The 54,688-nt window shown below is 61.4% G+C and carries 53 protein-coding genes and 1 tRNA gene (2 of these 54 cut by a window edge); 23 read left to right on the top strand and 31 right to left on the bottom strand.

The features are described 5' to 3' along the window. The 5 genes from M2A_RS10525 to M2A_RS10505 form a co-directional block, all read right to left on the bottom strand. On the bottom strand, positions 1 to 94 hold the start of the coding sequence (locus M2A_RS10525; RefSeq protein WP_045446914.1) for a hypothetical protein. Its footprint begins 152 nt before the window's first position; only the first 94 of its 246 coding nucleotides appear in the window; the start codon lies at positions 92 to 94; its stop codon lies off the left edge, out of view. Positions 95 to 106: 12 nt separating this feature from the next. Further along, positions 107 to 550 (bottom strand): hypothetical protein, encoded by a 444-nt coding sequence (locus M2A_RS10520; protein WP_052379397.1) that lies wholly within the window; start codon positions 548 to 550, stop codon positions 107 to 109. 70 nt (positions 551 to 620) lie between these two features. Then, entirely contained in the window at positions 621 to 1,547 is a 927-nt protein-coding gene (locus M2A_RS10515; RefSeq protein WP_197052907.1) for an alpha/beta fold hydrolase, read from the bottom strand. Between the two features lie 29 nt (positions 1,548 to 1,576). Continuing rightward, positions 1,577 to 2,755: an alpha/beta fold hydrolase gene (locus M2A_RS10510; RefSeq protein WP_045446908.1), complete on the bottom strand. Its 1,179-nt coding sequence runs from the start codon at positions 2,753 to 2,755 to the stop codon at positions 1,577 to 1,579. Between the two features lie 10 nt (positions 2,756 to 2,765). Further along, entirely contained in the window at positions 2,766 to 3,593 is an 828-nt protein-coding gene (locus tag M2A_RS10505) for an enoyl-CoA hydratase/isomerase family protein (RefSeq protein ID WP_045446905.1), read from the bottom strand. A gap of 130 nt (positions 3,594 to 3,723) precedes the next feature. On the opposite strand from M2A_RS10505, the gene M2A_RS10500 reads away from it, so the two are divergent. Continuing rightward, the gene (locus M2A_RS10500) at positions 3,724 to 4,512 is read left to right on the top strand and encodes an SDR family NAD(P)-dependent oxidoreductase (RefSeq protein ID WP_045446902.1); all 789 of its coding nucleotides are present in this window, start codon (positions 3,724 to 3,726) and stop codon (positions 4,510 to 4,512) included. A 65-nt stretch (positions 4,513 to 4,577) separates the two neighbouring features. On the opposite strand, the gene M2A_RS10495 is transcribed toward M2A_RS10500, so the two are convergent. The 11 genes from M2A_RS10495 to M2A_RS10445 all read right to left on the bottom strand — a co-directional run bounded on the left by M2A_RS10495 (position 4,578) and on the right by M2A_RS10445 (position 15,400). After that, positions 4,578 to 4,787 carry a cold-shock protein gene (locus M2A_RS10495; protein WP_045446899.1) on the bottom strand — a complete coding sequence of 70 codons (210 nt, stop codon included), beginning with the start codon at positions 4,785 to 4,787 and terminating at the stop codon, positions 4,578 to 4,580. A gap of 270 nt (positions 4,788 to 5,057) precedes the next feature. Then, positions 5,058 to 5,495 (bottom strand): hypothetical protein, encoded by a 438-nt coding sequence (locus tag M2A_RS10490; RefSeq protein ID WP_147446332.1) that lies wholly within the window; start codon positions 5,493 to 5,495, stop codon positions 5,058 to 5,060. Positions 5,496 to 5,595: 100 nt separating this feature from the next. Further along, on the bottom strand, positions 5,596 to 6,618 hold the full coding sequence (locus tag M2A_RS10485) for an NADP-dependent oxidoreductase (protein ID WP_045447043.1): 1,023 nt from the start codon (positions 6,616 to 6,618) through the stop codon (positions 5,596 to 5,598). A 133-nt stretch (positions 6,619 to 6,751) separates the two neighbouring features. After that, entirely contained in the window at positions 6,752 to 7,135 is a 384-nt protein-coding gene (locus M2A_RS10480; RefSeq protein ID WP_045446893.1) for a RidA family protein, read from the bottom strand. Between the two features lie 161 nt (positions 7,136 to 7,296). Then, positions 7,297 to 7,566 carry a hypothetical protein gene (locus M2A_RS10475; RefSeq protein WP_045446890.1) on the bottom strand — a complete coding sequence of 90 codons (270 nt, stop codon included), beginning with the start codon at positions 7,564 to 7,566 and terminating at the stop codon, positions 7,297 to 7,299. A 129-nt stretch (positions 7,567 to 7,695) separates the two neighbouring features. Then, on the bottom strand, positions 7,696 to 8,034 hold the full coding sequence (locus tag M2A_RS10470; RefSeq protein WP_045446887.1) for a hypothetical protein: 339 nt from the start codon (positions 8,032 to 8,034) through the stop codon (positions 7,696 to 7,698). A gap of 317 nt (positions 8,035 to 8,351) precedes the next feature. Then, positions 8,352 to 10,604 (bottom strand): 3-hydroxyacyl-CoA dehydrogenase NAD-binding domain-containing protein, encoded by a 2,253-nt coding sequence (locus M2A_RS10465; RefSeq protein WP_045446884.1) that lies wholly within the window; start codon positions 10,602 to 10,604, stop codon positions 8,352 to 8,354. Positions 10,605 to 10,660: 56 nt separating this feature from the next. Continuing rightward, positions 10,661 to 11,866: an acetyl-CoA C-acetyltransferase gene (locus M2A_RS10460; RefSeq protein ID WP_045446881.1), complete on the bottom strand. Its 1,206-nt coding sequence runs from the start codon at positions 11,864 to 11,866 to the stop codon at positions 10,661 to 10,663. 50 nt (positions 11,867 to 11,916) lie between these two features. Further along, positions 11,917 to 13,074: an acyl-CoA dehydrogenase family protein gene (locus M2A_RS10455; RefSeq protein WP_045446878.1), complete on the bottom strand. Its 1,158-nt coding sequence runs from the start codon at positions 13,072 to 13,074 to the stop codon at positions 11,917 to 11,919. 34 nt (positions 13,075 to 13,108) lie between these two features. Continuing rightward, positions 13,109 to 14,899 carry an acyl-CoA dehydrogenase C-terminal domain-containing protein gene (locus M2A_RS10450; protein ID WP_045446875.1) on the bottom strand — a complete coding sequence of 597 codons (1,791 nt, stop codon included), beginning with the start codon at positions 14,897 to 14,899 and terminating at the stop codon, positions 13,109 to 13,111. 24 nt (positions 14,900 to 14,923) lie between these two features. After that, positions 14,924 to 15,400 carry a MerR family transcriptional regulator gene (locus tag M2A_RS10445; protein ID WP_244444426.1) on the bottom strand — a complete coding sequence of 159 codons (477 nt, stop codon included), beginning with the start codon at positions 15,398 to 15,400 and terminating at the stop codon, positions 14,924 to 14,926. A 325-nt stretch (positions 15,401 to 15,725) separates the two neighbouring features. Between M2A_RS10445 and M2A_RS10440 the strand changes: the two genes are divergently transcribed. The 6 genes from M2A_RS10440 (at position 15,726) to M2A_RS10415 (ending at position 22,842) form a co-directional block, all read left to right on the top strand. Continuing rightward, entirely contained in the window at positions 15,726 to 16,283 is a 558-nt protein-coding gene (locus M2A_RS10440) for a CAP domain-containing protein (protein ID WP_045446869.1), read from the top strand. Between the two features lie 282 nt (positions 16,284 to 16,565). Then, positions 16,566 to 19,457: an SEL1-like repeat protein gene (locus M2A_RS17415; protein WP_156101730.1), complete on the top strand. Its 2,892-nt coding sequence runs from the start codon at positions 16,566 to 16,568 to the stop codon at positions 19,455 to 19,457. 171 nt (positions 19,458 to 19,628) lie between these two features. Then, positions 19,629 to 20,552, top strand: a complete 924-nt coding sequence (locus M2A_RS10430; RefSeq protein WP_045446866.1) for a sulfite exporter TauE/SafE family protein — start codon at positions 19,629 to 19,631, stop codon at positions 20,550 to 20,552. Continuing rightward, positions 20,552 to 21,340, top strand: coding sequence for a TIGR02186 family protein (locus M2A_RS10425; RefSeq protein ID WP_045446864.1), 789 nt, complete (start codon positions 20,552 to 20,554; stop codon positions 21,338 to 21,340). The genes M2A_RS10430 and M2A_RS10425 overlap by 1 nt, the downstream gene beginning before the upstream one ends. Before the next feature lie 126 nt (positions 21,341 to 21,466). Continuing rightward, complete coding sequence (locus M2A_RS10420; RefSeq protein ID WP_045446861.1) at positions 21,467 to 22,249, top strand: cytochrome c biogenesis CcdA family protein; 783 nt, start codon at positions 21,467 to 21,469, stop codon at positions 22,247 to 22,249. A 62-nt stretch (positions 22,250 to 22,311) separates the two neighbouring features. After that, a complete protein-coding gene (locus M2A_RS10415; protein WP_052379395.1) occupies positions 22,312 to 22,842 on the top strand; it encodes a DUF3429 domain-containing protein in 531 nt (176 codons plus the stop codon). Between the two features lie 4 nt (positions 22,843 to 22,846). Here M2A_RS10415 and pdeM read toward each other — a convergent pair whose 3' ends face one another. Beyond that, positions 22,847 to 23,569 carry a ligase-associated DNA damage response endonuclease PdeM gene (pdeM, locus tag M2A_RS10410; protein ID WP_052379394.1) on the bottom strand — a complete coding sequence of 241 codons (723 nt, stop codon included), beginning with the start codon at positions 23,567 to 23,569 and terminating at the stop codon, positions 22,847 to 22,849. Continuing rightward, complete coding sequence (locus M2A_RS10405) at positions 23,562 to 26,090, bottom strand: ligase-associated DNA damage response DEXH box helicase (RefSeq protein WP_045446858.1); 2,529 nt, start codon at positions 26,088 to 26,090, stop codon at positions 23,562 to 23,564. The genes pdeM and M2A_RS10405 overlap by 8 nt, the downstream gene beginning before the upstream one ends. A 214-nt stretch (positions 26,091 to 26,304) precedes the next feature. Here M2A_RS10405 and M2A_RS10400 point away from each other — a divergent pair, with 214 nt between their 5' ends. The 4 genes from M2A_RS10400 to M2A_RS10385 all read left to right on the top strand — a co-directional run bounded on the left by M2A_RS10400 (position 26,305) and on the right by M2A_RS10385 (position 28,903). Beyond that, a complete protein-coding gene (locus M2A_RS10400; protein ID WP_045447031.1) occupies positions 26,305 to 27,123 on the top strand; it encodes a mechanosensitive ion channel family protein in 819 nt (272 codons plus the stop codon). Between the two features lie 117 nt (positions 27,124 to 27,240). After that, complete coding sequence (locus M2A_RS10395) at positions 27,241 to 27,519, top strand: DUF6460 domain-containing protein (RefSeq protein WP_045446855.1); 279 nt, start codon at positions 27,241 to 27,243, stop codon at positions 27,517 to 27,519. A gap of 18 nt (positions 27,520 to 27,537) precedes the next feature. Further along, positions 27,538 to 27,885 (top strand): DUF427 domain-containing protein, encoded by a 348-nt coding sequence (locus tag M2A_RS10390; protein ID WP_045446853.1) that lies wholly within the window; start codon positions 27,538 to 27,540, stop codon positions 27,883 to 27,885. A 136-nt stretch (positions 27,886 to 28,021) separates the two neighbouring features. Then, positions 28,022 to 28,903: an SDR family oxidoreductase gene (locus M2A_RS10385; protein WP_045446850.1), complete on the top strand. Its 882-nt coding sequence runs from the start codon at positions 28,022 to 28,024 to the stop codon at positions 28,901 to 28,903. Positions 28,904 to 28,922: 19 nt separating this feature from the next. Here M2A_RS10385 and M2A_RS10380 read toward each other — a convergent pair whose 3' ends face one another. The 3 genes from M2A_RS10380 to M2A_RS10370 are packed head-to-tail and all read right to left on the bottom strand — an operon-like array spanning position 28,923 to position 31,647. Further along, the gene (locus M2A_RS10380; protein ID WP_045446847.1) at positions 28,923 to 29,897 is read right to left on the bottom strand and encodes an NADPH:quinone oxidoreductase family protein; all 975 of its coding nucleotides are present in this window, start codon (positions 29,895 to 29,897) and stop codon (positions 28,923 to 28,925) included. Between the two features lie 27 nt (positions 29,898 to 29,924). After that, positions 29,925 to 30,950: an alpha/beta hydrolase gene (locus tag M2A_RS10375; RefSeq protein WP_052379393.1), complete on the bottom strand. Its 1,026-nt coding sequence runs from the start codon at positions 30,948 to 30,950 to the stop codon at positions 29,925 to 29,927. Between the two features lie 22 nt (positions 30,951 to 30,972). Next, a complete protein-coding gene (locus M2A_RS10370; protein WP_052379392.1) occupies positions 30,973 to 31,647 on the bottom strand; it encodes a TetR/AcrR family transcriptional regulator in 675 nt (224 codons plus the stop codon). Between the two features lie 288 nt (positions 31,648 to 31,935). Here M2A_RS10370 and M2A_RS18020 point away from each other — a divergent pair, with 288 nt between their 5' ends. The 3 genes from M2A_RS18020 to M2A_RS10355 are packed head-to-tail and all read left to right on the top strand — an operon-like array spanning position 31,936 to position 34,287. After that, complete coding sequence (locus M2A_RS18020) at positions 31,936 to 32,451, top strand: PaaI family thioesterase (RefSeq protein ID WP_121881050.1); 516 nt, start codon at positions 31,936 to 31,938, stop codon at positions 32,449 to 32,451. Then, positions 32,451 to 32,915 carry a PaaI family thioesterase gene (locus tag M2A_RS18015; RefSeq protein WP_045446841.1) on the top strand — a complete coding sequence of 155 codons (465 nt, stop codon included), beginning with the start codon at positions 32,451 to 32,453 and terminating at the stop codon, positions 32,913 to 32,915. Before M2A_RS18020 ends, M2A_RS18015 begins: the two co-directional genes overlap by 1 nt. Positions 32,916 to 32,919: 4 nt before the next feature. Continuing rightward, positions 32,920 to 34,287 carry an MATE family efflux transporter gene (locus M2A_RS10355; protein WP_045446838.1) on the top strand — a complete coding sequence of 456 codons (1,368 nt, stop codon included), beginning with the start codon at positions 32,920 to 32,922 and terminating at the stop codon, positions 34,285 to 34,287. Here the strand turns inward: M2A_RS10355 and arsC are convergent. From arsC to M2A_RS10340, 3 genes are read right to left on the bottom strand one after another with little or no spacing between them, the layout of a single operon-like run. After that, a complete protein-coding gene (gene arsC / locus M2A_RS10350) occupies positions 34,274 to 34,621 on the bottom strand; it encodes an arsenate reductase (glutaredoxin) (RefSeq protein WP_045446835.1) in 348 nt (115 codons plus the stop codon). The two genes, M2A_RS10355 and arsC, sit on opposite strands and share 14 nt — an antisense overlap. Before the next feature lie 29 nt (positions 34,622 to 34,650). Continuing rightward, the gene (locus M2A_RS10345; RefSeq protein ID WP_045446832.1) at positions 34,651 to 35,709 is read right to left on the bottom strand and encodes a quinone-dependent dihydroorotate dehydrogenase; all 1,059 of its coding nucleotides are present in this window, start codon (positions 35,707 to 35,709) and stop codon (positions 34,651 to 34,653) included. Next, positions 35,706 to 36,053: a DUF952 domain-containing protein gene (locus M2A_RS10340; RefSeq protein ID WP_045446829.1), complete on the bottom strand. Its 348-nt coding sequence runs from the start codon at positions 36,051 to 36,053 to the stop codon at positions 35,706 to 35,708. Before M2A_RS10340 ends, M2A_RS10345 begins: the two co-directional genes overlap by 4 nt. A gap of 213 nt (positions 36,054 to 36,266) precedes the next feature. Here M2A_RS10340 and M2A_RS10335 point away from each other — a divergent pair, with 213 nt between their 5' ends. Continuing rightward, positions 36,267 to 36,917 (top strand): S24 family peptidase, encoded by a 651-nt coding sequence (locus M2A_RS10335; protein WP_045446826.1) that lies wholly within the window; start codon positions 36,267 to 36,269, stop codon positions 36,915 to 36,917. Here the strand turns inward: M2A_RS10335 and M2A_RS10330 are convergent. The 3 genes from M2A_RS10330 to M2A_RS10320 all read right to left on the bottom strand — a co-directional run bounded on the left by M2A_RS10330 (position 36,898) and on the right by M2A_RS10320 (position 41,058). Next, positions 36,898 to 37,812, bottom strand: a complete 915-nt coding sequence (locus tag M2A_RS10330; RefSeq protein ID WP_045446824.1) for a hypothetical protein — start codon at positions 37,810 to 37,812, stop codon at positions 36,898 to 36,900. The genes M2A_RS10335 and M2A_RS10330 overlap by 20 nt on opposite strands. After that, positions 37,809 to 39,335, bottom strand: a complete 1,527-nt coding sequence (locus M2A_RS10325; protein ID WP_045446821.1) for a hypothetical protein — start codon at positions 39,333 to 39,335, stop codon at positions 37,809 to 37,811. Before M2A_RS10325 ends, M2A_RS10330 begins: the two co-directional genes overlap by 4 nt. A 124-nt stretch (positions 39,336 to 39,459) precedes the next feature. Beyond that, positions 39,460 to 41,058 carry a lysine--tRNA ligase gene (locus M2A_RS10320; RefSeq protein WP_045446817.1) on the bottom strand — a complete coding sequence of 533 codons (1,599 nt, stop codon included), beginning with the start codon at positions 41,056 to 41,058 and terminating at the stop codon, positions 39,460 to 39,462. A gap of 152 nt (positions 41,059 to 41,210) precedes the next feature. Here M2A_RS10320 and M2A_RS10315 point away from each other — a divergent pair, with 152 nt between their 5' ends. The 3 genes from M2A_RS10315 (at position 41,211) to M2A_RS10305 (ending at position 46,478) form a co-directional block, all read left to right on the top strand. Beyond that, positions 41,211 to 42,983, top strand: a complete 1,773-nt coding sequence (locus M2A_RS10315; protein WP_045446814.1) for a sensor histidine kinase — start codon at positions 41,211 to 41,213, stop codon at positions 42,981 to 42,983. Between the two features lie 72 nt (positions 42,984 to 43,055). After that, a complete protein-coding gene (locus tag M2A_RS10310; protein ID WP_045446811.1) occupies positions 43,056 to 45,950 on the top strand; it encodes an ATP-dependent DNA helicase in 2,895 nt (964 codons plus the stop codon). 114 nt (positions 45,951 to 46,064) lie between these two features. After that, the gene (locus M2A_RS10305) at positions 46,065 to 46,478 is read left to right on the top strand and encodes a tellurite resistance TerB family protein (RefSeq protein WP_045446809.1); all 414 of its coding nucleotides are present in this window, start codon (positions 46,065 to 46,067) and stop codon (positions 46,476 to 46,478) included. Between the two features lie 27 nt (positions 46,479 to 46,505). On the opposite strand, the gene M2A_RS10300 is transcribed toward M2A_RS10305, so the two are convergent. Then, entirely contained in the window at positions 46,506 to 47,285 is a 780-nt protein-coding gene (locus tag M2A_RS10300; protein WP_045446806.1) for an XAC2610-related protein, read from the bottom strand. 95 nt (positions 47,286 to 47,380) lie between these two features. Here M2A_RS10300 and M2A_RS10295 point away from each other — a divergent pair, with 95 nt between their 5' ends. Both M2A_RS10295 and M2A_RS10290 read left to right on the top strand, forming a co-directional pair. Next, complete coding sequence (locus tag M2A_RS10295; protein ID WP_045446803.1) at positions 47,381 to 48,208, top strand: sterol desaturase family protein; 828 nt, start codon at positions 47,381 to 47,383, stop codon at positions 48,206 to 48,208. Further along, complete coding sequence (locus M2A_RS10290) at positions 48,205 to 48,723, top strand: SixA phosphatase family protein (protein ID WP_045446800.1); 519 nt, start codon at positions 48,205 to 48,207, stop codon at positions 48,721 to 48,723. The genes M2A_RS10295 and M2A_RS10290 overlap by 4 nt, the downstream gene beginning before the upstream one ends. A 7-nt stretch (positions 48,724 to 48,730) precedes the next feature. Here M2A_RS10290 and M2A_RS17410 read toward each other — a convergent pair whose 3' ends face one another. Continuing rightward, the gene (locus tag M2A_RS17410) at positions 48,731 to 49,678 is read right to left on the bottom strand and encodes a transporter substrate-binding domain-containing protein (RefSeq protein ID WP_052379391.1); all 948 of its coding nucleotides are present in this window, start codon (positions 49,676 to 49,678) and stop codon (positions 48,731 to 48,733) included. A 206-nt stretch (positions 49,679 to 49,884) separates the two neighbouring features. On the opposite strand from M2A_RS17410, the gene M2A_RS10280 reads away from it, so the two are divergent. Then, positions 49,885 to 51,948 carry a glycosyltransferase gene (locus M2A_RS10280; protein ID WP_081875553.1) on the top strand — a complete coding sequence of 688 codons (2,064 nt, stop codon included), beginning with the start codon at positions 49,885 to 49,887 and terminating at the stop codon, positions 51,946 to 51,948. Positions 51,949 to 51,980: 32 nt separating this feature from the next. Here the strand turns inward: M2A_RS10280 and M2A_RS10275 are convergent. Both M2A_RS10275 and M2A_RS10270 read right to left on the bottom strand, forming a co-directional pair. Beyond that, positions 51,981 to 52,054: transfer RNA gene (locus M2A_RS10275), tRNA-Gly, on the bottom strand. Positions 52,055 to 52,100: 46 nt separating this feature from the next. Next, complete coding sequence (locus M2A_RS10270; RefSeq protein WP_045446797.1) at positions 52,101 to 53,120, bottom strand: DUF2804 domain-containing protein; 1,020 nt, start codon at positions 53,118 to 53,120, stop codon at positions 52,101 to 52,103. A gap of 109 nt (positions 53,121 to 53,229) precedes the next feature. Between M2A_RS10270 and M2A_RS10265 the strand changes: the two genes are divergently transcribed. Together M2A_RS10265 and M2A_RS10260 are read left to right on the top strand one after the other, a co-directional pair. After that, the gene (locus M2A_RS10265) at positions 53,230 to 54,183 is read left to right on the top strand and encodes a radical SAM protein (RefSeq protein WP_045446794.1); all 954 of its coding nucleotides are present in this window, start codon (positions 53,230 to 53,232) and stop codon (positions 54,181 to 54,183) included. Between the two features lie 127 nt (positions 54,184 to 54,310). Then, positions 54,311 to 54,688, top strand: the 5' portion of a protein-coding gene (locus M2A_RS10260; RefSeq protein WP_045446791.1) for a hypothetical protein. Its footprint extends 36 nt past the window's final position; 378 of the gene's 414 nt are visible here — the first part of the coding sequence; it begins with the start codon at positions 54,311 to 54,313; its stop codon lies beyond the right edge, outside the window.

The following is a 54,688-nucleotide window of genomic DNA, read 5'->3' as shown; positions in this document are numbered from 1 at the left end:
CGCCGAGCGCTTCGTCATCCAGCGCGCGCAATGCGGCTTCTTTTTCGCCGCGCGCCGGATCGTTTTCGCTTAGGAAAAGCGGTTCCTGCTGCATGGCCCCCGCGCCTTAGCTGCCGCTTCCTTCTTCCGGCAAGGGCTCGTCCACCTTGCCCATTTCATCACGGAAGACGCGGGCTGCGCGGGAGAAATGTTTGGCGAAACTTTCAAAGACGGAAAAGGCTTCGGCAATATCTTCTTCGTTCGGCAACTCGCCCTTGGCACGCGTGAGCGCCGCTTCGACCTTGTTCAACTCGGCCTCAAGCTCGGCGATCTTTTCTTCATAGACCGTGCGGTCATCGGCCACGCTTTCGCACACGTAGTCACCCGACTTTTTGCTGCAATGAGAGACCTGACCCGTTTGCCGGTCGAGGCGCAGAAAGCCATCTTCTGTTTTCTGCATGGAATAGCGCGGCGCTTTATCGGCGCTCTCTTCAGCTTCGGCAAAGGCGGCCGGCGCGGCAAACGCGGAAACCGCCAGCAAAACCGTCATGGCCGGGAAAAATTTGGTCATATCGCCCTCCTTGTCGCCCTTCTGATTGGGGAGAGTATGGAGATGAAATCGGGCCTTTTAGGGGCAGGTTTCAGGCCCTTGCGCCCCGCTCCACCCGCGCTTCCAGCGCCAACAGCTCCTGGCGCAGCCTTTCGGGGAATTCCATGGGGAGGAAATGCGTCGCCTCGCCCACGCGCACGATGGTGGCGCCGGGGTCTTTGCGGGCAAGAAGCTGCAGGCCGGGCGGTGAACAGGTCGAGCCTTTTCCCGCATAAAGCAGGGTGAGCGGCACGCGGAGCTTTTCGATCGCGGCCCAGGGGTCGTGCCGCTGCGCGCGGAAATTCGCCGCCTCCCAGGCAGGCGCGCAGGCAAGCTCTACTTCACCGTCTGTGGGCCTCGTGCCCCCTTCCACATAATCGGCCAGGAACCTGTCCGGCCATGTACGGAAGGCGCCGCGCCCCTTATAGGCGGCAATGATCGTCTCTTTGTCCTTCCAGCGGGCCCGGCGCTTTTCAGCCCCCGCCGCCAAATCCCCGCCGCGCAGCTTGAAACCGAAGCGTCCGGCGAGCCGCAAAAGACGGCGCACGGAAGGAGGAATGAGCACGGGATCGGCAAGGCAAAGCCCTGCCACAAGATCCGGCCGCTCGGCGGCTGCCATGAGGCTCGCCGTGCCGCCCATGGAATGACCGGCAAGCAGCACCGGGCGGCCCGCTTCTTCGGCAAAGCGTTCGGTAAAAGCGATGAGATCGTCCCGGTAGATGTACCAGTCCTTATGGGCTGCCGGATCGGCAGGAAGTGTCGTCATCCCATGGCCGCGCGCGTCCCAGGCGCGGATATGAAAGTAAGGGGCAAGCGGGGCAAGCAGCGCGCGGTAGGTCAAGCCGTTAAAGCCGTTGGCATGGGCGAAATGAAGCGGCGGCAGGCCCTCCGCCAGTTTCCATTCCAGATAGGAAATCTCTCCGCTCCCCAAAGAGAGGGATAGACGGCGCGGCGGCGCCATCAAATTATCATCACTCACAGCTGCGCATCCCCTTTACATCGCCGCTCTTAAACGAGCAGGTTCTTTTTCTCCAGCCAGCCTTTCACGATCTCGACGGCCTCGGCCATCTTTTCCGGCTGGCCGATATAATAATGCGTGGCGCCGTTGACGACATGGAACTCTTTGTCGCTGTGTTTGATGCCCGCCATGATGCGCGCGGCATGGCTCGGCGTGCAGCCATCATCGGCGCTGTTTTCCACTACCAGCACCGGCACGGTCACATCGCCGGCGCATTTCGGCCCGTCCGCGCGCGAATGTTTATAGGACCACTGCGAGAGCCAGGCCCTGAGCGAGGTATAGCGAGCCAGACCCGCCGGCATCATGTTGACGATGCGCGGCTCACCCATGAAGCACCAGTTCGGCCCCTTTCTGTCATTGGCATCGATGGAAAGATCGAGCCAGCGCGGATCGGCCATGGTGCCGTGGACGACAAAGGCGAATTCCTCGTTCGGCCTGCCTTCCCGTTTCATCGCCTCAAGCTTCTCCCAGACAAAGGCGTCGATCTTCGCCGAGCGGGCGATTTGCGCCTGGCGGTAGCGTGCGACGAATTCGGAGGAATAAGGCGGCCCGTTCGGGTTGTCCGGATCGTAAAGATCGAGCGCGCTGTCCTTCTTGGACGGGTCGAGCTCATCGAGGATCGAGGCGTCGAGCCACTCGGTCAGCGTAATGGCGCGGCTGACATGGGCGGCAAGCTGCAGCACCGCATCGGCGGGAATGAGCCCGGCGCCTTTCACGTCCACCGCGTCCCCTGCCGGGGTTTCGGTGATCGTCGGGTTTTCCGCCTGGGACTGATAGAACATGGAAAGCGAACCGCCGCCCGACCAACCCGCCATGATCACTTTCTCATAGCCGAGCTTCTCCTTCGCGTAGCGCACATAGTGGCCGAGATCGAGCAGCACCTTTTCCATGATGAGCGCGGTATCGTTATGAGGGTACCGGCTTGCGCAAGTGAGGCAGGGAATGCCTGCAGCGGCGAGCGCATTCGGCATGGGCAGCAGGTTCATCGTACCCGTGGGGTGCATGAAGATCAGCACCGTCTTCGCGTCCACCCCTTTGGGTTTCAAGTGCTGGCCTTCCACCACGATCGTGTCGAGCGCGCCCGCATAAGTTTCCTTGAAGGGCGATTTTTCCTGCCAATGCAGATAAAACGGAATGCGCTCAACTTCGTACTTCGCCTTGGTGTTCATGGATTTTCCTTTACCGGAATTTCGCAGGACGCTTTTCAAGAAAGGCAGCCACGGCTTCGGCGTGTTCTTCCGTCTTCCAGCATTCATGCAGCATTTTCGTTTCGCGCTTTTGCACGAGGTCGAGATCGGTTTCACAGGCGCTGAGCGTCAAAAGCTCTTTCGTCATGCGCAGCTGCAAATCGGGATTGGCGGCAATGCGCCCTGCAAACTCGAACGCCTTATCCATCAGCCCCTCGGGCGGGGTCAGATGATCGGCAAGCCCCATCGCATGGGCCTCGGCACCCGAATAGATGCCGCCGGTCAGCATCATCTCACTCGCTTTGCCCCAGCCGAGCCGGCTCACCAGGAAATGACTGGAGGCAAGCTCCGGCACGATGCCCATCTTCACGAAGACGAGGCCGAATTTCGCAGCCTGCGAAGCGATGATCATGTCGAAAGGCAGGATCATAGTGACGCCGATGCCGACCGCCGGGCCGTTCACCGCCGCGATAAGCGGCTTTGAGGAACGGGTGAGCTTGATCCAGTCGACGGTCGCCGGCACACCGCCCGAGCCCCCTGCCGTGTCATTGCCGGGGTCCTTACCATCAAGGCGGGTTTTGAATGTGCTTTCAATATCCGCGCCCGCGCAAAAGCCGCGCCCCTCGCCCGTCACGACAATCGCGCCGATGGATTTATCAGCATTTGCCGCCTCGATGGCGCCCGCCATTTCTTCCATCATTTGCGGGGTCCAGGCATTCAGCCTTTCGGGCCGGCTGAGCGTGATGAGCGCCGCCTCTCCCTTCACCTCATAGGAAATCTGTTCGAAGCCCTCCCTGCGGGCCGCCACCCTCTCAGCCATTGCCTTCCTCCCCGGCAGTTCACATTTTTGTTCAAAAGTGTAGGCTTTCCCAAAAGTGTAAGCGCGCGCTCAATGGCACTCAAGCACGCCGGGTTGACGCCGCGTCCGCAGCCGGAAGGGGAGGCTATCCATGGACCTGAGACTCAAAGACAAAGTGATTTTCATTGCCGGGGCTTCCCGCGGGATCGGTTTCGGCATGACGGAGGGCTTTCTGGCGGAAGGCGCCAAAGTGGTGATGACGGGGCGCGGGGAAGCAAGCCTCGATGAAGCCAAGGCCGCGCTCAAAGACAAAGGCTATGACGCCGCCGCCATGCTGACCATTGCCGGAGACATGACGGATACGGGCAATCTGAAAGAAGCGCTGATTGCGGGCGAAAAACATCTCGGCCCCCTTCACAGCGTCATCGCCAATGTCGGCCTTGGCCGCTCCCCGCTCGGCTATGATGTGAGCGATGAGGACTGGGAGGCCGATTTCAAACAGAATTTCACCGGCTCCGTGGCGCTTGCACGCGAGGCGGTGCGCCTTTTCATGGCGCGCGATGAAGAAGCGCGCGCGGGCACGAATGTGATTTTCATTTCCTCCATCGCCGGGGTGAATGCGCTCGGCACGCCCCTTCCCTATGCCACCTCGAAAGCGGCAATCAATCAGCTTGCCCGCACCATGGCCAAGCAGGTCGGGCGGTACGGCATCCGCATCAACGCGATCGCGCCGGGAAATATCATTTTCAAAGACGGGGAATGGGAAAAGCGGGTGGAAGAGCGGCCCGAAGACTGGACCCGCTGGATCAAACGGGAAGTGGCGCTGCGCCGCTTCGGCACGCCGGACGAAATTGCCGATGCCGCCTGCTGGCTCGCCAGCGACAGAGCCCGGTTCGTGACCGGTGAAGTGCTGGTTGTGGATGGCGGGCAAGTGCGCTAGCGCCTGCCCGCCCCACGAAACTCGTATCAGAAACTCGTCTGAAATCAGGTGTCCGGGGGGACGCCTCAGTCGACCAGTTTAAGATTGTCGGCCGCGATCTTACCGCCACGCCCTTCGGTCAGTTCATAGGATACGCGCTGACCTTCGTTGAGCAGGCTCAGGCCTGCACGCTCGACTGCGCTGATATGCACGAAGGCATCTTTGCCGCCCTCATCGGGTTCGATGAAGCCGTAGCCTTTTGTCGGATTGAACCATTTGACGGTCCCAGTAGCCATAGTCTCTTAAACTCCGCAATGAGTTGCACGGGCCTCGCCCCCCGGCCGGGCTCGACTGGCCAGAAGATGTCGTGCTTTTTTGCGTTCGAGAATTCGGCGGCGTCAAAGGGGGCATCTGCTTAAAGCCATATCGGAGAGATACTCAAGCACGGAAAAAGCAAGCCGACAATCACTTTCTGAAACCGCATTTACGATGCGCGGCGTGCATGCAAGCGCGGTGCGCCGGCGGCCACACCGTCATAAAACTTAGAAATTTAAGACAAATACAGCTTAGGCGAGCGGCGTGCCGCCCGGCACATCCGGCGCGCCGGGCTCTTCCTCAATCAAAGGATGGCGCGCATCCTGGATAAGCCCCGAAAGACCAAGCCCCGCCATCAAGGCGGCGATGCTTGCCACGAACATGCCCACCAGAATGAGGACACCGTCCGCCCAGTTCATCAGCCGCTGCACGGCTTCACTGTCGGGCATGAAGCGGGGGCCGAAAATGCGCACCGCATAAAGCTCCCAAAGGCCCCAGACGGTAAAGAAAAGACCGGCGAGCCCCAGAACCAGAATGGCGTTGAGCACCCGGCGCGAACGGATCGAGGCCGTGCCTCCGCACGCGGCGCAGCGAAAGCGGATCGGCGCAAGCAGCGCGCTGCCTTCCTCTTCTTCCGGACACATTTGCCCGCCGCATGGACAGCGGCGCTTTTCCTGAAGCTCACTCATGGTCTCATCCCCGTTTGGGCCACTCTAGCCGATTTTACCGGCCTTGGCACCCAAACGGGAATAAGCGTTCAGTTCTTGGCGTGACGAGGAAAATGGCGGGTCAGCCCGCCACTTCGCTCACCTCGATCATCAGCTTGCCCTGGTTCGAGCCGTCATAAAGTTTGTTGAGGGAAGTGAGCGCGTTTTCGAGACCCTTGTCGATATCGAGGCGGAATTTGAGTTTGCCCTCCCGCATCCAGCTTGAAAGCTCGCCGATAGCTTTGGGGTAATCCTTGGCATAGTCCGAGGCGATGAAGCCTTGCACCTTGATGCGGTGCATGAGGATCTGCTGGAAATTGTACGGGCCGGGCACGGGCTCCTTCGCATTATATTGCGAGATGAGGCCGCAAAGCGCCATGCGCGAGAAGTTGTTCATCCGTGCCAGGACTTCATCCATGATCCAGCCGCCGACATTCTCAAAGAGAACATCCACCCCTTCCGGGCAATAGCGGTCCAGCATGGCGCCTACATCTTCGCTCTTGTAATTGATGGCAGCGTCATAGCCGCATTCATCCTTGATCCATTTGCATTTTTCATTCGACCCGGCAATGCCGACGGCGCGCGCGCCTTTCATCTTGGCGATCTGGCCGACCACGGAACCGACGCCGCCGGCGGCCGCCGTTACCACCACGGTTTCGCCGGGCTTGGGGTCGCAAATATCCAAAAGCCCGAAATAGGCCGTGGGGCCCACCACCGCGCACATGCCGAAAATTTCCGCAAGCGGCACGGCGCCCGGCTTGCCGAGCGAGGAAAGCCCCTTGCCGTCCGTGATCATGTAATCGGCCCAGTGGCCCGCGCCCATGACAAGCTCGCCCTCGGAAAAGCGCGAGGTGTTGGATTTGACCACCTGCCCCGCGATGAGCCCGCGCATCGGCGCGCCGATCTGCACCGGCTCCATATATTGGTCCATATCGCTCATCCAGATCCGGTTCGTCGGATCGAGGGACAGATAAACGACGCGCAGCAAAAGCTCGCCCTCGCCCGGTTCGGCAAGCGGTTCTTCGATCAGCTTCAGATTGTTTTCATCCGCCGTCCCTTCCGGGCGCGTTTCCAGCCGCCAAACGCGGTTCACATTCTTGCTCATAAGGCCTCCCTGAATTTTCAGGTTATTTGGTTTTGAATTTTGGCTGCCTGCATTCTCCGCGAGAAAGCCCGCAAAAGCAAAGCCCCCGCGCCGTTTCCGGCGCAGGGGCAATTGAGCGCTGCGGCAAGCGGGCTTAAGCGATAATGGCGACGGCCTGAATTTCAATGCGCAGCTGCGGCAGGGCAAGCGCGGTCACACCGACAATCGTATTGGCGGGATAATTCTCTTTGAAGAATTCATCGCGCACGCTTTGCGCCTTGCCGATCTCGCCCATATCCGTGTGATAGACCGTGGTCGCCACCACATCCGAGAGGCTCGCGCCCGCCTCTTTCAAAACGCGCTCCAGGCTTTGCAGCGCCAGGCGCGTCTGGCCTTCGATATCGTCCGGAATACCGTCCGGCCCGAAGCCCGTCTGCCCGGAGACATGAATGGTGTTACCCACTTTCACGGCCTGGGAGAATTTCCAGTTCTTATAGATTTCTTCCGTGCCGGGCGGGTTGATGAGTTCTTTAGCCATTGCCACTCCTCCTTGTTATCCCTCTTTCATGCCGGGCAAAGAGAGCGGCGGCAACGAAAATAAGGCTCACAAGGCCGTGACTTTGAGCCCTGCCCCCGATGACCCACGAAAAAGCCCCGGGGAATATCCCGGGGCTTTTGAAATTCCGAAAGGGGAAGGGCTTACTGCGCTTCTTCCTCGGCCGCTTCCTCTTCATCCGCAGCGTCTTCATCAGCGGCCTCGTCAGCTGCGTCATCGGCAGCTTTTTCGCCGCCGCTTTCTTCCGCATCCGCGCCTTCTTCCATCATGCTCTCATGGGAGCCGTCCTGCTCTTCCATATGCATGCCGCTTTCGCCTTCTTCATGGCCGTCGGCCTGCACGGCCGGGGCAAAAGCAAAGGGAAGCGCGGCAAGGGAAAGCGCCAGGCAAAGTTTCTTCATGGCTTCAGTCATTGGTTCATCCTCATTTTGGGGAATGTGCCGGGCAACAAGCCCGTGCGAAAAAATAGGCTCCAGGGCCCTCAGGGGGGGCACGCTCCCTTTCGGGCAGGGCAATAGAGAACCCCGGAGCCTGGCGCAGGTTTACTGCGCCGTCTCGTCTGCTTCCTTACCCAGGTCTGCGCCGGCATCCCCTTCAAGGCCGCCTTCCGCACCGATGGACCCGGTGGAGAGCGCATCGTCATCCGCACCCGTTTCAGCTTCTGCCGAAATACCGGTGTCCAGATCAATGGCACCGCCCGTATACTTGTCCTGAAGCGGGCCGAGCCGCGTCGGATCGCCTGCCGGTGCCGGCACGACGCTGTCCTGATCGGCACGCAGACCGCCGGTTGCCCCGGCGCCCAGATTATCCGCATAGGCCGGCATCGCCGCGCTCGCGGCAAAGCCGAGGGCCAGAATCGACACTGCTGTTTTGCTCATCATCCGCATTGGTCTTCTCCCATTTCCGCCGCTTCCCTTCAGGAAAGCGGGTTTTCGCCGCCCCGCGCCTCTCCTTGGACGCACGAAACGCGACATTTTGCGTCACTGTCTGGGACCACAAACGCCGCCGGGAGAATGGCGGTTCCCCGAAATCGCAAAAAACAATAAGGCCATTTCTGGGCAGCTGGTCAGGCCCCATGGGGTTTCAGGGATTCCGCCAGCCCAAAAAGGAAAACCCCCGCGGTTTCCCGCGGGGGCTGGCTCCTATCGGCGTTTGCCGCCGTTCTTTTCGGGGCGCTCTTGCGCCGCCCTCCTGTTTATCAGGCTGCCGCTTTTTCCTTCTGCGGAGCAAAGCGGGTGTAGAAGCTTTCGCCCTTGGCCGCCATGTCGCGCAGCAAGGCGCCGGGCTTGAAGCGGTCGCCATATTTCTGGGCGAGCGCATCGCACTCCTTCACGAAATTATCCGCGCCGACCATGTCGATCAGCGAGAGCGGACCGCCGGCCCAGGGCGCAAAGCCCCAGCCCAGAATGGCGCCGACATCGGCATCGCGCACATCCGTCACCACTTCTTCCTCGAAGCAGCGGGAAGCTTCCAGCGCCTGGATATAGAGGAAACGCTTTTTCAGCTCCTCGATATCCACATCCTCCGTGCTCTTGTTGGAGCCGACGAGCTCCTCAAGGCCCGGCCAGATGCGCTTCTTGCCGTCTTCGGGATAATCGTAAAAGCCCTTGCCGGCCTTTTTGCCGACGCGGCCGAGATCCACCACCATCTTTTCGATGAGGCTGTCGGCGGGCCCTTCGACATATTTGTCGCCAAGGTCCTTCTTCGTCTGCTGGCGCACCTTATAGCCGAGATCGAGCGAAACCTCGTCGTTCAGCGCGAGCGGCGGCATAGGCATACCCGTCATCTTGCCGACATTCTCGATGATGGCCGGCTTGATGCCTTCGGCCAGCATCTGAATGCCTTCGGAGACATAAGTGCCGAAGCAGCGCGAGGTGTAAAAACCGCGGCTGTCGTTGACGACGATGGGCGTCTTGCGGATCTGCGCCACATAATCCATCGCCTTGGCCAGCGTTTCTTCCGAGGTCTTCGCGCCCATGATGATTTCGACGAGCTGCATCTTGTCGACCGGCGAGAAGAAGTGGATGCCGATGAAGTTTTCCGGCTTGGCGGAAGCTTCGGCAAGGCCGGTGATCGGCAGCGTCGAGGTGTTCGAGCCGTAAATGCCGTTCTCAGCCAGTTTCGGTTCGGACTTCTTCGTCACTTCCGCCTTGATCTCACGGTTCTCGAACACCGCTTCGATGACGAGATCGCAGCCATCCAGATCGTCGAAAGACGTGGTGGGCTTGATCTTGGCAAGGAGGGCCGCTTTCTTTTCTTCCGTCGACTTGCCTCTGGAAATGGCCTTGTCGAGCAGCTTTTCGGAATAAGCCTTGCCCTTTTCCGCATTCGCCTGATCGGTGTCGAGCAGCACGACATCCATGCCGGCCTGCGCGGAGACATAGGCAATGCCCGCCCCCATCATGCCGGCGCCGAGAATGCCGAGCTTTTTCACTTCGAATTTCGGCACGCCTGCCGGGCGGCGTGCGCCTTTCGACAGTTCCTGCATGGACAGGAAGAGCGAGCGGATCATCGCCTTGGAGCGCGGGTCCATCAGCAGTTTCGTGAAGTAACGCGTCTCGATCCGCAGCGCCGCTTCCATCGGCACCTGAATGCCTTCATAGACGGCCTGCATGATGTAGGTCTGCGCCGGGTAATTGCCGTGGGTGTTTTTCTGCAGCTGCGCGTTGCCGATGGTGAAGACCTGCGAGCCGCCCTTGTCCTGCGGCCCGCCGCCGGGAATGCGATAGCCTTCGCGGTCCCATGGCTGGATCGCGGCGGGCAGCACTTCCGGGCCGCGCTTGCCGAGTTTCACTTTCTCCTGGGAGAGCGCCTCTTTCAGCCAGGCTTTCGCCTCGGCCACTTCCTCGCCCGGTTTCACGAGCTTGGTGGCGATACCCATTTCAACGGCCTTGGCCGGTTTCAGCGCCGTGCCCTGAAGCAGCAGCGGCAGGGCCGCGGCAGCACCGATCAGACGCGGCAGGCGCTGCGTGCCGCCGCCGCCCGGCAGAAGGCCGACTTTGGATTCGGGCAGGCCGAGCTGCGTTTTCGGATTGTCGCCGACAATACGCGCATGGCAGGCAAGCGTCACTTCCAACCCGCCGCCGAGCGCCGTGCCGTTGACGGCGGCTGCAACCGGCTTGCCGCAAGTTTCAAGGCGGCGCAGCAGCATGTTGAATTTCAGATTGTTTTCGTAAAGCGCTTTGACGCGCTCTTCCTTCGACTGGCTGCCATCGCCCGAGCCGGCCTGACCGCCCATCATGGAAAGGTCGGCGCCTGCGCAGAACGCGGATTTGCCGGAGGTGAGCACCGCGCCTTTAATGGCGTCGTCACCGACGATCTTTTCGATAATGTCCGCCAGGTCGCCCATCGAGCCCTGGCTGAGGACGTTCATGGAGCGGTCCGGCATGTCCCAGGTGATGAGCGCAATGCCGTCGCCGTCCACTTCAAAGCCAAAATTTTCGTAAGCCATAAATCTCTCCTTACCGCGCTGCCTGGAACAAGCGCTCCGGGCGCGCAGAAAGCCCCTTAAATACGTTCGATGATGGTTGCCGTGCCCATGCCCGCGCCGACGCAAAGCGTCACGAGAGCGGTGTTGAGGTCGCGCCGTTCCAGCTCATCGAGCACCGTGCCGAGAATCATGCCGCCGGTTGCACCCAGCGGGTGACCCATGGCGATCGCGCCGCCATTGACGTTCATTTTCTCATGGTCGATGTCGAGCGACTGCATCATGCGCAGCACCACCGAAGCGAAGGCTTCGTTGAGCTCGTAAAGATCGATATCGCCGACTTCCATGCCCGCTTTCTTCAGTGCCTTGCGGGAAACATCCGCCGGGCCCGTCAGCATGATGCAGGGCTCCGAACCGATGGAAGCCATGGCGCGGATGCGCGCGCGGGGTTTCAGGCCAAGACCCTCGCCTGCTTCCTTCGTGCCGAGCAGCACGCCCGAGGCGCCGTCCACGATGCCCGAGGAGTTACCGGCATGGTGCACATGGGTGATGCTTTCAAGTTCCGGATAACGGTCCGTCGCCACGCCGTCGAAAGCAAACTCGCCCAGCGCCGAGAAGGAGGGCTGCAATGCCGCAAGCGACTGCATGGTCGCGTCGGGACGCAGGTGCTCGTCCTTGTCGAGAATGGTCAGGCCGTTCACATCCTTCACGGAGATGACGGAATTCTTGAAATAACCCTTCTCCCAGGCATTGGCGGCGCGCTTCTGGCTTTCCACCGCATAAGCGTCCACATCGTCGCGGGAGAAGCCGTATTTCGTGGCGATCATGTCCGCGCCGATGCCTTGCGGCGTGAAATAGGATTTCAGCGCGATTTCAGGGTCGGACGACCAGGCACCGCCCGAGGCGCCCATGCCCACACGGCTCATGCTTTCAACGCCGCCGCCGATCGCCATATCCGCTTCGCCGGACATGACTTTGGCCGCCGCCATGTTCGTGGCCTCAAGACCGGATGCGCAGAAACGGTTGATCTGCACACCTGCCGTCGTGTCGGCATAATCGGCATTCAGAACGGCGATGCGGGCGATGTTGCCGCCCTGCTCGCCGACGGGGTCCACACAGCCCAGCACCACGTCATCGACAAGCTTCGTGTCGAGATCGTTGCGGTCGCGCAGGTTTTCCAGCACCTGGCTGGCGAGTTGCAGCGCCGTCACTTCATGCAGCGCGCCGTCTTTTTTGCCTTTACCGCGCGGCGTGCGCACGTGGTCGTAAATATAACATTCACCCATGGGGCCTCTCCTTTCGAGGTTCGCGGTGTTTATCTTTTAAGATCGCCGGATCAGATCGTGCGGCTGATCAGAAGCTTCATGATTTCGTTCGTGCCGCCGTAAATCTTCTGAATGCGGGCGTCGCGGTACATGCGCGAAATCGGATATTCGTCCATATAGCCGTAGCCGCCGAAGAACTGCAGGCACTCGTCGATGATTTCGTTCTCTTTCTGCGTGGTCCACCACTTAGCCATAGCAGCGGTCGTCGCGTCGAGCTCGCCGCGCAGCAGGCGCTCTGCGCAATTATCCGTGAAGACACGGGCAATCGTCGCCTCGGTTTTGCATTCTGCGAGTTTGAACTGCGTGTTCTGGAAATCGAGAATGCGCTGACCGAAAGCCTTGCGCTCTTTCACATATTCCGAGGTGAGCTCCAGGGCCTTTTCCATGGCAACGCAGGCCTGCACGGCAATGATGAGCCGCTCCTGGGGCAGCTGCTGCATGAGCTGGAAGAAGCCCTTGCCTTCATCCGTACCGAGAAGATTGGCGGTCGGTACTTTCACGTCGTCGAAAAAGAGCTCGGACGTGTCCTGCGCCTTCTGGCCCATTTTCTTCAGGTTACGGCCGCGGCGGAAGCCTTCGACTTCCTCCGTTTCCACCATGATGAGGGAAACGCCTTTAGCGCCCGCTTCCGGGTCCGTCTTGGCAACGACGCAGATGAGATCAGCGGTCTGGCCATTGGTGATGAAAGTCTTCTGACCGTTCAGCACATACTGGTTGCCCTCTTTCTTCGCCGTGGTGCGCACGGCCTGAAGGTCGGAGCCGGTTCCCGGCTCCGTCATGGCGATACCGCCGACAAGCTCACCGGAGGCCATTTTCGGCAGCCACTTTTTCTTCTGTTCTTCGGTACCGTAAGACTGGATGTAGTGCGCGACGATGCCCGAATGAACGGAATTGCCGAAGCCGCCAATGCCGGCGCGGCCCTGTTCCTGGGCGATGACCATCTCATGGCCGAAATGACCGCCGCCGCCGCCATATTCTTCCTTGATGGAAGCGCACAGAATGCCCGCTTCACCGGCCTTCAGCCAGGCATCGCGGTCCACGCAGCCCTGCTCGTTCCACTTTTCAACATGGGGAACGAATTCTTTTTCATAGAACTTCGACACCGCATCCTGAAGGATTTCCAGCTCTTCATCCAGCCAGGGTGATTTATACCCTTCGATCAACGCCATTCCGTCGTCTCCCTACTTTACTTTTTATCGTTTCTCAAAATGCATCGGCGGCCAGCGCCATCATGCTGTCCGCACCGGTTTTGATGCGGGCAAGATGCGCACCCGTTTCGGGCAGCACACGTTCCATGTAATAGCGGGCCGTGATGAGCTTGTTCTTGTAGAACTCCGCTTCCGCGCCGCCCGTCTTCGCTTTGGCGGCGGAGATGCGCGCCATCTTCGCCCACATCAGCGCAATCGCGGTCAGCCCGAAAAGGTGCATGTAATCGCTGGAGCCGGCGCCTGCGTGATCGAAATTCTTCAGCGCGTTTTCCATGAACCAGCTCGTTGCTTCTTCAAGCTGCGCTTTTGCTTCTTTGAGGGGCGCCGCCGCAAAGCCGAGATCGCCCTGCCCTTCGAGCGCGGCAAGCTCCTCATCGACAAGCTTGAAGAAGGCAAAGACCGCGCGCCCGCCATTCTGCGCCAGCTTGCGGCCCACAAGGTCGAGCGCCTGAATGCCGTTCGCTCCTTCATAGATCATGGCGATGCGCGCATCGCGCACGAACTGGCCCATGCCCCATTCATCGATATAGCCATGACCGCCATAGACCTGCTGGGCTTCCACCGCATTCGCAAAGCCTTTGTCTGTGAAATAGCCTTTCAGCACGGGGGTGAGCAGCGACATCATATCTTCGCCGAACTCACGCTGCTTTTCATCGGAAGAAAGATGCGCGAGATCGCCTTGCAGCGCCGTCCAAGCAAGCAGCGCGCGGGCGCCCTCGTTGAAGGCGCGGGCATTCATCAGCATACGGCGCACATCCGGATGGACGATAATGGGATCGGCCGGTTTGTCTTCTTCCTTCGGCCCGGTGAGCGCGCGGCCCTGCAGCCGCTCACGCGCATAATCGGCAGCATTCTGATAGGCCGCTTCAGACTGCGAGAGCCCCTGCAGCGCGACGCCGAGACGGGCTTCGTTCATCATCGTGAACATGGCGCGCAGGCCCTTGTTCTCCACGCCGACAAGCCAGCCCACCGCATCATCATAATTGAGCACGCAGGTGGCGTTGCCGTGAATACCCATTTTCTTTTCCAGAGAGCCGCAGCGCACACCGTTGCGGGCCCCGAGCGAACCATCGTCATTGACGAGGAATTTCGGCACGACGAAAAGCGAAATGCCGCCCACCCCTTCCGGCGCGCCTTCGATGCGGGCGAGAACGAGATGAATGATGTTTTCGGCCAGATCGTGCTCACCGGCCGAGATGAAAATCTTCTGGCCGGAAATCTTGTAGCTGCCATCGCCCTGCGGCACCGCCTTGGTGCGCAAGAGCCCCAGATCCGTGCCGCAATGAGGCTCGGTCAGGTTCATCGTGCCGGTCCATTCCCCGGTCACGAGTTTGGGCAAGTAGCGGTCTTTGAGCTCATCGGCGCCGTGATTGATCAGCGCCGAATAAGCCCCGTGGCTGAGGCCCGGATACATCCCGAAAGCCATATTCGCGGAGGAGACCATTTCATTGAACATGACCGCGAGCGTGTTCGGCAGGCCCTGACCGCCATAATTGGGGTCGGCGGTCAGCGCGGGCCAGCCGCCTTCCACCAGCGTCTGGTATGCCTCTTTAAAGCCCTTGGGGGTGCGCACTTCGCCGTTTTCCAGCGTGCAGCCTTCCTCATCGCCGATTTGGTTGAGCGGCTGCAACACTTCTTCGGAAAGTTTGGCCGCTTCCTCCAAAATGGCGTTCACCACATCTTCTTGCGCATCGGAAAAACCGGGCAGCTCGCTGTACTGCCCGATTTCAAGCAGCTCATGCAGGATGAAGCGATAGTCGTGCAGCGGGGCTTTATACGTCGGCATGGGTCTTTCTCTCCTTGGAAGAGATCAGCCTTTACCGCAGGGCTTGGCGCTGGCTTTGCCGTTCAGCGAAGGCGCCTCATCCCGGAGCAAACCTTCCACACGCCGCAAGCCGTCCTTCAGCTGCGCAATCTGGGCGTCGATCTCGTCCTTTTGCTGGTTGAGGCTTTCAATACGCTCTTCGAACTTGACGAGGGCATGACGGTACTGGGCTTCCGCCCCGTCATGCAGGTCATATAGGTCAAGAATTTCCCGAATCTCGGCCAGCGTAAAGCCTACCTTTTTGCCGCGCACGATAAGCTGAAGACGGGCCCGGTCGCGGGGGCGGTAAATGCGGGTCTGGCCCTGGCGGCGCGGATGAAGAAGGTCTTTATCCTCATAGAAGCGGATCGCCCGCGTCGTCACGCCGAATTCCTCGGCAAGCTGCGTGATGGTGAATGTGGGGGCTTCCGCGCCGTGCCGCTCGCCCAAACCAGCCGGTTCATGGCTCATCTGTACCGTCACCTGTCATCCTCCCTTGTTCAAAAGCTGGCGGACACCTTTTCCAAAGCCATCTCATCGCGCCTTGGGGGGGCCTGCCGGCTTTACTTGCCCTTGGGGTGCCGGATCTTGCGCCCGGTCCCCACCGATATATTTGACGTTGACGTAAACGTCAACCAACAGGCCAGACAGTGTCCTGGCTGCGGAAAAATGTCTAGATATAAATAGGGCAGATGTCAAGTTACGTCAAAAATCCCGCACAACACCTCGATTTCGGCTAGGGTTTTGCCCAACTGCCGGTCAGGCGGGCGGTAGACACGGCTTTGGGAAACGGGTTTGGGGAGATGTCATGAGGATTTTTTCGCGCATAGAAATATGCCGGGCGGGCACCGGCCTGCTCACCGCTCTTTTCCTGGCCGCCTGCGCTGCCGGGGGCAATACGCCGCCCAAGCCTGTAGAAGTCGCCCGCGCCCTGCCCGCCGAGGCGAGCCGCCAGGCGTCCCTCGACACGCCGCTCGGCCGGGCGCTTTTGGCGGAAATCAACAACCGCCGGCCCGATGCCCCCTTCACCCTCGATCCGGTGCTCAATAAAGCCGCCGCCGTTCACAGCGCGGATATGAAGGCGCGCGGCTTCATGGGCCACCACAATCCGGACGGACAAGGCCCGCTCGACCGGGTTTTGTCGGTCGATGAGGATTTCCAAGGCCGGGTTGCGGAAAATGTCGGCGAATTCAAGTTCCCGCCCGGTGAAAGCGAGGCGGAAAAAGCCGCTTATATGGTCGAGCAATGGATGAATTCGCCCCGCCACGCCGCGCCCCTACGCTCGCGCGCCTATCAGCGCACGGGTATCGGCATCGCGGTCTCCGGCGACAGGGTCTATGCGACGCAGCTCTTCACCGGTCCTTGAGCGGGAAGCCTGATCTGCCCAGAAGGTCTCATCAGAACTCACAAGGTCAAATCCACCCTGACTCCAGTCGTCCCAGTAAAGGGCAAAAATTGCCGCGTTATTAACGCCCCCTTTACCAAGATCACGTCAGATGGAAGAGCCGGTTAAGGGATTCTTGACCGGTGGACGGCGGGTATGAAGAGCCGCACGGTCTTTTCTTCGAAAAAGGCGAGAAACGGCGGCGCTTTACACCGAATCACCGTCTCGGTACAACGTGGAATCTGAAACGGGCATAGTGATTCGATGAGATCGGGGGTCCCCTGGAGCGTCAAGGGCATCGAACCTGAAGCGCGTGAAGCAGCAAAGCAGGCTGCACGCCGCGCCGGGATGACCCTTGGCAATTGGCTCAATCAGGTCATTCTCGAAAGCGGCACGGATGAAGTAGGCGCCGATGGCGCGTCTTACGAAGCCTCCTACCGCCCCGATTTTACGGCCCAGCCCGGCCAGGGTTCCTACCGTCCCTCTTATGAACAGGCCCCGCAATTCGACATGGGGCCCGTTGCAGAAGCCGTCAAAAATCTTGTGCAGCGGGTCGAGTCGAGCGAACGGCGCCTCGATAGTGCGATAGAAACCATGGCCACACGCTTCGACGAAGGCAATCGTCTGCCCTCCTTTACCGGGCCCGATCCGCTTGAGCGCAAGATCCAGCAGCTCACCGAACGTCTCGATGCCGCAGAACGCGCCCAGCCTTTCGGCAAACGCGCCGAAGATGCGCAGGCTATCAAGTCGCTCGAAAAAGCGGTCAGCGCCGTGGTCGACCATTTGGAAACGGCAGGCCATCAGACCGACCGCCGCTTCGACGATATCCGCCAGACGCTTTCAACGCTTTCGCGCCGCATGGATGAGACGGACGCTGCCGCCGAGCGCGAAAAAGCGCGCAGCGAAACCGAAACGCTTTACAAATCCGTTCACGCGCTTGCTGAGCGTCTCGCCTCGATCGAAAAATCCGTTCAGCAATCGGCCGCGCAAAGCGAAGCGGCCCAGCAAAAGGCCGTTGAAGCCGCGCTGCGCGCCGTCAACGACAAGGCGGAATCGGAAAGCCAGAAGAAAGTCATTTTCCAGCTTCAGGACGCGCTTGAAAAAATGCATGCGCGCCTCGAGCAGTCCGAACAGCGTCAGGCCGAAACTCAGCGCGCCTTGCTGGAGCAGATGCAGGAAAGCCTCGGCTCGCTGAACAGCCGCGTCGAGCAGGCCCAAGCCGAAGCCAAGGCGCAAGCCGCCCAGCCGAGCGCCCTCGTTGCCGAAATCATGCAGGAAGTCGATCAGCGCCTGCAAAATGTCAGCGCCCGGATCGAACAATCCGAACAGCAAAGCCAGGCCGCCGCAAGTTCCGTTCAACAGGCGATTGCCGATTTTCAAGCCTCGCTAAAAGAGCTTGAGGAAAAGAACCTCACCGCCAAAACGCAAGAAGCGGCGGAAGCCGAAGCAAAAGCTCCGGCTGCGCCCGAAAACGAAGCGGCCTCTCACCAAACCGCATTGCCGCCTCAGGGGCCGCCTCAGGGGCCGCCTTACGGCGCGCTGGCGCCCGGCGCCATGCCCCCGCCGGTCGGCATGCCCGATCTTGCCCCGCCGCCCATTCCGGCAACACCGCTCGGCCAGCCTGCCCCGCCGCCTTTGGCGGATTCTGCGCGCAGCGAAATGCGCGGGCCCGCCGATCCGCCGCTTCCGGGCGCAGGCGGCGAACCTGCCGCCCCCCCGCCCCCGCCTGGCTCTGCCGTGCCGGGCATGGCGGACACGCATGCCGGTCAGGATTTCATCGCCGCCGCCCGCCGCGCCGCGCAGGCCGCCGCCTCCGGCGAAATGCCGCGCGGTCCGGTTCATGAATCAAGCCCCCGCTACAAGAGCTTCGATGAAGAAGAAGCAGGCGAGAGCAAACGCAAATATTATTACATTGCCGGCGCAGTGCTTCTGGCCGCGCTTGCCGTTTTCGCCCTGCGCGGTTTTACCGGCGGCGGCAGCGCGCCTGAAACCCCGTCCCTGACCGAAGCGCCTGCCGCCGAAGAACAGGCAGCGCCCGCGGAAGAGACACCCGCCGCGGACACGCCCAAGGCGGCAGCATCCGAGACCACTATTCCTGAGACGCCTGCGCCCCAAGACAGCGCGGCTGAGACAGATGAGAAACCCGCAACACCGGAGGCCACTCCGGAAGGCGCCGAGCCGAAAGCAGATGCGGCGGAAGGTTCGGCGCCTGCCTCTTCCAAAACGGCTGCCGTGAAGCCGGAAACCATGACGCTGCCGAAAGTGACCGAGAAGGTCGCCCCGGCCGAGCCTGCGCCCGTCACCCCCGTTTCCCGCGAGGCGGCGAAACCGACGCTGCGCGAGGCAGCTGCAAACGGCAATGCGGCAGCGCGCTATGAAGTGGGCCTGCGCTATGCGCGCGGTGTGACCGTGCCGCAGGATTTCAGCCAGGCCGCTTACTGGTTTGCCCAGGCTGCCGAACAGGACCTTGCGATCGCGCAGTACCGCATCGCCACGCTTTATGAAAAGGGGCGCGGCGTCGAACAGGATTTCGCCAAAGCCCGGACCTGGTACGAGAAAGCGGCGAACCAGGGCAACATCAAAGCCATGCACAACCTTGCCGTCATTTACGCGGAAGGCAAAGGCACTCAGCAGGATTTCAGCGAGGCAGCCCGCTGGTTCGAGGAAGCGGCGGCGCGCGGGCTCGGCGACAGCCAGTTCAACATCGCCGTTCTTTATGAGCGCGGCCTCGGCGTCACCGCCGATCCGGCCAAAGCCTATCTTTGGTATGCGGTTGCCGCGAAAAGCGGCGATAAGGACGCTGCCGCCAAGCGCGATGAAATCGGCCAGAGCATGGATGCGGCAGGGCTCGTCGATGCCAAGCTGAAAGCGGAAACCTGGAGCCCTAAAGCCTCCGATGCCGTGGCCAATGGCAATATCGCCTCGCTGAAAACCTGGAGCGAGCGGGCCGATGCCGGCACGCCGGGCAGCAGCGTCGATGTCGCCCGTGCCCAGGCACTTTTGACAGAGCTCGGCTTCCGTCCCGGCCCCTCCGACGGGGTGATGGGTCCGAAGACGACCGAAGCCATTCAGCAGTTCCAGCGCAGCGCCGGCATGGCGGCGACGGGACTTGTCACACCGCAGCTCATCGAACTGCTCGAAGCGCAAACACGCTAAAGGGGCACGCTAAGAAAAGACCTGAGGAGATGCTTTTTCTCCACACGGAATTACCGCAGTCTTTTGTTCAGCACGGTCAGGCTTTGTTATAGTCTGGCCGTGTTATTTTTCTGCCGCCCGCCGCTGCCAGACGAGTATCAACCGGCTACCTGTCCGAGAGACCGCCACGCAATGCAGATCTACCTGCCCATAGCCGAGCTCTCCTTGAACGTCTTTCTGCTGCTCGGCCTTGGCGGCGCTGTGGGCTTTCTATCCGGGCTTTTCGGTGTGGGCGGCGGCTTTCTCATGACGCCGCTTTTGATCTTCATCGGCATTCCGCCCGCCGTTGCCGTTGCCACGCAGTCGAACCAGATTGTCGCCTCCTCCATTTCCGGGGTGCTGGCGCATTGGAAGCGGCAGACCGTGGATTTCAAAATGGGGCTCGTCTTGCTCGCGGGCGGCATTCTGGGCTCGGTCGGCGGCGTCTATCTTTTCAAATATCTGCGTGAGATCGGGCAAGTCGATCTTCTGATCTCCTTTTCCTATATCGCCTTTCTCGGCATCATCGGCACGCTGATGCTGGTGGAAAGCGTGCGCGCCATTCAGGCGGCGCGCTCGGGCAAATCGCTTCCCGGAAGGCGCCCCGGCCAGCATAGCTGGGTGCACGGGCTGCCCTTCAAAATGCGCTTCCGCCGCTCGCGCCTTTACATCAGCGCCATTCCGCCTTTCCTCATCGGCGCGAGCGTCGGCACGCTCGTTGCCATCATGGGCGTGGGCGGCGGCTTCATCATGGTGCCCGCCATGATCTATCTCTTAAAAATGCCGACCAATGTGGTGATCGGCACTTCGCTCTTTCAGATCATTTTCGTCACCGGCCTCGTTACCATCTTGCACTCGGTGGAAAACCAGACCGTGGATGTGATGCTCGCCCTTCTCCTCCTCATCGGCGGGGTGGTGGGCGCGCAATATGGCGCCCGCTTCGGTGCGAATATGCGCGGGGAACATTTGCGCGCGCTGCTCGGCCTTCTGGTGCTGCTGGTTTGCGCGCGGCTGGGCTTCGACATGGTGGCAACCCCGCAAGATCTTTTCTCGCTGGCACCGCAGGGGGCGAATTGATGCGCGCGCTTCTTTCTACTCTTGCTCTTCTTTTAGCCTTCGCGGTTTCCAGCGGCGCAGCGAAGGCCGGTCTCGTCACGGACCTTTCCCAGCATCAGGTCTCCATCCGCTCGAATTTCACGGGAACGGAAATTCTGATCTTCGGCGCCATCGAAGCCGACAGCGCCGCCAAGCCCGGTCAGAGCACCGATGTCGTTATCGTCGTCTCCGGTCCGCGGCGCGATGAAACCGTGCGCAAGAAAGAACGGGTGGCGGGCGTCTGGATCAATTACAACTCGGTCACTTTCGCCTCCGTGCCCGGCTTTTATGCCGTGGCGAGCACGCGGCCCTTCGAGACGATTGCGAGTGAGCGGGTGCGGGCGATCGAGCAGATCGGCGCGCGGCACCTCACCTTCGGCAAGCTTATCGCCACCTCCATAGAGGGCACGCGCATTCCCCTGGACGTGGAAGAAGCACGTGAATTTACCGACGCGCTGATCCGGCGCAAACGGGAGCAAGGGCTTTTTCACGAAGCGCCGGAAGGGGTAGCCTTTCTCTCCAACACGCTTTTCCGGACCAGCATCGAAATTCCGGCGAACGTGCCCGTCGGGCTTTATACGGCCAAGGTCTATCTCATCCGCGACGGCAATGTGATCGACGCCATCTCCACTCCGCTCTTCATCGACAAGAGCGGCATGGAGCGGATCATCTTCCGCCTCGCCCACCGCGAGCCGCTGCTTTACGGGATTTTCGCGGTGATGCTGGCGACATTCGCCGGCTGGACGGCGGCCCTGATTTACCGGGAATAGGGGATTTCCGGCGCTCGCGGCCTTTCAAGCAGGTGTGACGAGACGCGCCTTGCATGTGAAGGGTCCCGATGCCATTTCATGCCGGTACCCTGCATCCTGGGCAGCGGTATTCGGAAAGGGACACAGATGGGCGGACTTGACGGCGGTTTCGGGATTGCAGCGCTTGGCGGGCTGATCAGCTTCCTCTCGCCCTGTGTTTTGCCGCTCGTACCCGCCTATCTCTGCTTCATGGCCGGAACGACGCTGGAAGAGCTGACCAAGTCCCAGGAAAAACGCGCGGACGATCCTGCGCTTGCCCGCCAACTCAACCGCCGGGTGCTCTTCGGCGCGCTGGGCTTCGTGCTCGGCTTTACCACGGTCTTCGTCGCGCTCGGCGCCTCGGCCTCGGCCATCAACCCGTTCATCCAGGCCAACCGGGTTATCCTCGGTCAGGTCGCAGGCTCGATCATCATTATCCTCGGCCTGCACTATATGGGTGTCTTCCGCTTCGCCTTTCTCGACCGGGACGTACGCTTCATGCCGCAAATCGGCGGCGCGGACGCCCCGGCCTATATGCAGATTGCCGCGCCTTACCTGATCGGCCTTGCCTTCGCCTTCGGCTGGACGCCCTGCATCGGGCCGATCCTGGCGACCATTCTGACCCTTGCCGCTTCCCAGGAGAGTCTGGGGTACGGGGTGGCTTTGCTCACCACCTATTCGCTCGGCCTTGGCATCCCCTTCATCGCCGCCGCGCTCGGCGTGCGTGCCTTCCTCGCCTTCTCTTCCTCCTTCCGCAAGCACCTGCACAAGGTGGAAATCGCGGCGGGCGTGCTTCTGGTGGGGACCGGGGTCTTGATGGTGCTCGGTTCCTTCGAGCTCATCGCGACCTATCTCATCAATACATTTCCCGCGCTAGGGAAACTCGGCTAAAGACAGTAGACTGCCCCCGCAAGCGCCCGAGGCCAGGACCCGGGCCAGCATGGGAGCCTTTCATGTCGAGCAGCGAAAAGACTGCCCCTTCCGCCCCCGCCGTTCAGCCGGCAAAGAAAAAACCCCGCATCAAGGTGCCGGGCAGCGCCACGCTTTTGGGCTATGCCGGGCTCATTCCGTTTGCGGGCACCGCGCTCATCGTCTGGCTTTCCTGGCCGAGCCCGGCGGCGCGCGATGCGCTTTTCGCGCTGCAGGCCTATGGCGCCATCATCCTTTCTTTTCTGGGCGGCGCGCGCTGGGGCCTTGCCATGGCAGGCCATGGCTATGCGAGCGATACGGAAACCCGGCGGGAGCTGCGCACGGGGCTGATCGCGGCCGTTCTTCCCTCCGTCATTGCCTGGCTTGCCTTGCTGATGCCGCCGCTACCGGCGCTCAGCGTGCTTATCATCTGTTATGGCGGGCAATATCTGGCGGACATTCAAACGGTCAAAGCGGGCGATGCGCCGGCCTGGTACCGGCTTTTGCGCACGCCGCTGACGCTCCTTGCCATGGCGGCAATGCTGGCGGCGCTTGCCCGGCTCATCACGGGCTAGGCGCTTACCCCTTGCCGCTTCCCCCATCGGGCAAAAGCGTGCGGGCTTTGACAGGATGGATGCGCTCGGCACCGATCATCCAGGCATGAAACTCGAGCCCGGCGAAAAGCGGCGCGAAGGCCGCGTCGAGCACATTGAGCCCGCCCGTATAAGCGCCGAAAGACGGCATGATAAGCCGCGTGCCGTCGCTTGCAAAACAGCGCCGCCTCAGCCTGCGCCCGCGCACACGCACCGCCGCGCACGGATGAAGATGCCCAGCGACCTCGCCCGTTGCCGGAGCCGCTTGCGGTTCATGGCGGAAGATGAGCGGTTTCATATCGACCGCGCTTTCCACTTGCCCTCCGAAAAAGGGCGGCGGGGCGGGGTCGTGATTGCCCTCGATCCAGATCCAATCGGTGCTTGCCGCCAAGGCGCGGATGCGTTCCCGTGCGCCTTCCTCCATCCGGGCCAGCGCCTCGCCATCATGAAAGCTGTCACCGAGCGCGATCACTCTTGAAGGGGCAAGCGCCCGGCAGAGCCGTTCCAGGCGCGCGAGCGTTGCCGCCGTATCGTAGGGCGGCAAGAGCACGCCCTTGGCGGCAAAGGCCGAGCCTTTTTCAAAATGAAGATCGGCAACAATGAGGGTTTCCCGCTCCGGCCAATAAAGCGCGCCGTCAGGCAGAGGCTGAAGCTTTGTGCCCAGCACCTGCAAGCTGCCCGATTTCTGCTCTGCCGCCAGGTCAGACAAGCCGCGTCGCCTCTTCGATCAAATCATCCGCCGCTTCCGCCAGAAGCGCCTCGCTCGCTTCGCCATAAACGGGTTCCTTGCCGATATCAAGGAGCGCGGGCACGGCAAGGGGAGAGACGCGGTCCAGCCGCTTCAAACGGATGCGACCCTTGATGCGGCCCAGCATGGCGGCAACGCGGGCGACATCGAGAAAACCTGCCGCCGCATCCTCCCAGGTCGCCTCCAAGAGAATGTGATCCGGCTCATGCTCGCGAAGCACGTCGTAAATCAGATCGGAGGAAAACGTCACCTGCCGCCCGCTCTTTTCCTTGCCCGGAAAACGCCGCTCGATCAGGCCGGAAATGACGGCGCAATTGCGGAATGTGCGCTTCATCAGGTTGGATTCAGCAAGCCAGTTTTCCAGATCATCGCCCAGCATGTCCTCATCGAAGAGCGCAGCAAGAGACAGATCCCCGCGCTCGGCCATCATCCCGACATCGCGCAGGCACCAGATGGCGAGCGAATATTCGGACGCGACGAACCCCAATGGGCGCGCCCCTGCCCGCTCCAGGCGGCGTGTCAAAAGCATACCGAGGGTTTGATGGGCAAGGCGCCCTTCAAAGGGATAGCAAATGAAATAGAACTTATCGTTGCGCGGAAAGGTTTCGGCCAAAAGATCATTGAGCCCCGGCAGTTCCGAACGCCATTCTTGAATGCGCAGCCATTCGGACACTTGATCCGGCAGGTGCTTCCAGCTTGCAGGCTGGGAGAGCATGCGCCGCACTTCTTCGGCAAGATAGGTCGAAAGCGGAAACTTGCCCCCCGCATAAGAGGGAATGGCCGGGTTCTCGCTTTTCGAGCTTGTGACATAGGCTTCCGTTTCCACCAGCCCTTCGAAGCGCAGGATTTTGCCCGCAAAAAGAAACGTGTCGCCGGGGACAAGCTGCTCGATGAAATATTCCTCGATTTCCCCGAGAACGCGCCCGCCGCGCACGGGCGCCCCCGAGTTCGGCCGCCGGCGTACCAGGCGCACTTTCAGCATCGGCGCCTCGACGATGGTGCCGACATTCATTCTATATTGCTGAGCAAGACGGGGATGGGCGAGGCGGTAGCGCCGGTCTTGTTTGAAAATATTGTTGGGCCGCAGGCGCCTGTAACGGTCATAGGTGCGCAGCGCATAGCCGCCCGTTTCAACGAACGAGAGCACCTTGTCGAAACGCGCGCGGGTGAGATGCGCATAAGGGGCGGCGCTGCGCACTTCACCATAGAGTTCGTCCGCATCGAAAGGAGCCGAGCAGGCCATGCCCATAATATGCTGGGCAAGCACGTCGAGCGCGCCGCGCTTCGGCACCATACCGTCATGAATACCCGCAAGAGCTGCCGCCCGGGCCGCTTCGCATTCCAGCACCTCGAAACGGTTGGCCGGGACAAGCAGCGCGCGGCTCGGATCGGAAAGGCGGTGATTGGCCCGCCCGATGCGCTGCAAAAGACGGCTTGAACCTTTTGGCGCGCCGACATTCAAAACGAGGTCCACATCCCCCCAGTCGATGCCGAGATCGAGCGTCGAGGTGCAGACGACGGCCCGCAAGCTGCCTGCCGCCATCGCCGCTTCCACCTTGCGCCGCTGCTCGGTCGAAAGCGAGCCGTGATGCAGCGCAATGGGCAGATTGTCTTCATTGATGTACCAGAGATCGCGGAAGATGAATTCCGCCTGGGAGCGCGTGTTGACGAAAATCAGCACGGTCTTGTTCTTGCGGATTTCCTCGTAAATGGCGGGCAGCGCATGGCGCGCCGAATGGCCGGACCAGGGGATGCGGACTTCCGGCGTCAGAATGCCGATTTCCGGCACCGCGCCGCCCTCCCCTTTGACCAATGCGCTCAGCCGCTCTTCGCCTTCCACCTGCGGCACGAGATAGCGGCGCAACTGATCGGGTTCAGCCACGGTGGCCGAGAGGCCGATGCGCCGCATGGAAGGAGCAAGCGCTGAAAGGCGGGCAAGACCCAGCGAAAGCAAATCCCCGCGCTTGGTATTGGCGAGCGCGTGAAGTTCGTCCAGCACCACGCATTGCAGCGAAGAGAAAAGCCGGGCCGCATCTTCGTAAGACAGAAGCAGCGCCAATTGCTCCGGCGTCGTCATGAGAATATCGGGCGGATCGCGCCGCTGGCGCTGACGGCGGTTTTGCGGCGTGTCCCCGGTGCGCGTTTCAAGGCGGATATCGAGGCCCATTTCCTCGATCGGAATTTCAAGGTTCCGCCGCACATCGACGGCGAGCGCTTTCAGCGGGGAAATATAAAGCGTGTGAATGCCCCCTGGATGCGTGCCTTCCTGCGAAAGCTCGATCAGGCTGGCGAGAAAACCCGCCAGCGTCTTCCCCCCGCCCGTTGGCGCGATGAGCAGCGCCGAGTAGCCCGCAAGACCAAGCTCGGTCAACTCGCGCTGATGGGCGCGCAGCTGCCAGCCGCGCTGCGCGAACCAATTGCCGAAACGGGCAGGCAGCGGGCCGGCCGCATCCGCAGCGTTTTCAAGGGCGGGATTCTTCATGGGCTCAGTATAGCGGGCCGGGGCGCGGCAGAAACAGCGAAGGCGGCCCCGCCCTCCTTGCAAAGCCCGCAAAAAAACTGGCCGAATCCGGCCCGGCGCGCCAACATGGGGCCAACACAAGCTTTGACGGCCAAACGCCCGGGCCTAGAGATGGCCGGATAGATCGAACCGCCGGGAAGAACCAAGAAAAGGGGATGCCATGCCGGAAGAATGGATGCAGTTAATTCGGGATAATGCCGACGCGCTGATGCCGCTGGTGGTCGAACACGGGCTGAACCTAATCGGCGCCGTGGCCATTCTCATTCTCGGCTTCTGGTTTGCGGGCCGGGCCCGGAACTGGGCGGTGCGGGCGCTCGGGCGGATGCCGCGCTTCGATGACATGCTGAAAAACTTCTTCGGCGCCATTGTCCGTTATCTCGTCATCATCGTGACGGTGCTGGCGGTGCTGTCACAATTCGGCATTGAGACAACAAGCCTTATCGCGGTGCTGGGCGCCGCCGGTCTCGCCGTCGGCCTGGCGCTGCAAGGCACGCTGTCCAATGTGGCGGCCGGGGTCATGCTGCTCATCTTCCGTCCCTTCCGTATAGGGCAATATGTGGAGGTGGGCGGCATTGCCGGCACGGTGAAGGAGCTCACGCTTTTCACCACCGAGCTCAACACGCCGGACAATGTGCAGATCATCGTGCCCAATTCCAACGTCTGGGGTCAGGCAATCCGCAATTACAATGCCTATTCGACGCGGCGTGTGGACATCACCTTTGGTATCTCCTATGGCGATGACATCAACAAAGCGATGGACATCATCAAGGCGGAAATCGAGAAAGACGCGCGCATTCTGAAAGACCCCGAACCCTTTATCGCGGTGCTGGGGCTCGGCGAAAGCTCGGTCGATATCGTCACCCGCTCCTGGACGGCGACGGGCGATTACTGGCCCGTCAAATTCGACCTGACCAAAGCGGTGAAAGAAGAATTCGACCGCGGCGGGATCACCATCCCCTTCCCCTCGCGCACCGTTTACAACGCCGCCGATTAAGGCGCCTCACATTCCGGCAGAAGCGGGGCCTGCTTATTGCGGCCTTGCGTCTGCCGGGTTTTATGGCCACCCTTTGGATAAGAACTAAGGGTCAAAGGCTGAGGAGAGCAAAGCCCCATGGACAAGATTTTCGGCGGCCCCATTCTGCCCACCTTGATCAAACTTGTCCTCGCCTCGGTGGGCGTGGGCATTGTGCTTGCCATTTTCGGCATCGAACCCTGGCGGCTTTGGGAAGATTTTCTGGGCACGATCAGCCGGGTCTGGGAAATGGGCTTCAATCTGATCGACTGGTCGTTCACTTATTTTCTATTGGGCGCGGTGATCGTGCTTCCTATATGGCTGTTGGTACGGCTCTGGTCCGTTTTCGTGGAAAAAGAGCCGCAGCGCAAAGACTGACACTGGAAGGACCATTCCATGGCGACACCGGCTCCCATCAGCTTTACCCCTTACAAAGGCAAAGTCACCGTGCGCCATGGCGGCGAAGTGCTGGCCGCTTCCACCAACGCGCTGGTGCTGCATGAAACGGGCCTGCCGGATGTGTTCTACATTCCGCGCGCCGATGTGGCGATGGACCTTTTCACCCGTTCGGACCGCGTGACCCACTGCCCGAAAAAGGGCGACGCGGCCCATTGGCATGCGGCGGCCGGCGACACGCAAATCGAAAATGCCGCCTGGTCTTACGAAACGCCGATCGCGCAGGCCGAGCCCATCAGGGAATATTTCGCCTTCTATCCCAATAAGACCGAGATCGAAGCGGAATAAAGCGGTCGGGCGACGCCGCGTCCGCCGCGCCTTTCCCCCCAAGCCGTCTCAAAGCCTCATCAAAAGCTCGCCATGGGCGGCTGAATTGCTATCTTCCTCTCAAATAAAACCAATCAGGGAGGGTGATATGACATCCATGCTTCGCGACGGCCTGTTGAAAGGCAAACGCATTCTCGTCACCGGCGGGGGCACGGGCCTCGGCAAAGTCATGGCGGAAGACTTTTTGCGCCTCGGCGCCGACATTCACATTTGCGGGCGGCGCAAGGCGGTGCTCGATGAAACCGCCAAGGAGCTGATGGATAAGCATGGCGGCAGCGTCAAAACCCATGCCTGCGATATCCGCGTGGCGGAAGCCGTCGATGAAATGATTGCCGATATCTGGGCAGAAGGGCCCTTGAGCGGCCTCGTCAACAATGCGGCGGGCAATTTCATCAGCCCGACGAAAGATCTTTCCACCCGCGGCTTCGATGCCATTGCCAATATCGTCTTTCACGGCTCCTTCTATGTGACCCATTCCGTCGGCAAACGCTGGATCGAGGGCGGGCACAAGGGTTCGGTGATTTCCATTCTCACCACCTGGGTGTGGAATGGCGGGCCTTACACGGTGCCCTCCGCCATGTCGAAGGCGGGCATCAATGTCATGACGCAGTCGCTCGCCGCCGAATGGGGCCAATACGGCATCCGCCTCAACGCGATTGCCCCGGGCCCCTTTCCCACGGAAGGCGCCTGGGCGCGGCTCAGCCCCGGCGAAAGCGCGGAGGGCGATGCCTCGCGCCAGGGCATTCCCATGGGCCGCGTGGGCGAAATGCCGGAACTCGCAAACCTTGCCTCCTTCCTGATGGGGGATGGCTGCGAGTATCTGACGGGCCAGACCATCGCCATCGACGGCGCGGCTTACAATGCAAGCGGCGGCAATTTCTATCCGCGCCTTTCCAAGGTCACGGATGAGGAATGGAAGCAGATGCAGGAGATGATCCGCGGCGCGAACGACAAGGACAAGGCGAAGCGCAGCGTTTGACGCTGCGCTGCCGCCCCCTTCACATCGTCACGACGACCTTGCCGATGGCCTTGCGCTCTTGGAGAAGGCGCATGGCATCGACGGCTTTTTCAAGCGGAAAGGTCGCGCAGACATAAGGGTCGATCTTACCTTCCGCCGCCCAGCGGTCGATCGTTTCGATGTTGCGCTTGCCCGCTTCCGGGTCCCGGCGGCCATACTCCCCGGCGCGCACGCCGATAACGGAAAAGCCTTTGATGAGCGGCATGTTGACCGGCACGGAAGGAATGCGCCCGCTGGTAAAGCCGATAATGAGCAGCCGCCCGTTCCAGGCGATGCAGCGCACGCTTTCATCGAAGACATCACCGCCCACCGGATCGTAAATCACATCCGCGCCGCGCCCGTCCGTCAGCTCCTTCACTTTGTCCTTAAAGCCCTTCGTGACATTGAGCGTGCAATCGGCGCCGCGTTTTTTCACCGCTTCGAGCTTTTCATCCGACGCTGAAGTCGCAATGACCCGCGCGCCGAGCAACTTGCCGACATCGACGGCGGCCATACCGACGCCCCCGGTTGCCCCATGGACAAGCAGCGTTTCGCCTTTTTGCAGATTGCCGCGAATGACAAGCGCGACATAAGCGGTGAGATAAGCTGCGGGATAAGCTGCGGCCTGGATGAAATCCATGCCTTCCGGGATGGGCCGGCAGGCAGAGGCCTGCGCATTCACTTCCTCGGCAAAGCCGCCGATGCGCAGACCCGCAACGACCTCATCGCCGGGTTGGAGCGTGGTGACACCCGGCCCTACCTCGAGCACGATGCCCGCCCCTTCCATGCCGGGAGAAAAGGGCAGTTCCGGTTTGAACTGATATTTGCCCTGCACCATCAAAATATCCGGAAAATTGATGGAACAGGCTTTCAGGCCAAGCCGCACCTCGCCTTCGCCGGGCGGCGGCAGCTCAACCTCATCCATCCGCAGGACGGAAATATCCTCCGACAATTCATGCACTCTGAGCGCGCGCATGAGACCTCCCTTTTTTTGTTTTCGTTTTTAAAGGTGGCGCTTCAGATCGCGGGCAAGCTCGATGCAAGCGCGGCGGGCTTCGGGCACCGTGCCGCTCATGGCGGTGAAGGCGTGCGCGAGGCTCGTATAGCAGCGGTAGAGCGTGTCGACGCCGGCCGCTTTGAGCTTGTTCGCATAAGCCTCGCCCTGATCGCGCAAGGGATCGAAACCGGCCGTTGCGACAATGGCAGGCGCAAGGCCGCTCAGATCATCGCTGAGCGCCGGGGCGACGCGCGGATCACTTTCCTTGGATTTGTCAGGCAGCGCGTGATCCAGGAAATAATCCATGATCTCCTTGGTGAGGGGATAGCATTCTGCGCAGCTTTGCATCGAGCCGCCTTTATCCGTCGGGTCGGTCGCGGGATAAATCAGCAATTGCGCGGCCGGCTGCTGGCCGCCCTTGCGTTTTACTTCCTGGCAGACGACGGCAGCCATGTTGCCGCCCGCCGAATCCCCGCCCACCGCGATCTTCGAGGTATCCATGCCGATCTCAGCGCCATTTGCGACCGCCCATTCATAAGCGGCGAGCGCATCTTCGATGGAAGCGGGGAAAACATGTTCGGGCGCGAGACGGTAATCAACCGACATGACGGCCGCGCCGCATTCATCCGCCAGCACCGAGCAGAAATGATTGCAGGTTTCAAGATCGCCGATCACCCAGCCGCCCATGTGATAATAGACGATACCGGGCAGCGCCTCGTTCTGCTTGTCGCTCGGGCGGTAAATGCGCACCGGAATTTCACCGGCAGGACCCGGAATGGTGCGGTTGAGAATGGAAACGCCGCGCCGGGGCGCATCATCCAGCATGGCAAGTCCGGCAGAGGAGGTTTCGCGCGCTTCGGCCGGGCTCATCGCCGCCATGGAAGGCTGCTTTGCCCCTTGCGCGGCAAGAAGCTGCACGCGCGGGTCCATGATATTGCCGTCGATTTCGACGGGCTCGCCGCCTGCCATTTTCAGGATCACGCCTTCGGGCAGTTTCATCAAAGCGCGTACGATCAGCCGCTGCAGGCTCATGGGATCCCCCTTTTTTAGATTTTTATGCGTTGTTTTGGGCGTTGCCTCTATCGATGACACCCTTCAGGCCCGCGAGCAAGAAATTCGCCGCAAATTCCGCCGCCTCATCGGCATTGGGATTGTCGCGCATCATCATGCGCTCGGACATTTCCTGCGCCAGACCCACCGCCGCCGCGGCGAAAAGCTCCGCATCCATGGGCGGCACCTTGCCGCTTTTCACGTCTTCTTCGACAAAGGACTGAATTTCATCGAACCCGGCCAGCACTTCCGGCGTCACCATGCGCACGCGCAGCGCGCCGGTATTGCGGCGCATCAGCCGGAACTGCGCTTCATCGGTCAACACATAGTTGAAATAGGCTTTGTAAGCGTTGCGGATGAACTCCTCGAAAGTGCGCGAGGCCAGACGGGCGGCGCGAATGACCGGACGGATGCGCAGCGCGCCGTCATCCATCAGCGCTTCGAAGACTTCTTCCTTGCTCTTGAAATAATTGTAGAACGTGCCGGAGGCGAGACCCGTGCGCCGGATGATGTCGCGCACAGAAGCTGCCCCATAGCCCACTTCGGCAAAAACTTCGCGGGCGGCATCCAGAATCGCTTCCTTGTTGGAGGCTTTCGTGCGCTCGCGCTTGCCTAGCGTTTTGGCCGCCGCTGCGCCTGCTTCGGCGGCAGACGGCTCTTTTTCGATCGTTTCGCTCATTTATTTCTCTTTTCAAAGCAGCGACCAAGGAGCTGCCTGGTTTCAAAGCAGCGGCCAAGGCGCTGCCTGGCGAAAGTGTCCGGGCACTTTCGTTTACCCCTTGCCCGAATACGCCGGGCTTTTAGCATCATATCATTTCGTGACGCACCGTCAATTTTTGAGATTTCCCGTGTGAAGATTTTTCTTTTTAAATCAACATGTTGCCCGCCAGGCGCACATCTGCCGCGCCAGACAGATTGACCTCTTCCCGGCAGCGCCCTATCACCGTTGCAAAAGAAAGGTCCTGCCATGGATGAAGACAAGCTCACGAAAATGGTCGAAGAATCGGGAAACGCGCTCATTCAGCACGTTCCCCATGCGCGGGCTATCGGCCTGAAAATCGTGACCGCCAAAAAGTCTCATGCCTGGCTGGAAGTGCCTTATGCACCGCATCTCGTGGGCAATCCGGATACCGGCGTCATTCATGGCGGCGTCATCACCACCCTGCTCGATAATGCGAGCGGCGTTGCCGTGCAGCTTGCCCTGCCCGAGCGAAGCGCCATCGCAACGCTCGATCTGCGCATCGATTACATGCGCCCTGCCGAGCCCGGCAAGACGATCAAGGCGCATGCTCATTGCTATAAGGTGACGCAGAACGTCGCGTTCGTGCGCGGCACCGCCTATCACGATGAAAACGAGGATGAACCCATCGCCACTTCCGTCGGCACCTTCATGCTCGCCGCGAACAGGGCAACCCCCGTCGCCATGGCTGCCCAAATGGCCAAGGCGCTTGAAGCAAAAGACAACAAGAAAGGGGACGCCTGATGGACCTCCTGCGCAAAGCCCGCGAAGAAGGCGGCACGGTCGATCTCAATGCGCTGATCGAAGCCATTCCTTACGCAAAGTTTCTCGGCATCACCGTCGATCAAAAAGGCACCGAGATCACAACGGTGCTCAATTTCGAGGAAAAGCTGATCGGCAATCCGGTTCTGCCTGCGCTGCATGGCGGGGTGATCGGCGCGCTATTGGAAATGACGGCGATCATTCAGCTTGCCTATGACGCCAAGGGCGATGCTTTGCCCAAGCCCATCGACATTACCGTCGATTACTTGCGCTCCGGCCGGCCCATCGATACTTACGCCCGCGCGCGGGTGACGAAACACGGCCGGCGCGTTGCCAATGTGCAGGTGGAAGCCTGGCAGGAAGACCGCATGAAGCCGATTGCCGCGGCCCATGGGCATTTCCTGCTGGCACCGCCCCCTGAGAGCACGCAAGACGCCGCCGGTTGAGGCGATGACCCCCGCGCCTGCCCCGCACCCTGCGTCTTCCAAGCCGTTGCCGGACAACGCCCAGGTTCTGCGGGTCGCCATTCCCGTTGTCCTTTCCGGGCTTTCCACACCGCTGATCGGGCTCATCGACACGGCGGCGGTCGGCCAGCTTGGGGATGCGAAATATATCGGTGCGGTGGCGCTCGGCGCGCTCATCTTCACTTTCCTTTACTGGGCCTTCGGTTTCCTGCGCATGGGCACGACCGGCCTGACCGCGCAGGCCCATGGCGCCGAGAACGGGGCGGAGATCCGCGCCTGCCTCGGCCGGGCCCTCTTCATCGCGCTGGCGGCGGGCTGCGGGCTCATTCTCCTGCAGTTGCCGCTCGAATTTGCCGCTTTCACGCTTGTCGGAGCGGAAGCCGATGCCGAGGCGCTGGCGCGCACTTATTTCGATATCCGCATCTGGAGCGCGCCTTTCGCGCTGGCCAATTTCGCGCTGCTCGGCTGGTTCATCGGCTTGCAGCGCATGCGCACGGCCCTTGCCTTGCAGCTTTTTCTCAACGGCATGAATGCAGGCCTCGATGCGCTTTTCGTCTTCGTCTTCGAGATGGGCGTTGCCGGCATTGCCTATGGCACGCTGATCGCGGAAATCTCCGCCGCCCTTGCCGGGCTCTTTCTTGCCGTCCGCGTTCTTAAATCCGTGCCGGGCGGCTGGAACCTTGCCGCGCTCAAAGATAAAGCGGCACTCACACGCACCATCGCCGTCAACCGCGACATCATGATCCGCACGCTGCTCCTGCTTTTCGCTTTTGCATTCTTCACGGCGCAGAGCGCGGGGCACGGCAATGAAGTGCTTGCGGCGAACACGATCCTGATGCAGTTCGTCTCTTTTGCCGCTTATTTCCTCGACGGCTTTGCCTTTGCCGCCGAAGCGCTGGTGGGGGAGGCTTTGGGCGCGAAGCGGCGCGAGGCTTTTGCGCGTGCCGTTAAACTTTCAACGCTTTGGGCCGCAGGCATCTCGCTTTTGCTTTCCGCCGGTTTTGCGCTGAGCGGGCCTTTCTTCATCGCCCTTCTGACGACAGCGGAGCCGGTGCGCGCACTGGCCGGCACCTATCTTGTCTGGGCAGCCATCCTGCCCATTGCCTCGGTCTGGTGCTATCAGCTCGATGGAATTTTCATCGGCGCCACGCGCACAGGCGAAATGCGCAACGCGGCAATCTTCTCCCTTTCCGTCTTTCTTGCCTGCTGGTGGCTTTTTCAGCCGCTCGGCAATCACGGGCTCTGGGCGGCCTTCACGCTGTTCGCCCTGATGCGCGCACTCAGCCTTGCGGTCTATTACCCGCGCCTTGCAGCGCAAAGCGCGGGCGCTGCGGCTGACCTCAGAGGATTTTGATCACGCCTTCGGGCGGGCGGCCAAGCGCGGCCTTGCCACCTTTCACCACGATGGGCCGCTCGATCAAGATCGGGTTTTTCACCATTGCTGCGATGAGCTGATCTTCCGAAAGCCCCTCATCGGCAAGGCCGAGCTCTTTGTAAGCGTCTTCGCCTTTGCGGATAATGTCGCGGGCGGACAGGCCAAGCTTTGCCAGAATGTCTTTCAGCTCGGCTTCGCTCGGCGGGGTTTTCAGATATTCGATGATCTGCGGGCTTTCGCCTTTTTCCTCCAGCAGCGCCAGCGTCTGGCGGGATTTCGAGCAGCGGGGATTGTGATAGATCGTCGCCGTCATGAAAGGCTCCTTTGTCTTCGGCTTAAAAACTAAGATCGGCGCAGCGGCACATCGGCGCCCACAGCCTCCGCCACCGAGGCAAAGCCATCCGCTTTCAAAAGCGCGCTGAGCTCGCAGGCAATTTCCTGTACAAGGCCCGGCCCCTGAAACGTCATCGCGGTATAAAGCTGCACGAGCGAGGCACCGGCGCGGATTTTCGCATAGGCATCACGCCCGCTCGACACGCCGCCGACACCGACAAGCGGCAGCTTGCCTTCCGTCAGCTCGCGCATCCGCCGCAGCACCGCTGTGGAAGGGGCAAAAAGCGGTTTGCCGGAAAGACCGCCCGTCTCATCTGCATGCGCCCCGCTCACCAGCCCGTCGCGGGCGATGGTGGTGTTGGAAACAATGATCCCGTCAATGCCGGTTTGAAGGCAGACGCCGGCAATATCGGCCAGCTCTTCTTCGATGAGGTCCGGGGCGATTTTCAAGAGCACTGGCACGGCGCTTTTCCGGGCGCTCAGTACACGGGTAATCAGATCTTCCAGCGCCGCGCGGCTTTGCAGGGCGCGCAAGCCCGGCGTGTTGGGCGATGAAATATTGATGGTGAAATAGCTCGCCAGCCCCTCGAAGGTTTCGATGCCTTTGACGTAATCGGCGGCGCGGTCTTCGCTGTCTTTATTGGCGCCGAGATTGACGCCCACGATGCCGCCGCGCCCCTGCCGCCGTTTCAAACGGGCCAGCATGGCGTCATGGCCTTTATTGTTGAAGCCGAGCCGGTTGATCACCGCTTCATGAGCGGGCAGGCGGAAAATGCGCGGGCGCGGGTTGCCTTCCTGCGGGCGCGGCGTGGTGGTGCCAACTTCCGCAAAGCCGAACCCTGCTTTCAGCATCGCGTCCGGCACGTCGCCGTTCTTGTCGAACCCGGCAGCAAGGCCGATGGGATTGGGAAAATCGAGACCGAAAAGCTTCACGGCAAGGCGCGGGTCGCGGCTTTCCGGCGCATGGGGCCCGAGCCCCCATTGCAGTGCCTCGATCGTCAGCCCATGCGCGCGCTCGGGATCGAGCAGACGCAGCATATGGCTTGAAAGAGCATAAAGCGCCTTCATGCGCCCGCCTCCAAATCAGGAAAAATATGGGCGCCGTCCGGCCCAAGCGGCAGAGGGGCGCGGCTGACCACCGCGGAAAGGTCGAGCACATCATAAAGATGCGGAAAAAGCGCGCCGCCGCGCGAAGGCTCCCATTTCAGGGCGGCCCCGAGTTTTTTCTCATCGATGCCGATCAGCAGCAAATCATCCTTTCCGGCGAAGTGCTTGGCAGCGGTTTCCTTGACCTGACCGGCGGCGGAAAAGTGAATAAACCCATCGGCCAGGTCGACGGGCGCGCCGTCAAAGGTGCCTTTTTCTTCGGCAATGCGCCATTCGCTGGTGCTGACTATTTTGTAGATGGTCATGAGGCAGAGCTAATGCAGAAGGATGACAGGCCATTCTGACCCAGCTTGCAGGGCCGGTTCGCGCGCACTTTATCCCCCGCCTCCCATACCCGCAACCTGACTATCTCAGTTCCCGGACTTGTAGATTCCCCTCCGATGGGTTCTCATAAAGGCCTCCGCAGGAAATCCGGGCATGCAAGCGCCCGGCGGCGATGAAAGCATAACGGCAACGTGATGACGCATGGCTTTTCCCATAGCCAGATCTGGCTGGCGCTGGATGCGCTGGCCGTTCAGCATGGGTTGACGCCATCGGGCCTGGCGCGCACGGCGGGGCTCGATCCGACCGCCTTCAACAAATCCAAACGCGTCACATCCAATGGCCGCCCGCGCTGGCCGAGCACGGAGAGTCTGGCCAAGGTATTGGCCGCAACCGATTCCACTCTCGATGAATTCGTCCAGCTCATCAGCCGCACGGAAGCCAGCGTCCCGCCCGCAGGGCGGCGCACCATTCCGCTGATCGGTTTTGCGCAGGCCGGCAGCGGCGGCTTTTTCGATGATGGCGGCTTTCCTGTCGGCGGCGGCTGGGAAGAAGTCGGCGCGCCTGCCATTGCAGATGAACATGCCTACGCGCTGGAAATAAGCGGCGAGAGCATGCTGCCCGTTTACCGGCAGGGAGACATTATCGTGGTCTCCCCCGCCGCAACCGTGCGGCGGGGCGACCGGGTGGTGGCAAAAACCAGGGAAGGCGAAGTGCTGGTGAAGGAACTCGGACGGCGGAGCGGCGGGGAAGCGGAGCTTATTTCGCTCAATCCGGCTTTCGTCAACCGCGTGCTGCGCGAGGAGGACTTACTCTGGATCGCGCGGGTTATCTGGGCGCGCCAATAGCATCCTTGGAAAAATTTTTCCGCACCCGCTCTGCCGGCGCCCTGCCGGCAGCAGGGACCGCGTCCTTTTTCGGCATGGCCGCTTTGCCCAGATGGGCAGCCAGAATAGGCTCGAGCACGCGCTCGGAGCCGCTTTCGAGCGCCGCTTTGAGCATACCGGCGCGGCCTGTCACGATCTCTTCGACGGCGCTGTCCGCTTCGCGCGCCAAAATCCCCTCCAGCAATTCTTCTGCCCGGCGCAGCTTGTCCGGCGTGCCGAGCGCGGCGCATTGCAGCGCATACTGATAAGCGATAAGCGCGTTGCCGGGGGCAAGCGTCAACGCCGTCTCATAATGACGGATGCCCGTTTCCACATCCGCGCCATAGACGGCGGCGCCAAACGCGCCGCCCTTGCGCACGATGATCAGGTTCCAGCTGCCCAGCATGGCATGGGCCAGCGCATTGCCGGGATCTTCTTCAAGCACATAATCAAGATGCGCGCGCGCTTCTTCCGGATAGCCGGAAAAATGCGCCTCCAGCCCCTCCATGGCGCGCGACTTGAACCCGAGCGCGGCGACAAGCTGCAAGCGCGCTTCGATCATGGCAGCGTCAAGGCGCAGCGACTGGCGGGCAAGCTCCATGGCCCGGTCGAATAGCGGGCCGCGCTCGCCATAAGGCGTGCGCAGTTCCGCTTCCGTCAAAAGCGCGCGGGCGGCAAAGGCAAGAGCGGAGGCGGTTTCACTTTTTTCGGCCTTATTCGCGGCACTAAGAAAATCGCCTTCATGATAAAGCGCCAAGGCCTGCTCGGAAGGTTCCGCCGAAACCGGGTCTTGCCAGAAAAGAAGCGCGCAGCCGAAAAGTCCGGCCAGTAAAGGGCCGAAGCGGTGCGGCGCTCTTTTAGCATCAATCCGGTTCATTCGGCTGTCTCCTGCCAATCGAATGCTTCCTGAAAAAGAAACGCATCGTCAAAATGCCGTTCGCCCACAAAGGCCGTGGCATGGGTGCCCCATTGACGCATGGCCCCGGCGCTGCGGATCCCCATGGGCCAGAGCAAAAACCGCTCGGCCCGCGCGCTGCGCGCCACGATGCCGTTTGGCCCATAAAAGGACCGGCGCGTTTCCTCTTCTTTGCCCAGCTCTTCTTGAACTGTCTCTTCTTGAACCGGCTCACTCCGTAAAGGCAGTGATCGCAGTCCATAGCGGGGCGCTTCCATTTCCATCATCATATCATACCCCTTGATAGCGGGCTTTTTTGTGACGGAAATTTGCCGGAGATAATGGCTGCCCGCGGCAAGGTGCAGGACCAGCCGCTCACCTGCTTGCAATTGCGGCGCGGCGCGGGGGGTAAGCGGCGCCTCGCGCAAATCGCCATCGGCAGGGACCGGGCGGCGGGTCACCGGCGGAACGGGAAAGAAGAGATGATAACACCCGCACGCATGGGCGGTGTCATAGACAAGCGGGCGGCCTTTCTCATTCAGCGTTACGCGCCACATCACCCCGTCGAGCGGGCCGCCCAGAATATCGAATGCGCCTTCTTTCGGCCGCTCCTTGAACCAGAATGTGTAAACGAGCTGGGGCAGGATCTTGCCGTTCCATCTTGTTTGCGCGAAACGCACAAAAAGCGCGGCGCGCGCCGTTCCCACTTGCGCGCGGCCCTTCTCATCGAGGAACGGCGTGCCGATCACATCCGCCGCGCTTTCTTCCGCCACGATGATTTGCGGCGCAAAAAGACGGGCAAGCGTTTCCACCTCTTGCAAGGCCGGATGCCAGAGCCCAAGCGCATCCCGCTTCACGTCCGAGAGAAGCGCTGCCGCGTCTAGACTCTTCTCCTTTTCAGCGGGCAGGCCATAGGAGGTGCCGTCATGCGGCGGCAAATCGAAACTCGGCAGATTGGCCGCTTTCCAGCGCGCAAAACCGGCCGCAACGCCAATACCGCTCAGCGGATAAAGGCCCGCCGCCCGCGCCCAATCATCATAATGGCGCGGCGGGATCATCCGCGCGCGCAAAAGCGCGCGGCCCTCCTCTCGTGCAAGATCATGAGCGGCAAGACGCGCGGCGCAATTATCCAGACGCTGCCCCGCAGCTTCACCAAGCGATGCGCGCGCCGCGCCCGGCAGATTGCCCAGCTCGATGCCGCGCGCCGCCGCAGCTTCTTCAAGCAGCGCGCGGACCCACGCATCGAACCGCGCATCGCTCATCGCTTCACTACGGAACGAAGAAAGAAGCCGCGTCTTGCGCAGATAGGAAAATCCAGGCACGGGCGCAGCCTCATGATCGCGCACGCCCTCCCGCGCGACCCTTTCTTCAAAAGCTGCAAAAGCTGCCCGGCACGCGGCGATATCCGCGCGCCCCGCTTCAAGCGGCACGGGAAAGTTTTGCACGCAGCCTGCAAGCATGAGCGCTAAAGCCAGAAGCCCCGCAAGAAGGCCTTTATGTTTCATCGCATGTTTCACCCGCAGAGCATGACCGAAATGCGGGATAAACGGAACCGGGCGAGAGAAGGAAAAGCGGGCAACAAAAAAGCGGGAAGAAAGCTTCCCGCTTTTTTCTCACCTGCCGGCAGTTTTACCCTGCAGAGAGGTCTTCGCCGGCCAGTGCCTGCTCGATCAGTGCAACCGTCGCCTCTACCCCGTAAAGCGCAACGAAAGAGCCGAAACGCGGGCCCTGGCTTTCGCCGAGCAGCACTTCATAAAGCGCCTTGAACCAGTCGCGCAGATTTTCAAACCCGTTTTCCTTGCCCACCGCATAGACGATGTTCTGGATTTCCTCGGCAGGCAGTTTCGGATCGATCTCTTTGAGCCGGCCCGCCAGATCGGCAAGGGCCTTTCTTTCCGTTTCATCCGGCGCGCGGTACTTTTTGTTCGGCTTGACGAAATCATGGAAATAATTGATCGCGTAGCCGACCAGCCGGTCGAGATCCGGATGGGTCTGCGGGCTGGCGCCCGGCGCATAGTTGCGGATGAAGCCCCAAAGCGCCGCCGGGTCTTCGGAATGACTGGCGCTGACGAGATTGAGCAGCAGCGCAAAGCTGACTGGCACATCGACCTTCGGCGGGTTGCCGGAGTGAATATGCCAGACGGGATTGTTCAGCTTCTGCTTGTCGTCCTGATCCGGATAGGCGCTCAGGAAGCTGATATATTCATCGACGTTTTTCGGAATGACATCGAAATAGAGCCGCTTTGCGACGCGGGGCTTTTGATACATGAAAAGCGACAGGCTTTCCGTCGTCGCATAGGCCAGCCAATCGTCGATCGAAATGCCATTGCCTTTCGACTTTGAAATCTTCTGCCCGTTCTCGTCGAGGAAAAGCTCGTAAACGTAATGCTCGGGCGCCGGCGCGCCGAGAATGCGGCAGATATTGTCATAGATCGGCGCGTTGGACTGATGGTCCTTGCCGAACATTTCAAAATCGACACCGAGCGCTGCCCAGCGCATACCGAAATCCGGTTTCCATTGCAGCTTCACGCGCCCGCCCGTCACCGGCAGCGTAATCTCCTCGCCGTCCTCATCGTCGAAAGTGATCGTGCCTTCCTTCGGATCGACATGCTTCATGGGCACATAAAGCACCCGGCCCGTCTTCGGCGAAATGGGCAGGAAGGGCGAATAGGTTGCCTGACGCTCGGCACCCAGCGTCGGCAGCATCACTTTCATGATGTCGTCATAGCGCTCCACCGCCTCGCGCAGCTTTTCGTCGAAGCGGCCGGCCTTATAATACTCGGTGGCGCTGGCGAATTCATACTCGAAGCCATAGGCATCGAGGAACCGGCAGAGCATCGCATTGTTATGCGCAGCGAAACTGTCGAAATCGCCGCCGAACGGGTTCGGCACTTCCGAAAGCGGCTTTTGCAGATGCGGCATCAGCCGGGCCGGGTCCGGCACCGTGTCCGGGATCTTGCGCATGCCGTCCATATCGTCGGAGAAGCACAGAAGACGCGTTTTCACCCCCGGCGCCAGCGTTTCGAAGGCATGGCGCACCATGGTCGTGCGGGCAACTTCCCCGAACGTGCCGATATGCGGCAGGCCGGAGGGGCCATAGCCCGTCTCGAACAGCACTTCGTCCTTCGAAACTTTCGACTTTTCAAGGCGTTTCAATAGCTTACGGGCTTCCTCAAAGGGCCAGGCCTTGCTGTCCTGCGCAATCTCGCGCAACGCCTCACTCGTCATGGTGATCTCCTGTGGATCGTTTCGCCTTTTAGGAAAACGGGCGAGTTTTCTTAAAGGTTTCGAAAGCGCCGGACCCTATGATTTCCCACGTATTCCGTCAATCACGATGCGGGCAGGAAGCGCGCACGGGCGGGAATTTGGGGCGTTACAGCATGCTTAACGTAGAAGAGGCCGAGGCCATCTCGAAGCGGCAGATCGACCAGCGTGTGCTGGCCGAACAAATCCGGCTGCTTTTCGATCTGGGCCGCCCCGGTTCCGCTACCATGTTCATCGGTATTCTGGCCGTCGGCGCGATTTTCGCCACCATCGCCCCTGCCTGGCCGATTGCCCTCATGCTGGCCAATCAGGCCGGCGCGCAGACCATGTTCAACCATCTGCGCCGCGGCTTTTATGCCGACCCGAAGCGCGCGGAACGGGCCGATAAATGGGCGCGGGCCTATGCGCTGAACTGCATCTGGTCGGGCGCTACCTGGGCCATCGGCGCCGTTTGCTGGCTGCCTCTGGTGCCTTTCGAATATCAGGCGCTTTTCACGCTGATCGCCGCCATGCTGTGCCTTTCCAGCGTGATCATGCGTCTTTCCTACCCGACAGCCATGTACATCTATATGGCAACGATCGGCTTGCCGACGCTGGCCTGCCTTGCCCTGTTCGGCGGCCCGCAGGGGCTTTTGCTTGTCGGGCTTGCCTTTCTGACCGCCGCCGCGCTGACCGGCTGGATCAAGCAGCTTCACCGTTCGAACAGTGAAAGCATCCGCTTGCGCTTTGAAAATACCGGCCTTGTGGAACGGCTGGAGCGGGCGCATACCGCCGCCGAACAAAAACGCCGCGATGCGGAAAAAGCGCATGAATTGCTGCGCATGTCCGAGCGCACGCGGCGCGACCTGCTTGCCATGATCTCGCAAGGTATCCGCGCCCCGCTGGCCGGCCTGACCGATGCCGCCGCACAGCTTGCAAAAGATAACGCCGATGACGAACAGGTACGCACCATTCAGGAAACATCGCACCTGATCGGCCGGATGCTAGCCGATGCCGCCGACCTGACGGCGATGGAAAGCCGGACCTTGAAGCTCGATACCCAGGTCTTTGCGCCCAAAGACCAGATCGAGCAGGTCGCCCGTTTGCTGCGCCACACGAAACTGCGCCCCGGCTTGTCGCTGGAAGTGGATTGGGGCAACGAAGTGCCCCGTGAAATGGTAGGCGATCCGGCCCGTCTGCAGCAGATCCTGACCAATATCGCCACCTATCTTCTCACCGGCACGGAGAAGGGCGGCCTCGTGCTGCAAGCTGCCTCGTCCAACGCCTATTCATGCGAGGCGGTGCGCTTTTCCGTGACCTCCACGTCGTTTGAAGGCAGCACCCAGTCACTCGACATCTTTACCGACGAGATCCCGCTTCCCCTCGCCCATTCCCTTTACAGCGAGGAAGTGCTGGGCCTGAACATCGCCCAAAGGCTGATCGGGCTGATGGGCGGACGCATCGGTGTCGATTCCGCGCCCGGTTTCGGCGCCACGATCTGGTTCGCCGTGCCCAAACATCCCGGCCTGAGACTGCAGCAAGAAAGCGATATGGAGGCGGAGGGAACCCACTTGGTCGATCTCGCCCGCCTTTACATGCTCGAAGACCGCATGGGCTCGGATGCGTTTATCGCCCATCTTCAGCGCGCGCTCGATGAGTTGCGCGGCCATTGGGATGTATTGTCGGATGCGGCCAACCAGAACGACCGCGCCTTGCTGACGGCGGCGGCACGGCGCCTTGCCGATACGTCCAACGTGCTCGGCTTTACATATCTCAGCGAGGCGGCCCGCCAGCTCAGCCTCTCCCCGCCCGGCACGGAAGGGGCAAAGGCGCATATTCCCGGCCTTGAAAACCGGCTGAAAAACGCCGAGACCACCTTGAGGCAAATCTACCCGCGCCTAAGCGCTTGAGCGACATCGCCTGAAACGCCCTCCTTCAGGGAACCGCTTTCTTAAGCTCCGGCGCCGCCTATACTGGCGGCCATGTCTGCTGCTCCCCCGTTCGATTCGCCGCCAAACGGCGCTTCCATCCTGTTGCCCGACACGAAGGCGCTGGGGCTGAAAGCACGCGGCGCGGTGCTGGTTAGCACGGATGGGGAGGTGGACGAGCTTTCCGCGCGCGAGGCAGGCGAAAAGCTTGCCAGCGCGCCGCTGCTTCTCTGTCACCGGGGCTTCACGCTGCGCCGCCTGACCGGCCCCCGGAGCCGCGCGCAGCCTCATCCGGGCACATTCGACATTCTCGATCTTTTTGCCTTCGTGCGGCCCGCCCGTTTCACCTTGCCCACACCGCAAGGGCTTGCCCGGGCGCTTGGCCTGCCGGTGCCGGGAGAAGCGGAGGCCGAAGCGCTGTTTCTTTTCGAGGCCGCCGAGGCGCTGCTTGGTGAGCTCACAAGCCCGGCTTACCCGGATAAAGAAGAAGCGCGCGCGCTGGCGAATGCCCTTGCCAAAGCCGGTTGGAGCTGGGGCGAGGCGGTGCTGGCAGCGCTTGGCGAACCGCCCGAGGGACGGCGCGCGCTGAGCGGGGAAAACGGCCTGCGCATCTGGCGCAAGCTGGAAGAATGGGAAGAACGCGCGCCCCCGCCCCCGCCCTCCCAGGACCCCGTACCGCCGGAAGCGGCACGCCAAAGGCTGGCCGAGCTTACCGGTCCCGGCGCCGAGGCGCGCCTGTCCCAGTCCGATTATGCGGCCCGCGCCACGCACGCCTTCGCCCCTAAACCTGCGCCCGGCATGCCCTCGCTTTTGCTTGCCGAAGCGGGCACAGGCATCGGCAAAACGCTCGGTTATCTTGCCCCGGCGAGCCTTTGGGCGCAGACGAATAAAGGCCCCGTCTGGATTTCCACCTTCACCAAAAACCTGCAGCGCCAGATCGACCAGGAAACAAGACGGCTTTTCCCGGACCCTGCCGAGCGGCAGGAAAAAGTCGTCATCCGCAAGGGCCGGGAGAACTATCTTTGTCTGCTCAATCTGGAAGAAGCAACGAACCGGGTGCCTGCCGGAACGGACTTCATCGCCACCGCGCTCATTGCCCGCTGGGCGCTTTACAGCCGCGACGGGGACATGGTGGGCGGGGATTTTCCCGCCTGGCTTCCCGCCGCGCTCGGGCGCCCGCGCCTTGCCGCGGAAATGACGGACCGGCGCGGGGAATGCGTTTATTCTTCCTGCCCCCACTACAAGAAATGCTTCATCGAAAAAGCGCTGCGCAAAGCGCGTCATGCAGACATCGTGATCGCCAATCACGCGCTCGTGCTGCACCGGGCCGCCCTCGACTTCGCCTTTCATCAAAACGGCGATGACACCGCCCCCGCCGAGCACGCCGCAGGCGCCGAAGACGAGCTGCCCGATCACAAGTTACTGCCGCCCCGGCTCATCTTCGATGAAGGCCATCATCTTTTCGATGCGGCGGACGCGGCCTTTTCCGGTCATCTGTCGGGCTTCGAAGGCTCCGATCTGCGCCGCTGGCTGCGCGGGCCGGAGGCGGGCCGCAGAGGCCGTGCGCGGGGCCTGAGCGGGCGGATCGGCGATTTGGTGGCCGGTACGCCGGAAGGCGAAGAAGCGCTGCAAGCGGTGCTCGATGCCGCCCAGGCACTGCCGGGGCCCGGCTGGCAGAGCCGCCTCAATCAGGGCCAGCCGCATGGGCCAGCCGAAAGGTTCCTTGCCGCCGTCCACGCCCAAGTGCGCGCAAGGGGGCGGGATGAAGGCGGGTTTTATTCGGTCGAGTGCGATGTGCTGCCCGTCTCGGAAGGCGTTTCGGAAGAAGCGCCGAAACTCGATGCCGCCCTTTCCCGGCTTGAGCGGGCGATGCGGGCACTTGCCGATATTCTGCGCCGCACACTCGATGAAGAAGCCTCCAGCCTTGAGACCGCGACCCGCATCCGTTTCGATGCCGCCATTCGCGGCCTCGACCGGCGCGCGGGCACGGCCATTGCCGGATGGCGGCACATGCTCAAGGCGCTGGCCGGCCTCGATATCGACGAGGCGGCAGGTGATCCCAACCCGGAAGCGCCACGCTTTACGGACTGGTTCGCCATCGAGCGGCAGGGCGGCAATGATGTCGATGTCGGCATGCACCGGCACTGGATCGACCCGACCGAGCCTTTGGCTGAAACCGTGCTCGCGCCCGCGCCGGGCGTGCTCATCACCTCCGCCACACTGCGCGATGAACGCGAGGAAGAGACGCCCGATGATGGTTTTGCTCCAAGCTGGGCGCAGGCGGAAATCCGCACGGGCGCGGCGCATCTTCCCTCCGCCTCGGCCCGCGCCTATTTCGCCTCACCTTTCGATTATGCCGAGCAGGCGCGTATATTCATCGTGCGCGATGTGGATAAGAAAAATGCCGATCATGTGGCCGCTGCCTACCGCGAGCTTTTTCTGGCGTCGGGCGGCGGCGCGCTCGGCCTTTTTACCGCGATCAACCGCCTGCAGGGCGTCTACCAGCGCCTCAGCGAGCCTTTGGAAGAAGCGGGCCTGCCGCTATACGCCCAGCATATCGATGCGATGGACACCGGTACGCTGGTCGACATTTTCCGTGCCGAGGAAAAAGCCTGTCTGCTGGGCACCGATGCGGTGCGCGACGGGGTGGATGTGCCCGGTCGTTCCTTGCGCATGATCGTTTTCGACCGCACGCCCTGGCCCCGGCCCGATATTCTGCACCGGGCGCGGCGGGAGGCCTTTGGCGGGCGCAAATATGACGAGATGATCGTGCGCCTGCGGCTCAAACAGGCCTTCGGGCGGCTGATCCGCTCGGCGGGGGATAAAGGGGTTTTCATTCTGCTCGATCCCGGCCTGCCGACACGGCTGACCACCGCTTTTCCCCCTGAAGTGCCCATCGAGCGGCTGGGACTTGCCGAAACGCTTGAAAAAGTGCGCGATTTTCTTTGAATTTCCGGCTCTTATCCGCCCTTGCGATTAAGGCCGAGCAATCCTACTGTCGGGCGCCCTTCCGCCCCGGCTTCCCTGCCGGCGGGACAACACAAGGTAACGAGGTTCAGTTTCATGCCGCAAACCATCAACCCCCATACCGCGCTCATCTATGTGATGGTCACGATGTCCGCCGTCGATAGCGCGATGAGCGACAAGGAACTGCGCAAGATCGGCACGATCGTGACGACGCTGCCGGTTTTCGACAATTTTTCCTCCGACCTTCTTGTGCAAATCGCGGAAGATTGCGGCGAGATCCTGCAGGAAGATGGCGGGCTGGAAGCGGTGTTCGGCCTGGTGCGCGACGCGCTGCCCGAGCATCTGCACGAAACCGCCTATGCGCTCGCCGTGGAGGTTGCCGCGGCCGATCTGACCGTGCAGCAGGAAGAACTTCGCCTTCTGCAATTGCTGCGCGACACGCTGGGCATCGAAAAGCTGTCCGCTGCCGCTATCGAGCGCGGGGCCCGCGCGCGCCACACGACGATTTAAGCTGCCGCGACAACGCGCCTGTCCGGCTCACTCTTCCGGGCAGGGGCCGCTTGCGGTCTTGATGAGCTGGCCGTCCACCGCCTCATAAGAGGTTTGCGTGCAGGCACCGTCGTCGGTGTAGCGGCGCATGATGCGGCCTGTCTGTTTCAGCTCGCCCGCCTCATAGACATAAGTGTCCTCGCCCATTTCCGCGGCGCTGGAGCGCCAGGGCGCAAAGACGAGGCGTTCTTCCTCATCGAATTCCGTATAGCCGAGCTCGTTCAGAAAACCGGCGGAAACGAACCTGCCGCTTTCCGGCGACCAGAGCCAATGGAGATAGGGGATATTGGGACCGGCGGGCAGAAACTCGATGATGCGCATATCGAGATAGCCATCGAAATTCATATCCAGCATTTCAAAGCCGTTCGTCTCCATATCCGGCAGGGCGCGGGAATCGATGGGGCCAATCGTCTGGAAAGACTCCACCTCTCCCTGGCGCGCAATCTCGATCCGGTCGATCAGGATCGAATAATCCTCGCGCTGCCAGAAAAGGGCGACCTCGATGTCGGGCGCGCCGGGACCGATGGAAGCGGAGCAAAAAAGCGGCTCGCCCGGCGGGGTCTCATCCAGCGTCCGGCAAATGTAATCGGTGTCGAACTCGCCTTCTTCGGCGCCCAGGTCCGTCTCCTCCGCCCTGAGCCCCGCACTAGCGGCAAGGAAAAACACCGCCGCCAGCACAAATGCCCGCGCGCCGCGCGCGCCCAGCCAAACCGCGTTTATCCCCATCGCCTCATCCGCCTTAAAAAGGGCCGGCAGGATCACGTTCATGTCAGCCCGCCCCTGCCGTCTCATCTGCGCTATATATATCCTTAAGATAAGGCAGCGCACCGGTAAAGAGTGCGCCAAGGGGCTGAAGGGACGCAATGGCAAGCTGGCTGACGGATGAAATTCTCATAAGGCAGGGGGTTTTCCTCGGCGTCCTCGGCGCCATGCTGTTGCTCGAATGGCTGATCCCGAAACGCCCGTCCAGCCTGCCGAAATGGCGGCGGGATGCGAGCAACCTCTCCATCTCGCTCGTTAACTCGCTGGCGCTGCGCTTTTTGCTGCCGCTGCTTGCCGTCGATGCCGCGCTTCTGGCGGAGGAGAAAGGCTGGGGGCTTTTCAATCTGCCTGCCGCCGGAAACCTGCTGCCGGAGCCCCTTATCTTTGCGCTCTCGCTTCTGCTGCTCGATCTTGCGATCTATGCCCAGCATGTGGTTTTTCATTTCGTGCCAGCGCTCTGGCGGCTGCATGCCATGCATCATGTGGACCGGGATATCGACACGACGACCGGCATCCGCTTTCACCCCATCGAAATTCTGCTGAGCATGGGCTTCAAGATTGTCCTGGTCTTCCTTCTCGGGATCGGGCCCATCGCGGTCATCGCCTTTGAGGTGATCCTCAACGCCACGGCCATGTTCAACCACGCCAATATCGCCCTTCCCCGCGCCGCCGACCGGGTTTTAAGGGCCTTCATCGTCACCCCGGACATGCACCGGGTGCATCATTCGGTCATCAAGCGGGAAACTAACAGTAATTTTGGCTTTAACCTCTCGCTTTGGGACCGTCTTTTCGGTACTTATCGTGCCGAGCCGGAAAAGGGGCATCAGGGGATGGAAATTGGCCTGGCCGAGCATCGCGGGCCGGAACCTGCCCGGATCCTTTGGAGCCTTGCCCTGCCCTTCCGGCCGAAACTCTGGAAGACGCGATGAAACGCCTGTGCCTTTTAAGACATGCCAAATCCGACTGGAGCGACACGGCTCTGGACGATGCGGCGCGCCCCTTGAACAAGCGCGGCAGGAAGGCGGCCGATTTCATGGCCGATTTCATCGTCAAACGCGGCTTCAAGCCGGATCAGGTCATGTGCTCCACGGCCAAGCGCGCGAAGGCGACTTGCGAGCCGATCGCCGCCAAGCTCGGCCCTTGTGTGAGCTATCACGACGATCTTTATATGGCGATGCCGGAAGAACTGATCGGCGCCATTCAGCATGCAGGCGACGACACGGACACGCTTCTCCTCATCGCGCATAATCCGGGCCTTGAGCTTCTCGCCGCCCTGCTTGCCGGGCATCCGGACGATGCGAGCAAGTTCGAGCATTTCCCGACCGGCGCCTTCGTCGTTTTCGATTTCGACATCGACAACTGGCGTGCCATCACGCCGGGCACGGGCGCGCTTGTCTTCTACGGCAAGCCGCGCGAGCTGATGGCGGACGAAACCGAAGACTGATCCCGATTTAGAAAAAGACCGGCGCATTATGGGCGCGGGCGAGCGCTTCGAGCGCGCCGCTCGCGCGCATCTTTTGCAAGTGCTCATCGATCTTGACGGCAAGAGCGCGGTGGCGGGCGGGCATCGCAAAGCCGATGCCGGCACCGAAATAATCCTTGTTGCTGTAAAGGGGGCCCATGGGCTCACAGCAGGCAGCCTTTGAAAGCTGTCCTTCAAGCGCGCGCGCATCGGCAAAAATATAATCGGCCTCCCCGCGCGTCAGGCCCGCCCAGGCTTGAGCAAAGCTCGGCACACCCTCAGCTCTGGCAAGCGGGAAGCGGGCCTTGAGAAAGGCTTCATGGAGCGAGCCTTCTTCCACCAGCACTTTTTTATCCCGCAAGGGCGGCAGGGTGCCTGCTTCCCGTTCGGCCTCGGGCAAGGCGCTGCGGCGCGCGGCAAAACGGCCCGGCGTTGCGTAATAAGGTGCGGAGTAAATCACCCCCTTTTCCGCCTCATGGGGGATGCGCAGCGAAGCGGCAATGAGATCGTATTTGCCCGCCCGCAAGCCGGGCAGCAGTTCGCCCCAGGGCGCGGTAACAAACGTGCAGTCGAGGGCTAGCTGGCCGCAAAGCGCCCGGACAAGCTCGATTTCCATGCCCTTCGGCGCGCCGTCCTCGCCGGTGAAATTGAAAGGCGGAAAAGCGCCTTCCGTTGCAATGGTGAGTTTTTTCGCCAGCGCAGTCCCGGCGCCCCCGCTCCCCGCGTCATGCGGGCGGGGCGCGGGAAGAGCGGCGTCTTTCTCACTGCCTTGCCCGGCCAGATGCGCAGCCTCCAGCGCTTCCAGCTCTGCCAGCCTCTCGGCGCGCACAAGGCTCCAGCCCGTGATGTCTTTAAGCGGTTTGCCTTCGCTCACAATGGCGGCAGCGGCGGCCACCACCAGAAGGGCGAGGATGTTGATGGTCAAGAGAACACGCATTGCGGGAGAATGCCGCGCCGCGCGCTCAGCGTCCAGCCTTCCGCGTGACCGCGCGTTCCTTCTGAAAATCCGCCGCCGCCGCGCCGCTTCAACCGCAAGCTGCGCGCGCCCGTCTTCCGTCCTAACTCTTGTATTGCCGCGCCTTCAATTAACCACAACCATCATTTTACAAAAGAACGGAAAGTTCTCTATGAGGAGGGCGGCGATTGGAGGCGAAGGGGGGAGCGCCCAAAGGGGCACCCAAAGAGGCGCCCAAAGAGACCCCAAGGGGGCATGACGGGCGCGGAACTAGCACCTGCGCGCCGCGTGACGCATACCAGCCGGGCGAGCGGCGCCAGCCCCATAGCCCGGAGCGCAGGTCCGGCGGCACCTATCCCATACCGCCCGGCACCGCGGCCTCCCCCGCCAAGGAGAAAACCGCGCACGGCCTGGCCGAGACGGCCCGTCCCTTTGCAAGCCGCACACAGCCCCTTTTCGGCCAATATCTCGTCAAAGCCGGACATATCAGCGAGAGCGCGCTTGCCGCCGCGCTTCAGGCGCAAAAGAAAAGCCATGCCCGGCTCGGAGAAACGCTGATCGCAAGCGGCGCGATCCGCGCGCTCGACCTTTACCGCGCGCTCGGCCGTCAGCTCGGCCTGCCTTTCGTCAATCTTCTGGAAGAACCGCCCGAGCCTGCGCTCTTGAAAGCAGATGAGCTTGATTTTTATCTCACCCATCGCTGCCTGCCCTGGCGCGTTCTCAATGGCCAGGAGATTTTCGTTGCAAGCGACCCGGCCGCCGCGCGGCGCGCGCTTGAGGAAGCGCAGCGCCCGGCCCTTGTCTTTCTCACCTCGCCGCTCGACATTCTCTGGAGCCTGCAAAAACGCTTCCGCCATCACCTCACGCACCGCGCCCGTTTCGCGCTTGCCAAGGAAGCCGCGCATCTTTCCGCCCGCAAGCTCGTCACACCCGCCCTCAAAGGCAGCACGTTCTGCCTTGCCGCTTTCTGTCTTGCCGCGCTTTTCTTTTTCGGGCCGGCCATGCTCGGCCTCATCAACCTCATCGCGGGCAGCACCTTCCTGGCGCTTGCCGCGCTGCGCGCCTTCTCGCTTCTTTACGGCGTCATTCCGTTGAAAGCCCCGCGCGAGCGGCGGCGCGAGGACGCGCTGCCGGTTTACACCATTCTCGTGCCGCTTTTCCGCGAGGCCGCCATCATTCCCGGCCTCGCAAAGGCCTTGCGTGCGCTCGACTATCCGCCGGACAAGCTCGACATCAAATTCGTGCTCGAAGAAGGCGACAGCGAAACGCTGGAGGCGGCAAAGGCCGCGCGCCTGCCCTCCCATGTCGAATTCATCATCGTGCCGAAATCCAAACCGCTGACGAAGCCCAAGGCCTGCAACTATGCGCTGGCCTTTGCGCGCGGAGAATTCCTCGTCGTTTATGATGCAGAAGACGTGCCCGACCCGCGCCAATTGCGCATGGCCCTTGCCGCCTTCGATGAAGGGGGGCCGCGCATGGCATGCGTGCAAGGCCAGCTGATGTTTTACAACGCGCGCGAAAACTGGCTGACGCGCCAATCGGCGATCGAATATGCCGCGCTCTTCGAGCTGCTTCTGCCCGCCCTTGCCCGCTTCGGCCTGCCCTTTCCCTTGGGCGGCACCTCGACGCATTTCCGCACCGCGCTGCTGCGCCGGGCCGGGGCCTGGGACCCGTTCAATGTCACGGAAGATGCCGATCTTGGGCTTCGCCTTCACGAGCTTGGCTTCCGCACCGCCGTCATTCCCTCGCTCACCCAGGAAGAAGCGACGCTGACGCCGGCCGCCTGGATGCGCCAGCGTACCCGCTGGCTGAAAGGCTGGATGCAGACCTTGCTCGTGCGCCTGCGCGCGCCCTGGCGCACCGCGCGGCAGCTGCGCCCTGCCGCCTTTGTCTTTTCTTATGTCGTGCTGGGCGGCTTCGTTCTGGCCGCGCTGCTGCACCCTTTCATCTATTTGATGGCGCTGCACTGGTTGCTCTCGGGCACGGGCAGCATGTTGGCGGCGGACCCTTTCGCGCCTTTCAATCTTTCCGTCTTCGCCATGGGATATGGCGTCACACTGGCGGCAAGCGCCATTGCCGCGCGCCAGCGCTTCGGGCTTGCCCTCGCGTGCCACGTCGCCCTCAGTCCACTTTACTGGCTAATGATTTCAGCCGCCGCCTACCGCGCGCTCTGGCAGCTCGCCCGCCAGCCCGATTATTGGGAAAAGACCGAACACGGCCTCTCGCGGCTGCGCCCGAAGGAAAAGCCGTAAGAGAAGAATACGGAAAAGAAATGCGGGATAAGTGGAGCGGGTGAAGGGAATCGAACCCTCGTCTTAAGCTTGGGAAGCTTCTGCTCTACCATTGAGCTACACCCGCAAGATGGGCCTCTTTTACAGCCCAAAGCCCCTGCGGCTCAAGCAAATTACCACCGGTTCTGCACTTCTTCGGCAAAGCCCGTCAGGCCTTTGACCTCCAGCACTTCGCCCCCGTCCAGCACCGCCTTGCCGGTGAAACGCCCGAACACCTGATGCTGCACGGAGCGCAGGATTTTCAGGTCCACATGGGCCGCGCGGTCCATCAGCGGCTCGAATTCCATTTCAAAGCGCCCATCATCGCTGGAAAAACGCCAGGACGCACCGTCATAAGTGCCTTTGGGCATGTGCCAATCGACGCGGGAGAGCTTATGGGCGCGGCCCTTCCAGAACAGCATGTTCTCGCTTGCCGCCGATGTATCGCCGAAACCGTAGCCGATATTGAACCCGAAAGGCGCCCCCGAAACGAGGCCCGAGGCCGAGCCCCAATACCAGGTATTGTCATAGGTCCAGACCCCGCGCCCCCAATCGAGCAGGCCGAAATGGCGGGAGGGATCGAAACTGTGGCGCTCGCCGCCCACCACGATCTCGCCTTCGGCGGCCATGCAATTGATTTTCTGGTTGTAATAGAAGGCTTTCTTGTTTTCCGGGAAAGGCGTTGCGATCACCATGCGCTCTTCGGGCACATCGCGCAGCAGCACCTCGCCTTTGAGGCCCTTGCCCCCGGCGAACTGCGGAAAGTCGGCGCGAAGCCGGCGGCCCTCCCGCTCATGGGAAAAGGCAAGGGAAAAGCCCTTGAAGCTTGCCGCCACATCGCCCCGGTCCGCGCTTTCGGGCAGGGCGAGCCGGCCCCGCGTCAGGAAGGGGGTGAGCGAATGGGTCCAGTCCCGCTTTTTTTCGAAATCGAGCCAGGAGGCGGATAAAAGCCCCATATAGGCATTATCCGCCAGCGTCAGCGCCAGGGCGTGCGTGTCCGTGGTGATGCAGTAATAGTCCCATTCCTTGATGCGGTGCCAGGGCGCCTTGATGGCGGCCCGCGCATAACGCTTCACCTCGCGCCGCGCGAAACCTGCCTCGCTGAGCCCGCCGCCCGCATCCAGAAGCGGGCCTTCCCCCATTTCATGCTGCATCCCATCCCCTCTGCCTAAAAGTTAGTCATCTTGTTTTTCTTGCGCCAGCATAGCCAGGGTCGCAAAGATGTGAAGCAAAGAGCTGCTTTCGAATGTTATAGGTCGCTTCATGAACATGATGTCCGCCCCGCCTGCCAGCGATAAAAAATTCGCGCATCCCGGCGTCACCGCCAAGGGAGAGCGGCGGGCGCAGGTTGCCTTGCGCAAGCTCGATACGCTCTGGTTCAACACGGGCACGCTTTGCAATGTCGCTTGCGAACATTGCTACATTGAATCGAGCCCCAGCAATGACCGGCTCGTCTATCTCACCCATGAAGAGATGTGCGCTTATCTCGATGAGATCGCGCGGGACGGGCTCGGCACGCGGGAAATCGGCTTTACCGGCGGCGAGCCTTTCATGAACCCGGATATGCCGTCCATGCTGGAAACGGCGCTTGCCCGCGGCTTCGAGGTGCTGGTGCTGACCAATGCCATGCAGCCCATGATGCGCCCGAAGATCCGCGAAAAACTGCTCGCCATCCAAAACGCCTATGGCGAGAAGCTGACGATGCGCGTCAGCCTCGATCATTATTCGGAAAAGCTGCACGACGAGGAACGCGGCCCCGGCGCCTTTGCCAAGGGCATCGAGGGGCTGTCCTGGCTCTCGGATAACGGCTTCACCATCAATGTGGCGGGCCGCACGCTCTGGCATGAAGAGGAAAAAGACGTGCGGGACGGGTTCGCCGCGCTCTTTGCCCGCGAGAATATCGCCATCGACGCGCAGGATCCGGCCGGTCTCGTGCTCTTTCCGGAAATGGATGAAGAAGCAGATGTTCCGGAAATCACCACCGCCTGCTGGGGCATTCTCAATGTCGACCCTGCCGACATGATGTGCGCCTCCTCGCGCATGGTGGTCAAACGCAAGGGGGCGGAGAAGCCGGCGGTGCTTGCCTGCACGCTGCTTCCCTATGATGCGCGTTTCGAGCTTGGCACCACGCTTAAGGAGGCGTCCTCGAGCGTGCCGCTCAACCACCCGCATTGCGCCCGTTTTTGCGTTTTAGGCGGCGGCTCCTGCTCTGGTTAACAAATAGTTGATACATCTTGATCCGTATCAAATACACCCGCCCTCCTTCCTTCTAGGTTCTCTGTGCACGTATCAATGGCGCTGGCGCTTTGGCCTCAGTTTGCCATCAACCCGTATGGAGGATGTAATGAAGAGCATTTACGCGATGGCGCTCGGCGCCAGCATGATCTTTGCTGCCCCGGCTTTTGCCGAGGTCTATCTGCCCGGCCACGAGGTTGCCAATATCGTTGTCGGCAACACGATCGAAGGCCAGTACCGGGAATGCGGCGCGGCCCGCAAGGACTTCATGGAGTTCTATGCGCCCGACGGCAAAATTCAGGGTAAGGAACGCGCCTGTAATCAGGCCGGCAACTGGTCGAAATATACCGGCAGCTGGTCGGTGAACGACGGTAAGTTCTGCGTTCAGCTCGGCCTTTCCGACCGCGAAGACGGCTGCTTCGATTATGAAGCCGATTCGGAAGGCACGCTGCGGCGGCTGAACGAGCCGGGCGTCGGCAACACCAAC

This window comes from Tepidicaulis marinus, from assembly GCF_000739695.1.
GTDB classification, from domain to species: domain Bacteria; phylum Pseudomonadota; class Alphaproteobacteria; order Parvibaculales; family Parvibaculaceae; genus Tepidicaulis; species Tepidicaulis marinus.
The sequence above is the reverse complement of the archived record's forward strand: the minus strand, read 5'-3'. Positions and strand labels throughout refer to the sequence as shown.

What these genes read in the sequence shown, in the direction of transcription:
- M2A_RS10430 (WP_045446866.1), top strand. Translation starts at nt 19,629, where the DNA reads ATGCAGATCTACCTGCCCATAGCCGAGCTCTCCTTGAACGTCTTTCTG.
- M2A_RS10400 (WP_045447031.1), top strand. Translation starts at nt 26,305, where the DNA reads ATGCAGTTAATTCGGGATAATGCCGACGCGCTGATGCCGCTGGTGGTC.
- M2A_RS10470 (WP_045446887.1), bottom strand. Translation starts at nt 8,034, where the DNA reads ATGATGAGCAAAACAGCAGTGTCGATTCTGGCCCTCGGCTTTGCCGCG.
- M2A_RS10300 (WP_045446806.1), bottom strand. Translation starts at nt 47,285, where the DNA reads ATGAACGTGATCCTGCCGGCCCTTTTTAAGGCGGATGAGGCGATGGGG.
- M2A_RS10480 (WP_045446893.1), bottom strand. Translation starts at nt 7,135, where the DNA reads ATGGCTAAAGAACTCATCAACCCGCCCGGCACGGAAGAAATCTATAAG.
- M2A_RS10345 (WP_045446832.1), bottom strand. Translation starts at nt 35,709, where the DNA reads ATGAAGGCGCTTTATGCTCTTTCAAGCCATATGCTGCGTCTGCTCGAT.
- arsC (WP_045446835.1), bottom strand. Translation starts at nt 34,621, where the DNA reads ATGACGGCGACGATCTATCACAATCCCCGCTGCTCGAAATCCCGCCAG.
- M2A_RS10385 (WP_045446850.1), top strand. Translation starts at nt 28,022, where the DNA reads ATGCTTCGCGACGGCCTGTTGAAAGGCAAACGCATTCTCGTCACCGGC.
- M2A_RS10405 (WP_045446858.1), bottom strand. Translation starts at nt 26,090, where the DNA reads ATGAAGAATCCCGCCCTTGAAAACGCTGCGGATGCGGCCGGCCCGCTG.
- M2A_RS10505 (WP_045446905.1), bottom strand. Translation starts at nt 3,593, where the DNA reads ATGGCTGAGAGGGTGGCGGCCCGCAGGGAGGGCTTCGAACAGATTTCC.
- M2A_RS10455 (WP_045446878.1), bottom strand. Translation starts at nt 13,074, where the DNA reads ATGGCGTTGATCGAAGGGTATAAATCACCCTGGCTGGATGAAGAGCTG.
- M2A_RS10500 (WP_045446902.1), top strand. Translation starts at nt 3,724, where the DNA reads ATGGACCTGAGACTCAAAGACAAAGTGATTTTCATTGCCGGGGCTTCC.
- M2A_RS10465 (WP_045446884.1), bottom strand. Translation starts at nt 10,604, where the DNA reads ATGGCTTACGAAAATTTTGGCTTTGAAGTGGACGGCGACGGCATTGCG.
- M2A_RS10395 (WP_045446855.1), top strand. Translation starts at nt 27,241, where the DNA reads ATGGACAAGATTTTCGGCGGCCCCATTCTGCCCACCTTGATCAAACTT.
- M2A_RS10290 (WP_045446800.1), top strand. Translation starts at nt 48,205, where the DNA reads ATGAAACGCCTGTGCCTTTTAAGACATGCCAAATCCGACTGGAGCGAC.
- M2A_RS10265 (WP_045446794.1), top strand. Translation starts at nt 53,230, where the DNA reads ATGAACATGATGTCCGCCCCGCCTGCCAGCGATAAAAAATTCGCGCAT.
- M2A_RS10370 (WP_052379392.1), bottom strand. Translation starts at nt 31,647, where the DNA reads ATGAGCGAAACGATCGAAAAAGAGCCGTCTGCCGCCGAAGCAGGCGCA.
- M2A_RS10330 (WP_045446824.1), bottom strand. Translation starts at nt 37,812, where the DNA reads ATGAACCGGATTGATGCTAAAAGAGCGCCGCACCGCTTCGGCCCTTTA.
- M2A_RS10450 (WP_045446875.1), bottom strand. Translation starts at nt 14,899, where the DNA reads ATGCCGACGTATAAAGCCCCGCTGCACGACTATCGCTTCATCCTGCAT.
- M2A_RS18015 (WP_045446841.1), top strand. Translation starts at nt 32,451, where the DNA reads ATGGACCTCCTGCGCAAAGCCCGCGAAGAAGGCGGCACGGTCGATCTC.
- M2A_RS10375 (WP_052379393.1), bottom strand. Translation starts at nt 30,950, where the DNA reads ATGAGCCTGCAGCGGCTGATCGTACGCGCTTTGATGAAACTGCCCGAA.
- M2A_RS10305 (WP_045446809.1), top strand. Translation starts at nt 46,065, where the DNA reads ATGCCGCAAACCATCAACCCCCATACCGCGCTCATCTATGTGATGGTC.
- M2A_RS10310 (WP_045446811.1), top strand. Translation starts at nt 43,056, where the DNA reads ATGTCTGCTGCTCCCCCGTTCGATTCGCCGCCAAACGGCGCTTCCATC.
- M2A_RS10380 (WP_045446847.1), bottom strand. Translation starts at nt 29,897, where the DNA reads ATGCGCGCGCTCAGAGTGCATGAATTGTCGGAGGATATTTCCGTCCTG.
- M2A_RS10440 (WP_045446869.1), top strand. Translation starts at nt 15,726, where the DNA reads ATGAGGATTTTTTCGCGCATAGAAATATGCCGGGCGGGCACCGGCCTG.
- M2A_RS17415 (WP_156101730.1), top strand. Translation starts at nt 16,566, where the DNA reads ATGAGATCGGGGGTCCCCTGGAGCGTCAAGGGCATCGAACCTGAAGCG.
- M2A_RS10425 (WP_045446864.1), top strand. Translation starts at nt 20,552, where the DNA reads ATGCGCGCGCTTCTTTCTACTCTTGCTCTTCTTTTAGCCTTCGCGGTT.
- M2A_RS17410 (WP_052379391.1), bottom strand. Translation starts at nt 49,678, where the DNA reads ATGCGTGTTCTCTTGACCATCAACATCCTCGCCCTTCTGGTGGTGGCC.
- M2A_RS10270 (WP_045446797.1), bottom strand. Translation starts at nt 53,120, where the DNA reads ATGCAGCATGAAATGGGGGAAGGCCCGCTTCTGGATGCGGGCGGCGGG.
- M2A_RS10485 (WP_045447043.1), bottom strand. Translation starts at nt 6,618, where the DNA reads ATGAGCAAGAATGTGAACCGCGTTTGGCGGCTGGAAACGCGCCCGGAA.
- M2A_RS10315 (WP_045446814.1), top strand. Translation starts at nt 41,211, where the DNA reads ATGCTTAACGTAGAAGAGGCCGAGGCCATCTCGAAGCGGCAGATCGAC.
- M2A_RS10325 (WP_045446821.1), bottom strand. Translation starts at nt 39,335, where the DNA reads ATGAAACATAAAGGCCTTCTTGCGGGGCTTCTGGCTTTAGCGCTCATG.
- M2A_RS10335 (WP_045446826.1), top strand. Translation starts at nt 36,267, where the DNA reads ATGACGCATGGCTTTTCCCATAGCCAGATCTGGCTGGCGCTGGATGCG.
- M2A_RS10340 (WP_045446829.1), bottom strand. Translation starts at nt 36,053, where the DNA reads ATGACCATCTACAAAATAGTCAGCACCAGCGAATGGCGCATTGCCGAA.
- M2A_RS10460 (WP_045446881.1), bottom strand. Translation starts at nt 11,866, where the DNA reads ATGGGTGAATGTTATATTTACGACCACGTGCGCACGCCGCGCGGTAAA.
- M2A_RS10320 (WP_045446817.1), bottom strand. Translation starts at nt 41,058, where the DNA reads ATGACGAGTGAGGCGTTGCGCGAGATTGCGCAGGACAGCAAGGCCTGG.
- M2A_RS10510 (WP_045446908.1), bottom strand. Translation starts at nt 2,755, where the DNA reads ATGAACACCAAGGCGAAGTACGAAGTTGAGCGCATTCCGTTTTATCTG.
- M2A_RS10495 (WP_045446899.1), bottom strand. Translation starts at nt 4,787, where the DNA reads ATGGCTACTGGGACCGTCAAATGGTTCAATCCGACAAAAGGCTACGGC.
- M2A_RS10475 (WP_045446890.1), bottom strand. Translation starts at nt 7,566, where the DNA reads ATGACTGAAGCCATGAAGAAACTTTGCCTGGCGCTTTCCCTTGCCGCG.
- M2A_RS10415 (WP_052379395.1), top strand. Translation starts at nt 22,312, where the DNA reads ATGTCGAGCAGCGAAAAGACTGCCCCTTCCGCCCCCGCCGTTCAGCCG.
- M2A_RS10420 (WP_045446861.1), top strand. Translation starts at nt 21,467, where the DNA reads ATGGGCGGACTTGACGGCGGTTTCGGGATTGCAGCGCTTGGCGGGCTG.
- M2A_RS10520 (WP_052379397.1), bottom strand. Translation starts at nt 550, where the DNA reads ATGACCAAATTTTTCCCGGCCATGACGGTTTTGCTGGCGGTTTCCGCG.
- M2A_RS10295 (WP_045446803.1), top strand. Translation starts at nt 47,381, where the DNA reads ATGGCAAGCTGGCTGACGGATGAAATTCTCATAAGGCAGGGGGTTTTC.
- M2A_RS10390 (WP_045446853.1), top strand. Translation starts at nt 27,538, where the DNA reads ATGGCGACACCGGCTCCCATCAGCTTTACCCCTTACAAAGGCAAAGTC.
- M2A_RS10490 (WP_147446332.1), bottom strand. Translation starts at nt 5,495, where the DNA reads ATGAGTGAGCTTCAGGAAAAGCGCCGCTGTCCATGCGGCGGGCAAATG.
- M2A_RS10355 (WP_045446838.1), top strand. Translation starts at nt 32,920, where the DNA reads ATGACCCCCGCGCCTGCCCCGCACCCTGCGTCTTCCAAGCCGTTGCCG.
- M2A_RS18020 (WP_121881050.1), top strand. Translation starts at nt 31,936, where the DNA reads ATGGATGAAGACAAGCTCACGAAAATGGTCGAAGAATCGGGAAACGCG.